This is a genomic window from Halostagnicola sp. A56, assembly GCF_000691505.1.
Classification (GTDB): domain Archaea; phylum Halobacteriota; class Halobacteria; order Halobacteriales; family Natrialbaceae; genus Halostagnicola.
In genome coordinates this window covers 1-47152 of record NZ_JMIP02000022.1, presented here as the reverse complement: position 1 = coordinate 47152, position 47152 = coordinate 1, and the positions used below count along the sequence as shown (strand labels likewise).

At 58.3% G+C, this 47152-nt stretch carries 53 protein-coding genes, 1 tRNA gene and 3 pseudogenes; 31 read left to right on the top strand and 26 right to left on the bottom strand.

Annotated features, from left to right (window positions below):
* Positions 1–355: 355 nt before the first annotated feature.
* Together EL22_RS17305 and trmB are read right to left on the bottom strand one after the other, a co-directional pair.
* The gene (locus EL22_RS17305) at positions 356–838 is read right to left on the bottom strand and encodes a hypothetical protein (protein WP_156184139.1); all 483 of its coding nucleotides are present in this window, start codon (positions 836–838) and stop codon (positions 356–358) included.
* 406 nt (positions 839–1244) lie between these two features.
* A complete protein-coding gene (gene trmB, locus EL22_RS13175; RefSeq protein WP_050051938.1) occupies positions 1245–2306 on the bottom strand; it encodes an HTH-type sugar sensing transcriptional regulator TrmB in 1062 nt (353 codons plus the stop codon).
* 124 nt (positions 2307–2430) lie between these two features.
* Between trmB and EL22_RS13170 the strand changes: the two genes are divergently transcribed.
* Both EL22_RS13170 and EL22_RS13165 read left to right on the top strand, forming a co-directional pair.
* On the top strand, positions 2431–3474 hold the full coding sequence (locus EL22_RS13170; RefSeq protein ID WP_082146787.1) for a mechanosensitive ion channel family protein: 1044 nt from the start codon (positions 2431–2433) through the stop codon (positions 3472–3474).
* Between the two features lie 56 nt (positions 3475–3530).
* Positions 3531–3962 carry a universal stress protein gene (locus tag EL22_RS13165; RefSeq protein ID WP_050051937.1) on the top strand — a complete coding sequence of 144 codons (432 nt, stop codon included), beginning with the start codon at positions 3531–3533 and terminating at the stop codon, positions 3960–3962.
* Positions 3963–4016: 54 nt separating this feature from the next.
* Here the strand turns inward: EL22_RS13165 and EL22_RS13160 are convergent, their stop codons facing one another.
* From EL22_RS13160 to EL22_RS13155, 3 genes are read right to left on the bottom strand one after another with little or no spacing between them, the layout of a single operon-like run.
* A complete protein-coding gene (locus EL22_RS13160) occupies positions 4017–4427 on the bottom strand; it encodes a universal stress protein (protein WP_050051936.1) in 411 nt (136 codons plus the stop codon).
* A 35-nt stretch (positions 4428–4462) separates the two neighbouring features.
* Positions 4463–4903, bottom strand: a complete 441-nt coding sequence (locus EL22_RS18135) for a 5'-nucleotidase C-terminal domain-containing protein (protein WP_231587957.1) — start codon at positions 4901–4903, stop codon at positions 4463–4465.
* A complete protein-coding gene (locus EL22_RS13155; protein WP_197075912.1) occupies positions 4870–5823 on the bottom strand; it encodes a metallophosphatase in 954 nt (317 codons plus the stop codon). Before EL22_RS13155 ends, EL22_RS18135 begins: the two co-directional genes overlap by 34 nt.
* 127 nt (positions 5824–5950) lie before the next feature.
* Here EL22_RS13155 and EL22_RS13150 point away from each other — a divergent pair, with 127 nt between their 5' ends.
* The 3 genes from EL22_RS13150 to EL22_RS13135 all read left to right on the top strand — a co-directional run bounded on the left by EL22_RS13150 (position 5951) and on the right by EL22_RS13135 (position 7924).
* Entirely contained in the window at positions 5951–6187 is a 237-nt protein-coding gene (locus EL22_RS13150) for a DUF5816 domain-containing protein (protein WP_049952721.1), read from the top strand.
* Positions 6188–6857: 670 nt separating this feature from the next.
* Positions 6858–7289, top strand: coding sequence for a hypothetical protein (locus EL22_RS13140; RefSeq protein WP_050051934.1), 432 nt, complete (start codon positions 6858–6860; stop codon positions 7287–7289).
* Positions 7286–7924 carry a hypothetical protein gene (locus EL22_RS13135; protein WP_050051933.1) on the top strand — a complete coding sequence of 213 codons (639 nt, stop codon included), beginning with the start codon at positions 7286–7288 and terminating at the stop codon, positions 7922–7924. Before EL22_RS13140 ends, EL22_RS13135 begins: the two co-directional genes overlap by 4 nt.
* A gap of 437 nt (positions 7925–8361) precedes the next feature.
* Here EL22_RS13135 and EL22_RS13130 read toward each other — a convergent pair whose 3' ends face one another.
* Entirely contained in the window at positions 8362–9603 is a 1242-nt protein-coding gene (locus EL22_RS13130) for an RNA-guided endonuclease TnpB family protein (RefSeq protein WP_050051943.1), read from the bottom strand.
* A gap of 35 nt (positions 9604–9638) precedes the next feature.
* The gene (locus EL22_RS17300) at positions 9639–9809 is read right to left on the bottom strand and encodes a hypothetical protein (RefSeq protein ID WP_156184138.1); all 171 of its coding nucleotides are present in this window, start codon (positions 9807–9809) and stop codon (positions 9639–9641) included.
* A 114-nt stretch (positions 9810–9923) separates the two neighbouring features.
* On the opposite strand from EL22_RS17300, the gene EL22_RS18130 reads away from it, so the two are divergent.
* The 4 genes from EL22_RS18130 to EL22_RS17285 all read left to right on the top strand — a co-directional run bounded on the left by EL22_RS18130 (position 9924) and on the right by EL22_RS17285 (position 12793).
* Complete coding sequence (locus EL22_RS18130) at positions 9924–10223, top strand: hypothetical protein (protein ID WP_197075911.1); 300 nt, start codon at positions 9924–9926, stop codon at positions 10221–10223.
* Between the two features lie 594 nt (positions 10224–10817).
* Positions 10818–11096, top strand: a complete 279-nt coding sequence (locus tag EL22_RS17290) for a hypothetical protein (protein WP_156184137.1) — start codon at positions 10818–10820, stop codon at positions 11094–11096.
* A gap of 813 nt (positions 11097–11909) precedes the next feature.
* The gene (locus EL22_RS13120) at positions 11910–12443 is read left to right on the top strand and encodes a DUF5815 family protein (RefSeq protein ID WP_050051931.1); all 534 of its coding nucleotides are present in this window, start codon (positions 11910–11912) and stop codon (positions 12441–12443) included.
* 173 nt (positions 12444–12616) lie between these two features.
* On the top strand, positions 12617–12793 hold the full coding sequence (locus EL22_RS17285; RefSeq protein ID WP_156184136.1) for a hypothetical protein: 177 nt from the start codon (positions 12617–12619) through the stop codon (positions 12791–12793).
* A 536-nt stretch (positions 12794–13329) separates the two neighbouring features.
* Here EL22_RS17285 and EL22_RS13115 read toward each other — a convergent pair.
* Together EL22_RS13115 and EL22_RS13105 are read right to left on the bottom strand one after the other, a co-directional pair.
* Positions 13330–13866 (bottom strand): hypothetical protein, encoded by a 537-nt coding sequence (locus tag EL22_RS13115; RefSeq protein WP_050051930.1) that lies wholly within the window; start codon positions 13864–13866, stop codon positions 13330–13332.
* Positions 13867–14361: 495 nt separating this feature from the next.
* A tRNA-Phe gene (locus EL22_RS13105) sits at positions 14362–14435 on the bottom strand.
* Between the two features lie 206 nt (positions 14436–14641).
* Here EL22_RS13105 and EL22_RS13100 point away from each other — a divergent pair.
* Both EL22_RS13100 and EL22_RS19350 read left to right on the top strand, forming a co-directional pair.
* Positions 14642–15088 (top strand): hypothetical protein, encoded by a 447-nt coding sequence (locus tag EL22_RS13100; protein ID WP_050051928.1) that lies wholly within the window; start codon positions 14642–14644, stop codon positions 15086–15088.
* Between the two features lie 371 nt (positions 15089–15459).
* Positions 15460–16146: a site-specific integrase gene (locus EL22_RS19350; RefSeq protein ID WP_156184135.1), complete on the top strand. Its 687-nt coding sequence runs from the start codon at positions 15460–15462 to the stop codon at positions 16144–16146.
* On the opposite strand, the pseudogene glyS reads toward EL22_RS19350, so the two are convergent.
* Together glyS and EL22_RS13085 are read right to left on the bottom strand one after the other, a co-directional pair.
* A pseudogene (gene glyS, locus EL22_RS13090) lies at positions 16074–16760 on the bottom strand (glycine--tRNA ligase); the annotation flags it as partial. The gene EL22_RS19350 and the pseudogene glyS sit on opposite strands and share 73 nt — an antisense overlap.
* On the bottom strand, positions 16753–17604 hold the full coding sequence (locus EL22_RS13085) for a CBS domain-containing protein (RefSeq protein WP_050051926.1): 852 nt from the start codon (positions 17602–17604) through the stop codon (positions 16753–16755). The pseudogene glyS and the gene EL22_RS13085, both read right to left, overlap by 8 nt.
* Before the next feature lie 184 nt (positions 17605–17788).
* On the opposite strand from EL22_RS13085, the gene EL22_RS18125 reads away from it, so the two are divergent.
* Both EL22_RS18125 and EL22_RS13080 read left to right on the top strand, forming a co-directional pair.
* On the top strand, positions 17789–17953 hold the full coding sequence (locus EL22_RS18125) for a hypothetical protein (RefSeq protein WP_175507074.1): 165 nt from the start codon (positions 17789–17791) through the stop codon (positions 17951–17953).
* Positions 17954–18025: 72 nt separating this feature from the next.
* Positions 18026–18865, top strand: a complete 840-nt coding sequence (locus EL22_RS13080; protein WP_050051925.1) for an alpha/beta fold hydrolase — start codon at positions 18026–18028, stop codon at positions 18863–18865.
* 98 nt (positions 18866–18963) lie between these two features.
* On the opposite strand, the gene EL22_RS13075 is transcribed toward EL22_RS13080, so the two are convergent.
* From EL22_RS13075 to EL22_RS18555, 3 genes are all read right to left on the bottom strand, one after another.
* Positions 18964–19641: a hypothetical protein gene (locus EL22_RS13075; RefSeq protein WP_050051942.1), complete on the bottom strand. Its 678-nt coding sequence runs from the start codon at positions 19639–19641 to the stop codon at positions 18964–18966.
* Between the two features lie 384 nt (positions 19642–20025).
* Entirely contained in the window at positions 20026–20478 is a 453-nt protein-coding gene (locus tag EL22_RS13070; protein WP_050051924.1) for a helix-turn-helix domain-containing protein, read from the bottom strand.
* A gap of 88 nt (positions 20479–20566) precedes the next feature.
* Positions 20567–21097 carry a hypothetical protein gene (locus EL22_RS18555; RefSeq protein ID WP_231587955.1) on the bottom strand — a complete coding sequence of 177 codons (531 nt, stop codon included), beginning with the start codon at positions 21095–21097 and terminating at the stop codon, positions 20567–20569.
* Between the two features lie 728 nt (positions 21098–21825).
* Here EL22_RS18555 and EL22_RS13060 point away from each other — a divergent pair.
* The 5 genes from EL22_RS13060 to EL22_RS13040 all read left to right on the top strand — a co-directional run bounded on the left by EL22_RS13060 (position 21826) and on the right by EL22_RS13040 (position 27689).
* Positions 21826–23286 (top strand): lamin tail domain-containing protein, encoded by a 1461-nt coding sequence (locus tag EL22_RS13060; protein ID WP_050051923.1) that lies wholly within the window; start codon positions 21826–21828, stop codon positions 23284–23286.
* A gap of 5 nt (positions 23287–23291) precedes the next feature.
* Positions 23292–23570: a DUF3006 domain-containing protein gene (locus EL22_RS13055; RefSeq protein WP_050051941.1), complete on the top strand. Its 279-nt coding sequence runs from the start codon at positions 23292–23294 to the stop codon at positions 23568–23570.
* A 156-nt stretch (positions 23571–23726) separates the two neighbouring features.
* Complete coding sequence (locus EL22_RS13050) at positions 23727–25184, top strand: aldehyde dehydrogenase (protein WP_050051922.1); 1458 nt, start codon at positions 23727–23729, stop codon at positions 25182–25184.
* Positions 25185–25280: 96 nt separating this feature from the next.
* Positions 25281–26222, top strand: a complete 942-nt coding sequence (locus EL22_RS13045; protein WP_050051921.1) for an amidohydrolase family protein — start codon at positions 25281–25283, stop codon at positions 26220–26222.
* Between the two features lie 543 nt (positions 26223–26765).
* A complete protein-coding gene (locus EL22_RS13040) occupies positions 26766–27689 on the top strand; it encodes a dihydrodipicolinate synthase family protein (RefSeq protein WP_082146782.1) in 924 nt (307 codons plus the stop codon).
* A gap of 109 nt (positions 27690–27798) precedes the next feature.
* On the opposite strand, the gene EL22_RS13035 is transcribed toward EL22_RS13040, so the two are convergent.
* Positions 27799–28128, bottom strand: a complete 330-nt coding sequence (locus EL22_RS13035; protein WP_050051919.1) for an uS10/mL48 family ribosomal protein — start codon at positions 28126–28128, stop codon at positions 27799–27801.
* A 156-nt stretch (positions 28129–28284) separates the two neighbouring features.
* Here EL22_RS13035 and EL22_RS13030 point away from each other — a divergent pair, with 156 nt between their 5' ends.
* The 3 genes from EL22_RS13030 to EL22_RS13020 all read left to right on the top strand — a co-directional run bounded on the left by EL22_RS13030 (position 28285) and on the right by EL22_RS13020 (position 30324).
* Positions 28285–28722 carry a bis(5'-nucleosyl)-tetraphosphatase gene (locus EL22_RS13030; RefSeq protein ID WP_050051918.1) on the top strand — a complete coding sequence of 146 codons (438 nt, stop codon included), beginning with the start codon at positions 28285–28287 and terminating at the stop codon, positions 28720–28722.
* 112 nt (positions 28723–28834) lie between these two features.
* A complete protein-coding gene (locus EL22_RS13025; RefSeq protein WP_156184134.1) occupies positions 28835–29200 on the top strand; it encodes a zinc ribbon domain-containing protein in 366 nt (121 codons plus the stop codon).
* A gap of 86 nt (positions 29201–29286) precedes the next feature.
* Positions 29287–30324 carry a DUF5787 family protein gene (locus EL22_RS13020; RefSeq protein ID WP_156184133.1) on the top strand — a complete coding sequence of 346 codons (1038 nt, stop codon included), beginning with the start codon at positions 29287–29289 and terminating at the stop codon, positions 30322–30324.
* A gap of 49 nt (positions 30325–30373) precedes the next feature.
* Here the strand turns inward: EL22_RS13020 and EL22_RS13015 are convergent, their stop codons facing one another.
* Both EL22_RS13015 and EL22_RS13010 read right to left on the bottom strand, forming a co-directional pair.
* Entirely contained in the window at positions 30374–30883 is a 510-nt protein-coding gene (locus tag EL22_RS13015; RefSeq protein WP_050051916.1) for a DUF5797 family protein, read from the bottom strand.
* Between the two features lie 102 nt (positions 30884–30985).
* Entirely contained in the window at positions 30986–32293 is a 1308-nt protein-coding gene (locus tag EL22_RS13010; RefSeq protein ID WP_050051915.1) for an MFS transporter, read from the bottom strand.
* A gap of 176 nt (positions 32294–32469) precedes the next feature.
* Here EL22_RS13010 and EL22_RS13005 point away from each other — a divergent pair, with 176 nt between their 5' ends.
* Entirely contained in the window at positions 32470–32778 is a 309-nt protein-coding gene (locus EL22_RS13005) for a transcription factor S (protein ID WP_050051914.1), read from the top strand.
* Positions 32779–33063: 285 nt separating this feature from the next.
* Here the strand turns inward: EL22_RS13005 and EL22_RS13000 are convergent, their stop codons facing one another.
* The 3 genes from EL22_RS13000 to EL22_RS12990 all read right to left on the bottom strand — a co-directional run bounded on the left by EL22_RS13000 (position 33064) and on the right by EL22_RS12990 (position 34799).
* On the bottom strand, positions 33064–33798 hold the full coding sequence (locus EL22_RS13000) for a methyltransferase domain-containing protein (protein ID WP_082146781.1): 735 nt from the start codon (positions 33796–33798) through the stop codon (positions 33064–33066).
* A 1-nt stretch (position 33799) separates the two neighbouring features.
* Entirely contained in the window at positions 33800–34186 is a 387-nt protein-coding gene (locus EL22_RS12995; protein WP_050051912.1) for a nascent polypeptide-associated complex protein, read from the bottom strand.
* A gap of 118 nt (positions 34187–34304) precedes the next feature.
* Entirely contained in the window at positions 34305–34799 is a 495-nt protein-coding gene (locus EL22_RS12990; RefSeq protein ID WP_050051911.1) for a PUA domain-containing protein, read from the bottom strand.
* Positions 34800–34952: 153 nt separating this feature from the next.
* Between EL22_RS12990 and EL22_RS12985 the strand changes: the two genes are divergently transcribed.
* On the top strand, positions 34953–35138 hold the full coding sequence (locus tag EL22_RS12985; RefSeq protein ID WP_050051910.1) for a hypothetical protein: 186 nt from the start codon (positions 34953–34955) through the stop codon (positions 35136–35138).
* Between the two features lie 102 nt (positions 35139–35240).
* On the opposite strand, the gene EL22_RS12980 is transcribed toward EL22_RS12985, so the two are convergent.
* Together EL22_RS12980 and EL22_RS12975 are read right to left on the bottom strand one after the other, a co-directional pair.
* Positions 35241–35738 (bottom strand): NYN domain-containing protein, encoded by a 498-nt coding sequence (locus EL22_RS12980; RefSeq protein WP_050051909.1) that lies wholly within the window; start codon positions 35736–35738, stop codon positions 35241–35243.
* Between the two features lie 84 nt (positions 35739–35822).
* Entirely contained in the window at positions 35823–36647 is an 825-nt protein-coding gene (locus tag EL22_RS12975; RefSeq protein ID WP_050051908.1) for a M48 family metallopeptidase, read from the bottom strand.
* Between the two features lie 336 nt (positions 36648–36983).
* Between EL22_RS12975 and dapA the strand changes: the two genes are divergently transcribed.
* The 3 genes from dapA (at position 36984) to EL22_RS12960 (ending at position 39617) form a co-directional block, all read left to right on the top strand.
* Positions 36984–37913 (top strand): 4-hydroxy-tetrahydrodipicolinate synthase, encoded by a 930-nt coding sequence (gene dapA, locus EL22_RS12970; RefSeq protein ID WP_050051907.1) that lies wholly within the window; start codon positions 36984–36986, stop codon positions 37911–37913.
* Complete coding sequence (dapB, locus tag EL22_RS12965; RefSeq protein ID WP_050051906.1) at positions 37910–38677, top strand: 4-hydroxy-tetrahydrodipicolinate reductase; 768 nt, start codon at positions 37910–37912, stop codon at positions 38675–38677. Before dapA ends, dapB begins: the two co-directional genes overlap by 4 nt.
* A 103-nt stretch (positions 38678–38780) precedes the next feature.
* On the top strand, positions 38781–39617 hold the full coding sequence (locus EL22_RS12960; protein ID WP_050051905.1) for a 2,3,4,5-tetrahydropyridine-2,6-dicarboxylate N-succinyltransferase: 837 nt from the start codon (positions 38781–38783) through the stop codon (positions 39615–39617).
* Positions 39618–39689: 72 nt separating this feature from the next.
* Here EL22_RS12960 and EL22_RS12955 read toward each other — a convergent pair whose 3' ends face one another.
* The 3 genes from EL22_RS12955 to EL22_RS12945 all read right to left on the bottom strand — a co-directional run bounded on the left by EL22_RS12955 (position 39690) and on the right by EL22_RS12945 (position 41476).
* Positions 39690–40034 (bottom strand): type II toxin-antitoxin system PemK/MazF family toxin, encoded by a 345-nt coding sequence (locus EL22_RS12955; protein WP_050051904.1) that lies wholly within the window; start codon positions 40032–40034, stop codon positions 39690–39692.
* Positions 40031–40381 carry a hypothetical protein gene (locus EL22_RS12950; RefSeq protein ID WP_050051903.1) on the bottom strand — a complete coding sequence of 117 codons (351 nt, stop codon included), beginning with the start codon at positions 40379–40381 and terminating at the stop codon, positions 40031–40033. Before EL22_RS12950 ends, EL22_RS12955 begins: the two co-directional genes overlap by 4 nt.
* Before the next feature lie 102 nt (positions 40382–40483).
* A complete protein-coding gene (locus tag EL22_RS12945; RefSeq protein ID WP_082146780.1) occupies positions 40484–41476 on the bottom strand; it encodes an LLM class flavin-dependent oxidoreductase in 993 nt (330 codons plus the stop codon).
* 255 nt (positions 41477–41731) lie between these two features.
* On the opposite strand from EL22_RS12945, the gene EL22_RS12940 reads away from it, so the two are divergent.
* The 5 genes and pseudogenes from EL22_RS12940 to EL22_RS12920 all read left to right on the top strand — a co-directional run bounded on the left by EL22_RS12940 (position 41732) and on the right by EL22_RS12920 (position 45974).
* Complete coding sequence (locus EL22_RS12940; RefSeq protein ID WP_050051901.1) at positions 41732–42991, top strand: MFS transporter; 1260 nt, start codon at positions 41732–41734, stop codon at positions 42989–42991.
* Positions 42992–43139: 148 nt separating this feature from the next.
* Complete coding sequence (locus EL22_RS19345) at positions 43140–43463, top strand: CoA transferase (protein ID WP_050051900.1); 324 nt, start codon at positions 43140–43142, stop codon at positions 43461–43463.
* Between the two features lie 118 nt (positions 43464–43581).
* Positions 43582–43785 (top strand): sugar transferase, encoded by a 204-nt coding sequence (locus EL22_RS19340; RefSeq protein WP_050051899.1) that lies wholly within the window; start codon positions 43582–43584, stop codon positions 43783–43785.
* Between the two features lie 100 nt (positions 43786–43885).
* A complete protein-coding gene (locus tag EL22_RS12925; protein ID WP_050051898.1) occupies positions 43886–45037 on the top strand; it encodes a glycosyltransferase family 4 protein in 1152 nt (383 codons plus the stop codon).
* Between the two features lie 137 nt (positions 45038–45174).
* Positions 45175–45974, top strand: a pseudogene (locus tag EL22_RS12920) (hypothetical protein).
* Positions 45975–45986: 12 nt separating this feature from the next.
* On the opposite strand, the pseudogene EL22_RS12915 reads toward EL22_RS12920, so the two are convergent.
* Positions 45987–46883: pseudogene (locus EL22_RS12915) on the bottom strand (ABC transporter ATP-binding protein); the annotation flags it as partial.
* Positions 46884–47152: the final 269 nt, after the last annotated feature.

Here is a 47152-nt window from a genome sequence, read left to right as displayed (position 1 = left end):
GGGAGAGAGTGTGGTACCCATACGGTCTCTTAGACTCCGAGCACGATAGCTCTGGGCTACCACAGACGTGGCGTCTACGCACTACCAGTACAGACAGCATCAGATATCCGAAGCTATCTTCGATTCTCGAGGGTCACATCTAACTAATGACAAGGTCAATCCCGTTGTAGTAACGAACAGCCTCTAAGCGTCACCTGATGGGTCCTCGGGACGCCTCGTTCGGCTTGTATTGGTTGGACTGTGTCATAATCGCACGCTTCTCCATGACTTTCCGGTGAACGATCAGCACAGTGACTGCATTCATCACAGTGCTCTATAAATATAGGATTATATAATTTTGATAGAGCTAGTTGACCTATCGCTTGAAATCACCAGCATTGTCTGTCGACCGATTCACATACGAAAACTCACCGGAAGTATACACAACCCCCATTATGATGGCGTAGTACTGTCTTCCAGGCGGTGACGGATTATATGGAACCGGCCCACCAGTATCGGGCGTCGTACCGTCAATTGTGAACTCGGTTAAGTAGTACACCGATTCGGTGAAGACGTTCTCAAAGGTCTTGGTCTCGCCGGGAGCGACTGATGTAGAGGCCGTCAGTGTTCGTTGCTTAGGCGGGACCGTCACGTCCCCAGAAACGCTGTAACCATCTGCTGTCGTCTCTGATTCGGTGCCAACGTCTACAACCGAAATACCGACGGTATGCGGAAGATCACTGCGATTCTCAAATTGGAGGCTTCCAGCGGGGATATCGCCGTTCCGAAACTGAGAACACCCAGCAAGACACGAGACACCGAGAGTACCGAGTGATGTGAGAAAGGGACGCCGATTCATATTCAAATCACAGACGAGGAATGACAAATATCTTTTGTTAGGTAGTTATCCAAAGTCACAAAATAGTTTATATATCTATTGAATTTTGATTTAAATAAGGATGCATGCTAAAATCTATTGCGGCTTACGTCTCGTCGATGACGCGCTCACCGCGCCGATCGCTGCGCTACTCGTTTCGATCTATTTCGGCTCGAATTCCGATCGAACGGACGAATCCGGACGATGACGAACGCTCTCATCGAGTTTATCGACGGGAAAAATACCGTTGGAAACGAACGAGCCATCGACGACCGAACGGTCCAGCGGACGTGTGATCTGTCGGTTGTGCGATCCGGTGGACGTGCGATCGAACGGTCCAGCGGACGTGTGATCTGTCGGTTGTGCGATCCGGTGGACGTGCGATCGATCAGTCCTCGAGCGACGGCGGCTTGTGTCGACCGATTCTGATCTCGTGCGCTTCGATGTCCTCTAAGGCGGCGACCCGACCGCCGATCGTGAGCCGCTCGTCTTCGGTCTCGAGGGTCAACGACGCGACCTCCTCGGACACCTCGAAGGAAACGTCGGTAACGAGTCCCTGCACGACGCGCGACCCGCCCACCGCGACGTCTCGTCCCTCGATCGTCGCGTAGAACTCGCCGCCCTCGTCGATGACGTCTTTCACGCAGCGACGAATCGATGCGTACCGGCGCGGATACGGCCGCCCCCGTCCGTTCTCGCCGAGGGTCTGTTCGGCCGTCGTCCAGAGCACGGTGCCGAAGAAACCGGACACCAGGAATCCGAGCGCGGATCGGTTGAAGATGACGCCGTATCTGTCCTGATCGTCACGCAGCGCGTCCTGCGTCGCGTAGATGGAGTAGTTCCCGTCGGCGACGGCGACGACCGGCGTGGTGATTCCGCGTCGCGCGCGTACTGTCGTCGCGATCTCGAGGTAGTCGAACTCCGCCGGATCGGGCGCTTCTGCCGCGGGCGTCACGATCAGATCGATGCTCACGCCCGCCTCGACGGCGGCTCGAAGCTCGTCTTCGAAGCGGGTCAACAGATCGGGCGTCAGCGAGAGCGCGAGTTCGTACTCCGCGGCGTCGATCACTTCCTCGAGATAGCGCAGAATCGTCGATCGGGACTTGACGAGCGAGACGGCTTCCGTGTCCCGGGCGGGCGCCGTGTATCGCGACTCGAGTTCGTCGATCATCTGCTCGAGCGAGCTCTGGACGTTCTCGAACGCCTCCTCGGGATCGATCGCGACGACTTTCATCGGACGGGACTCTCGGAGCTCGACCAGCCCTCGATCGCTCAGGCTGCGAACCGTATCGTACACGCGCGGCTGGGGAATGTCCGTTCGATCCGCGATCTCGCTCGCGGTCAGTTGGCCCTGCTCTAGGACCGTCAGATAGGCGTCGATCTCGTACTCGCCGAGGTTGAACCGGTCCCCGACGCGCTCGACCGTCGAGCGAAGCTCGTCCTGTGACATGCACACCCCTAGGCTCTCGAAGGATAAATGATTTATTATGGATTGAGTAACACTCGTTTTCGAAATCGGGTTGTCGACGTGCGGTGGTCAGAACGCTTAACCAGCACCACCAGTACTGTGACGTATGCTCGGGGAACGGCTGTGGGTCGGTCAGCAGACGGCGTTCGAGGACTTCCTCGGCAGACTTCCGGACTGGAACTCGGACGAGTTCGTCACCTTCGGACTCGACATTGCGTTCGCGTGTGTCATCTTCGGTATCGGCTGGTACATCTCGAAACTGGCCGTCCGTCTCACGGGTCGGACCGTCGCGAGACAGATCGATCGCCCGAGCGTGACTCGAACGGTCCTTCGCGGCGTCCGCGCCAGCGTCCTCCTGGTTACACTCGCGCTCATCGCAACAATTTTCGGAATCGGTGCTGGAAATATTTTCTTCTCGGTGGCCGTCCTCTCGGCAATCGTCGGTGTCGTTCTCGCGCCACTTATCAGCAGTTTCATCAACGGCGTCTTTATTCTCTCGGACCGCCCGTTCGAGATCGGCGACATGATCGAAATTTCCGACGCCGGTCACCGAGGGTTCGTCGAGGACATCACCATCAGGTACACGAAAATATTCACGCTCGAGAACACGTTTCTCGTGATCCCAAACTCGGAAATCCACCGTCGCGACGTTATCAACTACTCGGCCGAAGACGAGCGAACGCGCGTCTCCGTCGCGTTCGACGTGACCTACGAGAGCGATCTCGACGCGGCCAGACACCACGCAAAGCGGGCAGCGCGCAGCATCGACACCGTCATCTCGGGCGGACCGGATATCCGAATCGGTAGCGCACGATACGGCGCCGCTCCGATCTGTGACATCCTCGAGTTCGCCGACCACGGCGTTCGATTGCAGGTCCGGTTCTGGACCGAACACCCCTACAAACAAACAATCGCCCGCTCTGCCGTCCAAGACGAGATCCAACGGCGGTTCGCGAAACACGACATCGACTTCGCGTACCCCCACACCCACCACGTCTTCGACGAAACGAGCGGCGTCGCCCGAACGACCATCGAAAGCGGGTACGCCCGCGAGCCGATATCTCCACCCGAAGGCCGACAATCAGACTCGAGACAACCGTCTGACACGGGCCGGCCGACCGATGCCAACCCCGATTCGACGGGATCGTAGCGGGCCGCGGGATTCTTTTATGCACCAGGGGTTCGACTTCGCCCCTAGAACGACAGATGTACGACGATATTCTCGTCCCGACCGACGGCAGCGATACCGTCTCCGAGACGCTCGCTCACGCTCTCCCGATCGCAACGGACAGCAACGCGACCGTCCACGGACTCTACGTCGTCGACACCCGCATTACGACCGCAGCGACCGACGATACCAGAACCGACCTCGAAGCATCGCTCGAGTCGGACGGAACGGCCGCGATCGAAGCGATCGAGCGCGCGGCCGACGAACGCGAGATCGACGTTACCACCGCGCTCGAGCGAGGAATTCCGTCGAAGACGATTCTCGAGTACGCGAACGAACGGGATATCGACCTCATCGTGATCGGAACGCACGGAAAGAGTCCGCGCGAAAAAATCGTCTCTCTCGGAAGCGTCTCGGAGCGAGTCGTCGACAACGCGTCGATCCCAGTGCTCGTCGTTCGCGACGTGTGATCGATTGATCACTCGAGGAACGGTACGTATCGGTGAGAAACGAGCGGGCGCGGCTCACTCTCCGACCGCATCGACCGTAATGATCTCACAATCGAGGTGTGAACGGAGGTAGTCGTCGATGTCCGGGTTGCCCGCGAACCGCCTGAATATCCGCCGAAGTCGACTCACCTGTTTGGTACCGATTACGGCCACGTCCGCCCCCTCTGCTGCTATCTCGTCGAGAATGCTCTCTTCGATCAAAAAACCCGACCGAACGATGTAACGTACGTTCTCGAGCTGTCCGAAGTGGCGTTCGACCGCCTTTTTCAGTTCCGTCCGCGTCACGTTCTTCCCGTTCTGGTACAGGTTGACGTGCAAGACGGTCAGCGAACCGTCGCGTTCGCGTGCGACTCCGATAGCCCGCTCGAGTGTCCGCTTCGATCGCGCCGTCAAGGGATATCGAACAGGAACCACGACCAGCGTCATTACCCACTCCAAGAGTACCCGCGATGGTAAACGTTTCAGTATCGGCGTCTGACCCGCCCCTCGAGAGACGGATCGATGTCGCGTTCGCGCGCGTAGTCGACCAGCACTTCGTACTGAGTGCTATCGGTAATTCCCGTCTGTGCCCCCTCTCGAAGTGCCGGGAACTCATCGTCCGTGTGAAACAGGTACTCCGATGTCGCCAGTTCGTAGATCGCGTCGGGGTCGAACGGATCACCGTTCACTCGCGTAATCGAGACGTCGTTGTCGTTCGGGTCCCACTCGAGACGGACTCCGCTGACGTGGGCGTGCCACCAGTCGGTTTCGGCGAACCCCAGGTCGAGACCGACCGCGCCGTCGAACACGGCCGCCAGTTGCTCGCCCGTGAGCGACGCGGTTGCGATCGGCTCGTCGAACGGGACCAGACCGATCAGCTCCGAGACGGTTACCTCGCCCGCCAGCGCTTCCCCGGAACGGATTCCACCGCTGTTTTGCAGGGCGAGGTCGGCACCAGTCTTCCACCGGTAGCGTCGGCGACGAAGTTCCCCACGCGGCTTTCGCCACCGAACAGCGTCGATTCGGTCCGCTTGACCGGCTCGTCGACGGTCGCAACGACCTCCGCGAGGCCGGCCGACGCCTCGAGATTTCGAAACGTCTCGACCACGTCCATCGCAGGGGCGTACGCGTCGGTTCGGACTATATTCGATTCGGGGTCGCTCGCGATGCACACCTCGACGATCGCGTCCCCGCCGTCGCCGGGGCGAGTCACCAGCGTCCCCTCGATCCGCTCGAGTCGCGTGCTCGGGACGTGTCCGCCGAGGATGACGTCCGCGTCGACTTCGCGCGCGAGATCGTCGTCGCCCCGGCCGAGGTGCGAACAGATCACGACGATATCGGCACCCTCGCGACGAAGGTCGGCGACGGCCTCCTCCGCCGCGTCGACCGGATCCCGAAATTCGATCCCCGTCGCCATCGGATTCAGCGAACCGGTTCGCGGCGTCGTGACACCGGTCACTCCGACCGTCGTGGCGTTTCGGTCGATCGTCACCCACGGCTCGACCCCAACCTCGGTACCGAAGGGCTCGCCGTTGCGGAATACGTTCGCACTCACCCACTGGTGTGGCGAGTCCCGAACGATCTCGAGGGTCGCTTCGACCCCGTAATCGAAGTCGTGATTGCCGAAGGTTTCGACGTCCGGTTCGACCGCATCGTAGAACTCGAGCGCCTGTTTTCCCCGGGTTACGAGCGGTAACACTCCGGGCGACGTGTTGTCTCCGGTCCCGAGAACGAGTGCGTCTTCGCTCGAACGCTCGCGGATCGCTCGGACGAGTCGCCCGATCTGTCGCGGATAGTCACACGCGTTTTCGACGTCGGAGTACTGTACCAGCCGGACGGACATTCGCCGGATATTACGAAACGACCGGCTTGGTTCCGTCGGTTCTCGTCCTCATCGTTGCTATCGCGTTCCCGTGCACGCAACGATTCGGAGAGATACGCATTTACCTCGAGCGCGCCTACGATGGCGCATGCAAACGGTATCCACCGAAGACGGGACGGTCTTCGTCTCCGAGAGGGAAGGGGATACGGGTTCGAAAGCACCGTTTCTCGTCGCATACGAGTCTCGAGACCGCGATCGACGGTACGGTTGGTTCTGTGCGAACTGCGAGCGGATCGATAACGCGATGGACTCGATGGGCCGGATCAAGTGCAATCAGTGTGGGAACTTCCGCAAGCCGACCGAGTGGGACGCGGCACACGAGTAACGGCTTTCTGTTAGAACCGGTCTCTGGAATAGCGTCTCATGGTACCGGGTTTCGAACCGGGTTTGGTTCGACGGCCTTATGTATGGACCGTCGTTTCTGAATGAATGCAATCGACGTGACGCGGGATGTCGCGTCCCCTCTGGCTGTGTTCCAGCACGGAGGGTTCGTTTGTTCGCCTGCGTCAACACGTGCTCGGGCTCGACCGGCTGTGGTCGAGGTGAAGACGATGGCCTTTTACGAGATCACCATCAAGATACTTTTTCCCTGTCTCTGTTATTCGATAGAGACCTTGACCTAGATTCTCGACGAGTCCATACACAGCAAGTTTTCGAAGTCGTTCACCAACGTATTTCCTGTGTCGATCAATATTCTTTGCTACGTGGACCGGCTGTTGATTCCCCTTTTCTCGTAAATCCTCGAGAATTGCATCATCCGTAGGGGGGGTCATCCAATCAGCCGGGTTTCTCATTCTATTGCCACCTACTACTATTAGGTCGTATAACCCTACCGGTCAGGACTACAAATCTTCCCAGTGGGAAGATATAAGTTGCTATGGAACTACATTCCCGATGGGAAGCTTTAGACCTAGTTATACAGGTCACAAAAACAGCGGACTGGTGCTTCAGACACCAAGTCCGCAAGAAGCTCCCGTAACTGTGGTACGGAAGCCATGTCGGAAAACAACTTGCGGGGACTTGAATTCCCCGCCCGAACAGACGAATCACTTACCAATCAACCAGCACTCTCAGCCCTCGAGCGTGACCTCCTAATCGCAACCGCGAACCTCGAGCAGACGGACACACTCACAACAGTCCAGCACCTCAAGCAGACCCTCGAGAGTTCGTACACCGAAATAACCCACGCCGATCTCCACAATTCCCTCGGGACGCTCACGACAACCAACCTCCTCGAGGAAACGAGCACCCACCACTACCAGCCCACAACCAACGGCACTGACCTCCTCGAGACCTACACGAACCACCTCCAACAGATCCTGCAGCCCAACCATATCACCCTCACACTAGAACGCCCGATCACTCCAGGCGACGCAGAACGAGCCTACTGCGAACTACTGACCAAATGCCAGGAGGTCCCACAATGACGAATCCAGACGACCACTCGATCGCAACGCTCGAGGCGATCGACACCCTCATTCACACCCTCTCCGAGGAGGTTGACACACGCAACGACCACCAGGAAGACACACTCGAGCATCTACGAACTGCACGCTCGGAAATCGATCCCGTTCTCCTCAGGTTTCGCCACCACCAGACTGACCACGTCCCGGTGGTCCTCCAGTGGACATCCGACCACGGACCGCGACGTAAACTCACGATCGAGCAGACCGACACTGGCTGGCTCCGCACCGAGTTCGTCTGGAACGGCCGCGACTGGATCGACACCGGCTCTGAACCCATCACCCTCCAGTCGGTTTACGCACCCGAACACGACGACAGCAACCCCACTCCGGACACACTCCAGACACGCCTTGGAACCACCAACACCCTCTGGAGTACTGGCGACCCACACGTCCTCGAGTTTTCCGCACCGAACACACCCACCATCGCCCCCACGGATCCACCGCGATACTACGACGACCAGACGAATACCAGCCGCCCGACAACGATCGATGACCTCACAGAGCTCGTTCGAAAATACGGCCTTCCTGCAGCACGCCCGCTCGAAGACACGCCGTACACGCGCGCAGACTTTCTCGGAGGTGACTACGATGCCTAGCACCGTCAACGAGCCACGCAACGCACGCCGACCCACTACCATACGAACAAGTTCCCGAAAACGCCCTCGAGATCACGAGGGGACCATCGCGCTCTGCGAACACCCCAGAACCGACAAGCCGCTGTCGACCATCACCGATGCGTCTACGAGGCGGTTCCTGAGTCGAAAACTCACCCTCCCGTGTGACCCGTGGGAGCCCGCCGATACTGTGACTCGTCGCAATTCCATCATGCGACGCAGCTCCGCCCTTGGCTGCAAGCGAACTTGCAGGGACTGGCCCTCAGAGTCCAGAGACGACCGCGACGCCGCTGCTCACCCTACGTAGGGTATTGAGAACGGCTTCGAACGGGTTCGCCCTGAAGCATCGCCAAGCGACTGTCTCGCCCAGCAATCACCGACCCCACCCAAAGAGCAATGTCTGTGAACTGGCCCCGAGGTCAAGCCTCGGGGCTTCCTGCTTCAACGACGCGCTTTGCATCCACCGCCTCGCGCTGAGGGGTGAACGTAGGGAGCGCAGTCTGCACAGGCGTTGATTCGGAGCGTCCCGCCCCTAACTGCCGCAAACCACGATTCAAAATGTTCTTCGCTGCGTTCAAGTCACGGTCTTCGGTGTGCCCGCACACCGGGCACGAGTGCTCACGTACCCACAGCGGCTTGTCCGTTTCCACACCGCACGACGCGCACTCTTTCGTTGTGCCTTCGGGCTCTACCGACATGACATGTGTCCCGTGAACGTCTGCCTTGTATTCTAAGAGTTCCCGGAAGCGTGCCCACGCAGCATCCTGCTTGTTCTTCGCGCTGTGGCTGCCTTCCAGCATCGGTTTCACATCCAGGTCTTCCACCGCAACCACATCATACGTCCTGACGAGCCACGTTGTGAGTTTGTGCTGGAAGTCTTCGACCTTCCGTTTGATCTTCCGCTTCGCTTTCGCTACCTTTCGCCGCTGCTTCTCCCAATTACTGGAACCATGCTGTTTCCGAGCAAGGTCACGTTGTTCTCGGGCGTACCGGTCGTACTCATCAGAAAGATCCAACGTATCTACGGTAAGGTTCGCGGACGTGTGGATGTAACTGGTGATGCCAACGTCAACGCCGATGCAATCCTCCGGTTCAATCTCGGTGAGTGATGGTTTCTCACGGGCTGGGACTGTGTCATCAACAACGAGTGAGACGAACCACTCACCGGTTGCCTGTTTTTTCAGGATGACTTCGTTGATATCTTCTGCAGTCGGCACGCGGCGGTTCGATCGGACTTTGAGCCAGCCGAGTTTTTCGAGGCGGAGTCGTACGAATCGGTCGTCACCCGTGTTGTGATCCACGTTGAAGCGACTGGACTGATTGTACGATATCGACCGGAACTCACCGTTTCCTTGCCACTGCAACCGACCAACGTCATATCCATTATCCCGCTTTTCTTTGAGGCCGTCGAGATCGTCGTGGATTTGACTGATAGCTTGCTGTGCGGCGTGGGCAGACGGGTCACTGAAGACAGGCCATTGCTGTTTCCAGTCAGAGAACTTCTTATGCTGGTCGTAGTCTGACGGCTTGTCGTTGTAGTCTGCGTCGTAGTAGTCTCTGACTGCGTGATTGCGGATTTGTCGGAGGATATCGATGTGTCGCCACGCTTCTCTCGCCACGTCATCGAGAAGATATGCGCGGAAGCGAAGCGTGATATCCATCGGTCTCTTCATCTTTGGTTGGGTTTTGAAGAGGTTTAAAAGACTGGAAAGTTGTCGGCTTCACCCTCGGGGTCAAGCCCCGAGGCAGTCGCCTTGAACCGCCTGTACACACCACCGCACCGACCGAACAGCTTCCAGACCACCTTTCCGAGCGTTTTGCAGCCCTCGAGGAACGTCTTAATGATATCGAGAGCGAACTCGAGCACAAAGACGAGCGAATCGACGCGCTCGAGCAGGATCGAAATCGGATCGCCGAACGAACCACACGCCTCGAGGATCGCGTTGCCGATCTCGAGGCCGAAACCACATGCCTGGAACAGTTGGCCGAAGCAGCACTGAACAAAGCGACTGCAAACAAAGAGCGCGTTACCGAACTCCAGAGTCGCGAACTCGAGAAAGGTGCCCACCTGCTCGAGGAGACTGTCGACGAACTCGCCGTCGACGTCGCCGATGGCCGCCTCGAGCGAATTACGAAAGAGGGCGGCAAGACGTATTATCGGCTTCCAGAACAAGCGGATCCACTCGAGCGTGGCGGTGATATCTCGCTGGCGTATGGCGATCGACGGCTCGTACTTCCTGCTGACGCAGAGATTCCTGGTGAGATGGGGGGTGAAGCGTAACGGCCGGTGACAGCTGGTGTCCTCGGGTGACCGGGGACAGTCACTTACAGAACGCCTCGAGAGAGGTTGGGCAACTCTCTGGGAAACCAAACTCACAGGAAGAACGTGAGTGTACACGGGTTGGTTACCGGTTGGTGTATCTCTCGAGTGATCGTCGGTGGTCACAACAAAGGTGGACACGGATCGAAGGGGCCCTGACGACAACAGCTGTCACTGGAGTCCGCAACACGTCTTTCATTGTAAATCGCTTTTCGATGGAACCTCTGCAACGGCTCCGTCAAGCCGTGTTGGGTTTTCTGGGTACTGTGACGTGGTATTCGGACCGGCCAAACTCGTGTTGACGGGTTTCAATCCCGTGGTGGGATTCCTCCGCGTTCACGCGGAGGAGGAGGTCAATCGTAAGTAACGGCTCTGGTGAATCGCTGGATAGCGTCGGCTTCGACCGTTAGAGCTAGTGGATGAAGGGCCGTGGTGAATCGCTAGACGACAGCGACTTCCGACTTTATATTAGGTGGCTCAATGTACTACTCTTGGACAATTCTGACTTCAGTTTCCATCGAATCGCTGACGGCGAAGCGATTTGACTCATTCGAAATGGCACTCGAAAGGTATAACCCAACGCCCTATGGCGATTCACCAGAGTCGTTGGCAGCTATCACATCCATATCTTATTTAACGCTTGGGATTGTTGATGTGTATAATTCTGTTCCGTTATACGCTAATATTGCTGTTATTGTATTTTTGGGAGTATTTATAAAATTTAGCGGATTAGTTGGAACGACAAAGAGATGGTATCAACTCACATCCCCAGTCAAAAGATTTACCACCTGGTTAATTCAAGGCCCAAAATCATTAAGAAGAAAAATAAGGTAGGCAAAGATACTTTTGGTCAAAGGCCTAAGGGATATGTATGCCTGAGTATAGTGATCAAGACGACGACCGCGAACGGCCCAATATTGAAACACAGGTAGCCTTCAAGGGCGACTTCGACGAGGAAGAAGAAGGAAATGAGTGATAGCAACAATAGAACGGACGAAGATACAGAGGATGAAGAACGGCAGCGTCCAGATATCGAGGCGCAGCTATCATTCAACGAGAAGATTGAGGATGAGGAAGATGACTGAGGAGACTGATGATACCTCGGACGACACAGACTCAAAGGACACTCGGCCCCGTCCTGAGATTGAGACTGTTGAAGCACTGAACGGGGCGGAAAAAATCGAAAATGCTGACGATTCATAACCCTCTTGTAATATAGCTGCGCTCCAACCTAATTTTAGCTCTGTAGATACGAATGCTAGCTATGTAGAGAATTCCACGCATAGCTTCGAAGTTTACGAACACGTGAACGGTTCTCTAGACTTGGTTCATCAAACCGGTTTCAACAACATCGAGCCAGCTACACCACCCGTATACCAGAATTCAGTATCTCCACCATGGGACGCTGGTGAGGAGAGAAAATATGAAATCCGTGTTGTTGATAATACCAATGACACGGTTATTGATGCTGTGACTATCACAATCGAAAATAACGGCTCATGAGATACCCTCTCCTATATTGATCGCAGAGGATTCCAAATCGGTCGGTCTCTATTAGTTTTGTGCGACCACGCCCTCGAGCTAAACTCGTCGCCGCTCTCGCCTCGAGGCGTCGCGCTTATCCCCGCCCCGGCCGAACGTGGCACAATGGCTACACCCCGCGTTCCGGGTGACGACGTCGGCAGTTTCGAGCTTCCCTGCGGCACCGAGATGGACCCGCGCGACATCGACCTGGGGATGCGCGAGTACAGCTGTTCCTGCGGCGAGACCCACGCCGTCGTGACGGACGTCCATCCCCCCTCGCGCTTTTTCCCCGAATCGTTCGTTACGGTGCTCGAGGAGACCATCGAGACCGAAGACGAGTTCGAGAGCTTCGGCACGCCGCACTTGCTCGGCGTGACCATGGAGGAGTTCCCCGAACAGGTCGCCTCTTACGATGCGGCCGATGACGGCAGCGTCGGCTACACGCTCGTCTGGGTCACGGCGTTCGACTCGAGACGCCTGCACGAGATCGTCGTCGAACTGGTCGTCGAACTCATGGAGCACGCGATGAGCCACGCCGGCGACGACGACGCGGTTTCGCAGTTCGAACGGCAGATGCTCGAGTTCGACGTCGAAGCGTTCGTCGAGGAGTATCGGCAGGCTCGAGAGTTCGAGACCGAGCACGATCAGGCGCTGTGAGTGCGGGGGCGCTATCGGATCCTCGGAGTGCGAAGCACGTGTCAGTGCGGTCGCGTCCCTCCGTCGGGGAGCTACGTGCTGGCGGTATCTGAGAGTCGCCTGTTCGAGCCCGCCTCGATGTCTCGTGAAGTGTGAAAAAAGTATTATATCGAACCGGACCCAAGTCAACCGTAATGACCGAATCCGGTGAGTGTGACGCCGCTCCGTCCAGCACCGAACAGGACCCGGCGCGGTTCGTGTACCCTGTCGGTGTCCTCGGCTCGCTCTTCCTTCTCGCGAGCGGTAACATTCTGCTCTTCGTCGCCGGTATCGTTCTCACACTAGCCGTGGCAAAGCAACTCGCGGAATAGCCAGTTTTCATCAGCCAGTTCGCGCGGTGCGTTTGTGGGGACGACTCGAGCATGTTAGATTCGGAACGAGACATTTGGACGTGCAATACTCAGAAGGCTACTACTCGAGGGGCCACAAACGCTGGCAACACGGATTTCCGGCTCTGTTGAAATCCTCTTCTTCAGAAGCATTTGAGCGCGAAACACACGCCCACTACAGACGCGAACTTATCATCGGTTCAATTCCGCTTCGAGCTTTTGGACACAAATTTCGAACTGCCGCGACGGCGGTTCCTACGAGCGACTTCGCCATCCTGTTCTGGGAGCAAGCCCGCAATAAAGACAAGATCAGCACACTCGCAGCTCACGAAGCTGTTCGCCGCGAGAAGTTCTCCCGGATTGTGAACTACGCCCGAGAGCCTGCTCGCTTTGCTCGCAGACCTCGGTCTCGTTCAAATCCGCTCGGGTCGCATACTTGCGGCTCGCGGATTCGGAGCGACTCACTCGTCACTTCGGTCCGTCCACGTGGGCGGCAGGTTACCGTCGGCTGAACCGACCTATCTGTCGCTCATCGTCTCGTCGTCGGTGTCTGATGCAGATCGCTCCCGTTCGATCATTGCCGTCGTTCGTTCTTGTGACTCGTCATACGAGTGTCCAAGTGAAATGAGGAACCCGACGATCGCGGTTACCACCGCAACGGCGCCGATTGCCACGACAACGACGGAGATGAAGGGGCCGGACAACACCTGTACGGAGGTAAGGAGCGCGATCGCAGTCACCGACGCGATGAGCGCGAGTAGTCGGCCGAACCGACCGATACCGAAATTCGGTCCAGACCCGTCAGAACGAACGAGTTCGTTCAGAACGCCTTCATATTCATCCTCGCCAACGGCATTCCCGAGCGAATTGATCGAATGAGCCACCCACAACCCAGCAGCGAAGTTGAGCAAGGCGACGAACGTCACGACACCGACGACCCCATCTACGAGGAACCCCACCAGAATCGCGTTGGCGAATACGACCACCATGATTCCGTGAACCAGTAGCGAGCGAACTCCGAAGTCCTCTAGCGTGGTAATGTGGCCCAATCTCATAGCTTCTTGCAGGACGAGAACGGCATTACCTCTGTTCCCTTCCTGTGCAGCGTACGAGATTCAGAACGACGCCCAGAAGTTCTCGCATTGATGCATTTTCTAGCCTCCTTCAATTCCGGCCGATGTCAATTTCTGTACCCCTGCCCCCCTCACGAGTTTGAAACATGCCGCCTCTCAGATTGGATTTCTGTTTCTCACGGACTGCTCGGAGCAGAATTGCCGCCTTCCGGTCGTGAACCACGCCCAGAAATGCTCGCTTTGCTGCGCCTTTCTGGTCTACTTCAAATCCGTTCGCTGGCAGTTTCGTGGCCGACATCTCACTCGCTTCGCTCGTTCGCGATGTCGGCCACAGAAACATGCCGCCTCCCGGATCGTGAACTACGCCGAGACAGTCCGGGGTGCTCGCTTCGCTGCGCTCCCGGGCTGTGACTCGTCTCGTTCAAATCCGCTCGGGTCGCATACTTGCGGCTCGCGGATTTGCTCGCCGCAAAAGTATGCCGCCTCCCGGATTTGAACCGGGGACAGCTCGATCTTCAGTCGAGTGCTCTCCCAGTCTGAGCTAAGGCGGCTCGACTCACACTCCGTCGATGGTACAAAAAAGGATTTCGAATCCGGTCGGGCGTGGTAGGTCCCGACATCCGACGCCCTCCCGTGGTCATCCTGTCTGCCAGTAGTCACCGGTTACGCGCTCGAGCCAGCACCGACCGCATCGCCGTCTGTCGGATTTATAGATATTCAAGACACCCTTTTCCGGACCGGGTGGTAATATCTTGTTATGGAGGGGCTTACCAAGAATCAGGAGGGCACTGATCTATCAGCGAACACGATTCTCGAGTTGCTGGCAAACCGGCGACGACGGTACCTTCTCTACGCGCTCCGCGGTCACGAGGACCCAATCGAGCTCTCGAGAATCGCCGAGCAGGTCGCCGGCTGGGAACACGACTGTCCGCCGGAAGACGTCGCGAAAAAGCAGTACAAAAGCGTGTACGTCTCCTCCGTGCAGTGTCACGTACCGAAACTCGACGACGCGGGCGTCGTGGACCACGACGAAAGTAATCACACGGTTGTCTTGGGCGACAACTTCGAGCAACTCGAGCCGTACCTCCGACTCGTCGTCAAAGACGAACCCGAAAACTCGACGCTGAACGCGGCGCTCCAGTCCGAGCCGGGGGACGGACTCATCACCCAGATTCGAGAGAACGTCGCCAAACTCAAACACTGACGTCGCGGACCGTTTTCACGCAGAGTCGAGCGTAGCTAACTCCGTTGGCCAGTTCGATCTTGGGCGCTGGACGGCAGTTAATTCGTCGCTGATCCCCCGTGAGGTGGCAAACTTGGCGTTTTCGTCCTCGCTCGAGCACGCAGCCACGGACAGATTTCAATACGAGCGGGCCGGGAGGGTGAAAACCCAGAGGGGGACTCGAGCGGGTTCGAACCACGCTGAGACGTGCTCGCTACGCTGTGCGCAACTCGTCTAGTTCGAACCCGCCCTCGGCTCATTGCTACGACTCGCGGTATTGCTCGCCACAGAAATGGGCTCGGGCGGGTTCGAACCAACCTCCCACGGACCTGTTGGCGATTCTGCAACATACCATGACACGAAACCCGGGTCCTTGCAAGTGCCAGAGCATGTATCTCAAATCACGAAAAGGCGAAGTTAGGGAATCAACCTTGAAGACACACGAGTACCGGCTAAACCACTTTGTGAGATGGTGTGACGAACAAGGCATAGACGACCTTACCAACATCAACCCAATCGATGTAGAACAATACAAAAACTGGAGACGAGAAGACGGAGACCTATCGAAATCTGCCCTGAAAGGGCAGCTAGATACCCTCCGTGTGTTTCTCCGCTACCTCGGAAGACTAGATATCGTGGACTCCGAGTTATGTGAGTCAGTTCCAAGTGTGACCATGAAGCGGTCAGACGAAGTGAACAACCGGAAAATCTCTGAAGACAACTCTAGAACGATTCTCGAAACACTTGACCGCTATCACTACGCTACTGTTGAACACGTCTGGTTCCTGCTTGCGTGGCGTACATCGGCTCGTGTTGGAGCCCTCCGTGCGCTCGATTTGGAAGACTACGATAGTAACGAACAATTCCTCTACTTCAGAGAACGGGACGGAACCCAACTCAAGAACGGCCCGTCTGGAGAACGACCAGTTGCATTGAGTAATGAAACCTGCGCTATTGTAGATGATTACCACTCGAGTTCGGCCTGGGTGAACTCGCGGGTGCGGATGATCGATCGCCGCGGACTGATCTCGTTGCGGTAGGCTCGGCCGATCTGAGTGACGCCGAACGGCAGCGTGTTCCGGGCGTACTCCTTAAGCCGCGGGAACTCGACGAAGATGCCCTGTGCGGTCTCGGGCCGAAGATATCCCGGCTGTGCGTCGCCGGGTCCGATGTTCGTCGCGAACATGAGGTTGAACGCCTCGACGGCCTGTCCCGCGAGGCCCGCGCCGCAGGCGGGACAGACGAGTTCGTGCTCGGCGATGACCTCCTCGACCTCCGGAATGGGGAGGCTCTCGGCGTCTTCGTACTCCGTATGATCCTCGACGACGTGGTCCGCACGGTGGCTCTCGCCACAGTCGGGACACTCGACGAGCATGTCGTCGAAGCCGTCGAGGTGGCCCGACGCTTCGAAGACCGGTTCGGGCATGATCGTCGGCGCGTCGATCTCCATGTTGCCCTCCTCGAGGGCGAAGCGGTCGCGCCAGGCGTCCTCTACGTTGCTCTTTAACGAGGCACCCTGCGGACCGAAGGTGTAGAAGCCGCCGACGCCGCCGTAGGCACCCGAGGACTGGAAGAAGTACCCGCGGCGCTTGGCGAGTTCGACGAGCCGTTCGCTCGTTCGCTCGGCCGGTTCGGCGGACGCGTCGTCACTCATACAGCGCCTCCAGCAGGTCGACGTCACAGACGATACCCGCCAGGTGTTCGCCGGTCACCATCGGAATCTGCTCGACGTCGTTGCTGATCATGGCCTGTGCGGTCTCCTGAATCGACTTCTTGGCCGTCACCGTGACGATGTCGCTGGTCATGAAGTCACGGACTGGGCCGGTCGGAATCTCGATGTCTCGAGTCGGCAGGTAGCGGCTCCCGACGCCTTTGATCCCCTCCCAGGAGTAGTCGGCGTCCTGGTCCGGGAAGTTGTTCCCCGTCTCCTCCTCGCCCTCGACGATCCGGGCGACGTCGATGATGTCGACCTCGGTGAGTACACCGCTCATGGTTCCCTCGTCGTCGAGTGCGACCGCGTACGGGACGTTCGCGTAGAACAACTCGCGCTCTGCGACGATCAACGGCGTCCCTTCGTAGGTCGTGTTGACATCTTCGCTCGCGTAGGATTCGACGACATCGTCGGTCTCCTGATCGCCCGTCGCGATGGCGTGGATGACGTCGGTTACCGTGACGATGCCCTCGAACTCTCCGTCCACGACTGGAACGCGTCGTGCGCCCTGTTCGACCATCGTCCGCGCGACGTCCTCGAGCGACGTCTCAGCCGTCGTCGTCGGAACGTCCTCGAGCAACATGACGAGTTGGTCTTCGTCGGGCTGTTCGATCAGGACGTCCCGAGAGACGAGCCCCCGGTACTCGGTCCCCTCGTCGGTCGATTTGACGACAGGAACCGACGAGAACGACTGCTCCTGAAGGTACTCGAGCACGTCGCTTCTGGTTCCCGGCAGTTCGACGGTCACGACGTCCGCGCGCGGCGTCATCGCGTCGGCTACGTTCATGTCCCGGTTGTACGGCGAAAATGAGTATAAACCCAGTGTTTCCGTCATCGCCATCGAGTTGCCCCCCGACCGCGGACGGAGCGGCGCTCTCGTCCCCGTCTCCGGTGGTTCAACCGGCGATCGTCTCTCCCGACGGACAGTCCGTTTCGATGCGTTTATACGTGTGTGGGTGTGAACTTCTCCCATGCCCAACACTCACGCACACTCGGTTGGGTCCGACGACACCGTCGTTGGCTCCATCGATTCGGGAGGCTCGAGCAGCGAGTACGTCATCGCGGACATCTCCGCCGACGGTGCGTGGCTCTCGATGCAGGCCGACGCCGCGCCGGAGCTCCCGGCCTGGCGCTAGAGTCCGGGCGCCCCCGCTCTGTCGCCGGCCGAAATCGAAACCGGTGCCCGCTTCCAGTTCCTCGAGCCGTATATGCCCACTGCGTCGAACGGCGACACCTCGCTTCACTACGAACTCGACGGCGACGGCTATCGCGACAGCGCCGACGGCGCCCCCGACACCGTCGTCTTCGTGCCCGAAGCCGGCCTCGGCGGCTGGTCGTGGGGCTGGCAGCACGCGGCGCTTTCCGGACCGTTCGAGACGCTCGTCTGGGATCTCCGCGGGACGGGCCGCTCGGACGCGCCGCCCGGCCTGTACGCCCTCGAGACGCTCGCGGCGGACCTCGAGGCCGTCCTCGCAGATGCCGGCGTTCGGTCCGCCCACGTCGTCGGTGCCGGCCTCGGCGGTGCCGTCGCGCTCGAGGCCGCGCGCGCCACGAACCGCGTCGAAACGCTCGCACTGCTCGGGACCGCGCCCACGGAAGCCGCGTTCTCGCTCGAGCCATTGTTCGCCCCGCCCGAGGACCGCGAGGCGATCCGCTCATCGCTCGAGACGGCGCTCTCGGCCGAGTTCCGATCGCGCCAGCCCGACGTTCTCGAGGGCATCGTCGACTGGCGAGCCGACGGTGACGCCTCGCGCGCGGGTTGGGAGGCCCAACTCGCTTCCCTCTCTGGATTCGACGCGACCGACTGGCTGGTCGAGGTCACGCAACCCGCACTCGTCCTTCACGGTACTGGCGACGAACTCGTCGATCCCGAGGCCGGCGAACGGCTCGCTCGAGGCCTTCCACGCGGCGAGTTCGAAAAGATCGAGGCTGCCGGCCACCTCGCGTTCATCGAACGCTCGCGAACGGTGAACGACCGGTTGCTGGGCTTTTTCGAGGAGCGGGACGAAGAGGCAGTTAACTCGAACGACCGTTCCGGCACCGTCTAGTTTAGCACCGTCAAATCCCACCGTGTGGCTTTCGGTGAGTCGGTCTGCGAGTATCACCCCAGACGATCTCGACGACTCGCTCGCTTCTCGAACCTGAATCACGAAACGACTCCTTGCACGTAGATGTGCGCGTAGGCGCTCGCCCATACGATAGAGAGGAATTCACCGAAACTCGCTGAAATCATGCGCAAAGCGGGGTGAAAAGCCAGTTTCGCCCCCATATCGGGGAGGTGTGCTGAGAGATAGAGGCTGATTGCACTTCCAACGGCGATGACGAGGATGAGCGCGAATTTGCTGCGGTAGTTCGTCGTGATTCGCCAGCTAACTCGAAGTGCTTCGACGGGGCCATATCGGCCGACGACACAGGCCTCAGGTGCGAACCAGAATTTGAATAACAACAGCAGAAACGGAACGGCGACTACGACTACGCCAACCGCCCCAACAACGGGAAATCCCACCATCTCTACAGGATTACCCGGGACAACGCCGACGAGAACGAATAGCGGCAGAGATACGAGGAACGGAATCGTCACTACGGACAAAATGAACAGAACGATGACTCCGATTAATGCAGGTGTTCGAGTAATGCTTCGGCGCAGTCCGTCGCGTATCGTTACGGTATCGCCAGTCAGCGCTCCGGCGACGATCGTTCCGACGTAAGCTCGAATCAAAAAGAGAAACGCAAACGCCGCAACCGCGTCGAACACGCCGATTGCGGGTGTCGGAAGCACATTAACGCTGTTCGTTACGAGAAGGCGGTTAGCGACGATACTCACACCTGCGAAGGCAACGATCGACGGACGAGACCGGAACAGTCGAAGGGACCAGACTAACGCGTCGAGGACGGTCCGGCGAGTGGTAACCGTCTCGACGTTCCGACATTCGAGACAGCCACAACCGTCAACGTCGTCTCGCGCTTTAATCGTCGGTGCCACGTCACCCTCGGTTGTGTCGTCGGCAATAGAAGTGCTTCGGGTCATCGCACTCGTGTAGTCCCCTGTTGACGGCCCGCAGTCCGGCGGTTCGTGTCTGCAGGTGCCGAGCCAAAGTCCCCTTCCGGGGAGATCCGGACGGACGATGGTGAACTCACATCGGCTGACCAGAACAGCATCAACGATTCCCTTCCCAAGAGCGTCGGATCATTGGTTCGGTGTGTTCGCTCATTCGGCACTGAGGAGCTGTGAGACGGATTCGCCGGCTGCAAGCAGAACTGCCGGTGGGCCGAGCAGCGATGCAAAGGATTTGAACGCACGTTTGAGACTCGGCCGATCGTCCTCGGTACCGAGAAAGAGGAGCGTTGGGTCTTCCGAGACGACGAAGACGCTCATCTCTCGCCCCTTCTCCGAATAGCAAGTGTCGGTGACTTCGATCACCCCTGCCGATTCGAGCTTCTCCAGGTGATAGTGGACGTTCTGAACGCTCTGATCGAGTTGATCGGCGATCCGCGATGGCGTAGCCGGCGTCTCGTTGAGTAGCCGGAATATCTCGTATGCAGTCTCGGAGGACAGCGCTTCGATCACGTCTCGAGTCGCAGCATCGTCGAGGCTGAGGACGGCTGGGTCGTCGCTTCGTTCGACGGCGGCGTCCGTTCGTGTTGGGAAGAGTCGTGCCATAGGTGCTGTTAATTCTGGTGAGGCAGGTTGTGGAGGTTCTTCCGGGTAGTGGTTGTTCGAACCGTTGGTACGTAGTAGTTGGTGGCTATCACGCCGATTCTAAACTGGCGGGCGAGACCTCGATCAAACGCAGGTAGTATGCCGTGTACACCGTATAGAAGTATGCGAAGCCAACTGCGGAAAGGAAGATCCCGATGGGGAGCAAGATCGACACTGGGATCCCGATAGTGACGGGTAACACGTCTGCAGGCCCGGCGTCCGTCAGCGTCAACTGGAGTAGATATTCGGGGATCAAGAAGGCGTTCAACAGGACGAGCCACACTAGCGAGAATCCAAGAACGCTTTTCAGATTCGAGCGAACGAGGTGAATACTTCTCCGAAACGAATCGATAACGTTCTCGTTTCCTATGAGAATATAATATGGAGCTGCGGAACCTGCGGAAATAGTGGTGTGTCCTCCGGAACCTCCGGAAACGGTGGTGTGTCCCCAATTAGCAGAATCAGAATCGGGCACCAGTCTGTATGAGAAAGACGATTCTGCTCTGCTTCCGCTTGCTGAAATCCCAATAGTATAGTGGTGTAGCGGGGGCTCAGCGCTGCGGTCGTGGTGCAGTCTCATACCGCGTAATGGCGTCGGTTTTCTCCACCCGGTCGTAGATCGCTCGAAACGTGTCTTGTGCTCGGAGTAATTTGTGGTCCTCAAGGAACTGCTGACCGTCGTCACTGATTCCATAGAAGGTATGCGGCAGATCGTTCTGTTAACGGTCCTCGGAGAGACATATATGGGTAATCTGTGGAATCTGGCAGGTGAATGATGGAGAGAGGTTGTACTATCACGTTTGTTGAGCGGTTCTCTGGTCATAGCGCTTGTGACGGAGATTATTGGTAGCGACAGTGACGCCTGTTCTGGAAGAGTAGAATCGCTTACTCAACGGTGAACGCGTCGTATTGGCCTTGATCAGATCACGTCACTGCGGTCAAGAAATCACCAGCGGGCTCTCCACCACCAATGTACTTCCTAAGAGTGTTCCACTCTGTCGAAGACCACGACGATGGGAGCCAGTGGGAATGTCGTTGGGATCGGCATCCAAACACGCACAATACCCGATTACACTCCCACCAGTCACTGATTGCGAACGATATCACTGATCTTGAGCTTTCATCATTCCACCCGCTCGAAGTGTACTCGACGGTACTTACTGCGATCGAGCAGCGTCTTGAGACTCTTTGATCTCAGTGAAGGTGTGTTCGTCTCGCTGACCTCTCGTAGACCGTATTTTCGAAGGTGTCAGCGGAGCTCTTCCAGTAGCCGGAACACTCAAACGCTGCTCTCGAGATGATCCGTGTATGAACCGAGCGATCCTTGTGGTCTCCGTGGCGCTCCTCGTCGTTCTTGTGGGATGTGCAAGTGACACCGGGAGCCCCGAGAATGCGATCAACGACTCTCAGACCGTTGGGAATGCTCTCGAGGTTGTTGACATGAACGTCAAAGAGGTGTCGCCCGACGAGGAGTACATCGCCCTCGAGAATACTGCCGATGAATCCGTTGATTTGTCTGGGTTTGAACTCCGAGACCGAGAGGGTGGACAGGTCGATGGCGGTCTCTCTCCGTTTTCGTTTCCAAGTGAGTTTGTCCTGGAATCTGAGGAGACGGTGAAGATAACGACCGGTGAAGGCGATCCGACGGACAACGAACTGTACTGGGGATACAACGTGAACATCTGGCGAGGCGATGGCGATGTGGTTCGGCTCGTCGACGCCAGTGGCCAAGTCGTGCTCGAGCACGCCTACGGCGATATCGATCTCGATGAGTCTGAGTCCGATGGCGATATAGAGGGCGATAACGGCGACGAGAGTGATGACATCAACGAGAGTCTTGTTGATGGTGAACTCGAGATTCACCACATCGACGTTGGACAAGGTGACTCGACTCTCGTCGTCACGCCAGCCAACGAGACGATTTTGATCGACAGTGGCGACTGGCGGCAAGACGGCGATGAAGTCATCAGCTATCTTGAGGCCCAAGGGATTGATCGGATTGATCACCTTGTCGCAACGCACGCTGATGCCGACCATATCGGTGGCCACGCCGCTGTGATCGAGCACTTCGAGACGACTGGTGAGGGTGTTGGAACCGCATACGATTCGGGTGTCCCATCGGATTCTGCGACCTATGGGAACTATCTCAATGCTGTTGACGAGTATGATGTCGAGCTTCTCATCGTCGAAGACGGTGATGAACTACCGATCGAGGGAAACGTCTCTGCTCAGGTGATGAACCCGCCCACTGGGGATTCTGGGAGTGATGTCAACGATAACAGTGTGGTGCTGGCGCTCAAGTTTGGCGACTTCCAGTATTTAGCGCCCGGTGATGTCGATACTGGCGTCGAGCAGCGGTTGGTCGACGAGTGGGGAAGCGACCTCGAGAGCAATGTCTACAAAGCCGGCCACCACGGGTCATCGACTTCCTCGAGTGACGGCTTCATAGATGCTGTGAACCCGGAGATAGCGATTATTTCGAGTGCCTACGATTCACAGTATGGGCATCCGAGTGACGTGGTCCTCGAACGGTTTGCCGAGCGAGAGATCGGAACGTACTGGACGGGAGTCCACGGCGATATTGTGGTTCGCACTGATGGCACGTCAAACGAGGTAGAAACCGAAGAGTCGTTTTCAACGGATGCACAGGATATCCTCGCGGAGACACCTGATTCCGACGACGAGACGAATGCACTGGCACCCCCTCAGCTTACCGCAGGTAGTGTCGCCAGTGGAATTGATGGAGCTGTCGCTCCTGCTATAGGGTGAGAAAGATGGATGGGACCTACACTGGCGTTATCGATCGGATTGAGGACGGCGGGATTGCCGTGATCTTGCTCGAGGAGAATGAGCAGGTGATCGAGCAAGTCGATGTCCCTGCTGATCGACTCCCGGAGCCCGCTCAAACAGACGGTGGCGTACTGTCGGTGACATTTGAGGAGGGTGAAATCACGTCGATAGAGTACCGACCAGACGCGACTCGAGACCGCCGAGAATCTGCGCAGGCGAAACTAGATCGGTTGTCGGAGAAGTTGTCCGATCGCGAGGAATGAGTCGACACTGGCGGTGATGAAGAGAGGTTTTCAGAGAAATCAGTGGTGGGAACTCGGTTCTGTTCTGAAAAGAACCGAATCGTAGATTGTCAAACACTCAGTACAGGAAAAGCAGGTCTCGACTGAACCGAAGACAGCACGATCTACAAACAGGACTTGTTCATTGACGGCAAGTTTGTCGAGAGTACGAGTGGCGAGCGGTTTGAAGTGGAAAATCCCGCGAACCGAGAAATTGTTGGCTCCGTTCCGGACGGGACTGTGGCGGACATCGATCGCGCCGTCAAGGTGGCGCGCGAGACCTACGAGAACGTCTGGCGGCACGTTAGTGCCCGTGAGCGGGGGGAGTATCTCTTTAAGGTCGCCGACGCTATTGAGAAGCGGTACACCGAGTTCGTTGAACTCGAGACTAGGGAGAACGGAAAACCCCTTGAACAGTCCCGTTCGGACGTCCACGAAGCTAAGGAGGGATTCCAGTATTACGGTGGTGCTGCGGATAAGAACCACGGTGACACCATTCCTGAGAAGAACGAACTGTTCGATTACACCGTCCGTGAACCGTACGGTGTTGTCGCCTCTATCATCCCATGGAACTGGCCGCCGATGCACACCTCTGATTTCACGGCCGCGCCGCTGGCGACGGGGAACACAGTCGTCCTGAAGCCCGCACCCGAGGCACCACTCTCTTCGCTTAAAATGGCTGAGATCTGGCAGGATATTTTCCCAGACGGTGTTGTCAATGTTGTGACTGGGTCTACCGAACCGGGAGTTCGGCTCACAAACCACCCCGAAGTCGGAAAGATCGGGTTCACCGGCCACACGGATACAGGGACGAAGGTAATGGAGGCCGCTGCCGAATCGATCACGGATGTGATGCTCGAACTCGGGGGGAAGAATCCGAACATAGTTCTCCCGGACGCCGACATTGAGACAGCCGTCGAGGGAACGACCGACGGACTGTTTACAAACACCGGACAGGCTTGTGCGGGCTGTGAACGCCTTCTCCTACACGAGGACATCCGCAACGAATTCCTTGAGAAGTTCATCGCTGTGACCGACGATATGACTATCGGCCCAGGTCTGGATCCTGCAACTGACCTCGCCCCCCTCGCCAATGAGAAGCAGTACGAGAAGATCAAGGAGTATGTCGAGATAGGGAAAGAAGAGGGAGCTACGGTCCTGTATGAGGGCACCGTCCCCAACGACGTCGAAGACGGTTATTACGTCCCACCAGTGGTGTTCGGCGAGGTCACACCCGGGATGCGCATCTGGAACGAGGAGGTGTTTGGTCCGGTGATGTCGGTGGCGACGTTCAACTCCATCGAGGAGGCCCTCCATCTGGCGAACGATTCACAGTACGGTCTGAGTGCCGCGGTCTGGTCGACGAATATGGAGGTAGCAAACCGGATGGCCCGCCGCCTCGAAGTTGGTATCGTATACATCAATAACTACAACAATGGAACTTTCCTTGGGACACCGTTCGGCGGCTTCGGTAAGAGCGGTACCGGCCGGAAGCTCGGATTCGAGGAGACCCTGCACGAGTTCACCCAAAATAAGACAATCCGGACATCGATAGCAGGCAACGAAGATGGGAATCTTGACTCCTACTATGAGTGAGGCAGTTTCAAGAAACCGTATCTCCCCCGTGCATATCCGGCGTGGGGTGGATTACTGTCGTGGTCCCGATGAGTGGACAGGAGGCACGATCGAAGGATGACGATCGACTTTGGCGCGCACCTGTTCCCTAGAGAGACCTATCCTGATGCTTTCGTGGGGAGTGAGATCGAGTCACTGCTTGGAGACCAACTTTCCGATGTGGACGGACTCCTGACGATGTATGAGCGTGCTGGCATCGATCGGGCCGTGCTGTCCCAGCCTTACTTTATGGGATCGGCTGACGCAACGGTGGCCGCCGCCTCCAACGACGCACTGCTCGATGTCGTCGAAGACACTGACCGGCTGTACGGGCTTGCAGCGATACCGACCCAGGCTGGCGGCGAAGTGGCCGCTGCGGAGTTTGAGCGTGCACTGGATAAGGGATTCAACGGCGGTGCATTAGAAACGACCTCTGGTGGGATCAATTTAGATGATAAAATTCTAGAACCCGTGTTCGAGGTGGCCGACCAAACTGGGGCACCGCTACTAGTCCACCCAAAACTCGACGAGTCGCTCCACCCCGACGCACTTGACGATGAGTACCTACTTAACGCGACGTTCGGTCGAGAGGTGGCTCTCGCGGCAAGTATCTGCCGTGTTATCCATACAGGTCTCCTCGACAGGTACCCAGGGCTCCAACTTATCTATCATCACCTCGGCGGAAACATCGCGGTGATGATGGGCCGAATTCGTCTGCAACTAGACGAGGGTCGGTGGCCCGGACAGGACCACGTCAAGACTATCGAGGAGTTCGAAGCACAGCTCCGTGAACGCATCTACGTCGATACAGCGGGATTCTTCGGAGATCGGACAGCACTCGAAGCCGCCTTAGACGTATTCCCAGCTTCTAACGTTGTTTTCGGCACAGACTATCCCTACGAACCACGCTCAGACAGAGAGCTGGCCGAACTTGTGACGGCGGTCAGTGACGTGACGAGCACGAGCCAGGAAGCGACCGTTCTAGAGGAAAGTGCTCGCGCGCTCCTCGTGAACACGTAGTCATCGGGATGCGTTTCGCGAGCAAACTCGGCTAGGGCCTGTTGGCGACGATGTTAGAAGTAGCGACCCAAATCTCTGTAAACAAATCGTTCGCCGAAGACTGGTGACCTCCGGCTCTGTCTATCGATTAGTTACATGACAAACATTCCCCGCCGAACTCAACGTGCAGTCCTAAATCAAGCACCTGTTCATCACACCCTTCAATTATGAACACAATGCTCGAATTTACGGATATCGGCACGCCAAGATACCATTGACAAAACTATCTTTTTGATATGAACTTCTCACACGGTGTAAATGAGTGACCACGAATCTGGTCTTGAGAGTGCCTGGAACTAGCTCAGATGTGTGTCATCTACAAGAACAAACGTACCGCAACAGTTTACCCAGAAGAGAGTAGTACGGTCAGCGATTGCAGGTAGCCAGGATGGGGCTTCAAATGGTGCAGTCGCATATCTGAACCAGTTATTCCAAACACATTTTAGAGAAGATAGTTGGAGTGGGGGCAATTATTATATACATGGTTTCTGTACCTGTAGATGCATGCCTGACCAAAGATTGAGCTACGACGACGTGGAAGGAGTCTTTGCAATAATGCCGACTCCAGCTACAGATAACGCTGATCAGCCAGACACCGAGGATTCCGTTGATTATGAAGAAGCGCGCAAGGGAGCGCGTAAACTCGTATCTGATGACGTCAACGCTATCATGATCAATGGAACGTTCGGTGAATCAGCGACGCTCACCGAGTCTGAGTGGAAACAATTCACTGAGGTTGTCGTTGACGCCGTGGACGGTGCTATCCCTGTCATTGGTGGACCAACGACCTTGGGAACCAAACAAACGATCGAGCGGGCAAAGTTCCTTCGGGACGTTGGTGCCGATGGAATGCTTCTCGGCCGGCCAATGTGGTGTCAGCTCACAGACGAGGGAACGGCTCAGTTTTACCGTGATGTTGCGGAGGCCGTTCCGGAACTTGGCATTATCGTATACTACAACCAGGCCGCATTCAAGGGAGAATTCTCGATTAATTTGTGGCATGAGCTAGCTGACATCCCACAGGTCGTGGGAGCAAAGTACGGCTCATTTGACGTCCGGTTTTATGATGTTTTCAAGGAACTTGGAGACCAGATTCGCTTGATGCCAATTGAGTACGAGTGGTTCAAAGCATATCGGTGGTTCCCCGAAGATGCTGTCGCTTGCTGGTCCGGTACCTGTGCGTCATCCGACCCTTATCCCGTCTGTCTTTTACGAGACGCACTCCAGAAAGGCGACGAAGAAACTGCCCGACAACTCACGGATAAAATCTGGGAGACAACTATTCCCTTCCACCCAGAGGGTAATGCGGTTCGACGCGCCGGCGAATCTGATGAGTTCTCAAATTATACCATCCAACCAGCGACACACCATTTGGACCGGAGAAACGCCCCTGAACGCCGGAGTCGTTTCGCAGACGGCTCCAGATAGATCGCGACGAAAAACGAGAATAGCGCGTCGAAACGACCTCGATCGCCGCCATCGAGTGAGTTTGTTGGCCGTATACAGCCAGTGAATCGGCTCGAGAGAGTGTTTCTCCCTACGTTCCCATATCGTGGATCTGCTCGACTTCCGCCTCGATGTAAATCGAGTCGGGGAAATCCTGAGAGGCGATATTTCTGGCGAGGTCGTCGTGGCCGTGGATCTCGAGTTCGCGCGTAAAGACCGTGTAGTTCCAGGGATCGAAGCGGCGGTCGTCGTCGGAGTGGAGTCGGGAGTGCTGGGGGACCGAGAGCCGCTTCGGCGGGTGGGTGTGCGGTCCTTTCAGCGCCGCCCCCTTTCGTTCGGCGGTTTCTTTGATATCCGAGACGAGGCCGTCGAGAGCGGCGCGGTCACCGCTTTGGAGCGTGAGGCGAGTTACGAAGGTCATGGCTGGCGTTGTAGGTACGTCTCCGGTGGCGACCTAAAGCCTTCTGAGATGCATCGGTGGTGGCCGTCGACGCGGCCCCCTCTAGCGTCTCTGCTGTGATGTACGACGAGAAGACAGTCCGATATTCACTTAACGCCGCACCTGTTATCCTCTGTAATGGCAGTCGAAGCTACGAGCGCAGGCGCGATCCTCTTCCGCGACACGCGGGGCCGGCGCGAGTATCTTCTACTCAAGAGCCGCCCGGGCGACTGGGAGTTTCCCAAGGGCGGTGTCGAAGGAGACGAAGAACTTCAGCAGACGGCTATCCGCGAAGTAAAGGAAGAGGCAGGTATAGAGCAGTTCAGACTACTCGACGGCTTTCGCGAGGACTACAGTTACGTCTTCGAGGCGAACGGAACGACGATCCACAAGACCGTTCACCTCTTCATCGCGAAATCGTTCGAAGCGAGCGCGGAGCTCTCGAGCGAGCATCGCGACCTCCAGTGGCGCGATTACGAGCAGGCGGTAAACACCGTCACGCAGGACGGCCCGCGAGAGATCTTCGAACAGGCCCACGACTACCTCGACGTGCTCGAGGACGAAGACGAAATCTAATCGATTCTCGTCTCTGTGCGAGCGATCCGAGGAGCGACTGGTTTCCGCGAGCATCTGCTGTGGCTACCGGTCGTCGAAACTCTCATTTAGATGTGGTAACTCAGTTGAGGAAATGCCATTCGACGAGCGAGACGGTCCCGCTGTGACGACCGGCCCCGACGAGCAGTACTGCTCGAGTTGCGGCGATGTCATCAAGAGAGAGGCCGAAATCTGTCCGCACTGTGGTGTGAGACAGAAGTATCCACAGGAGAAGAACCCGGGGATCGCGGCCGTCCTCTCGGTGTTCGTTACCGGCGTCGGACAGATCTACAACGGGCAGGTCGGGAAAGGATTAGCGCTCATGGTGATCCAATTCATCAACGCTCTGTTGGTGTTCGTAGTCGTCGGTATCTTCACTGGCTTCATCGTCTGGGTCTACGCCATCTACGACGCCTACTCGGTCGCCGAGAAGATCAATCGAGGAGAGATCGAGCCGTAATCTGACTCGACCCCGACTCGAGGAATCGAACGCCGCTTTCGGCGAGACCACAGCACATTTCGATACCCGCTTCGTACGACAGGCCAGTGAGTCTCCACGGCGAATCCGAATTCGGGTTCGAACTCGCCTGCTGTCGCTGGGCCGAACGCCGCTGGCCCCTCGAGGAGAGCGATTGCCCGGTCGTCGTCGCCCGCCAGCTTGGCACGAAACGGCGGCGATGGGACACGATCGTCCTCGAGTGCGACCGCGATGGGCTCAGACGGCGGGCGCTCTTCGGTCCGGAGCGGCTGAACGGCGATCTGTTGCACGTCGTCCGACACGCGCCCGCGGAGTGGGGCTACTACCGTGATGTGCTCCCCCACCCCGGCTACCCCTGGCGGTACGTCCGCGAGTCGATCCACGAGGCGGCCGACCGGGGGATCCTCGAGACCCGCCGCGACGGTAATCGCATCGAGATCCGCCGAAAGTGGCCCTATCCGGACTGGATAGAGCGCGTCGTCGCGATCGAGAACAAACCGGATCTCGACGCCAGCGCCGCCCGCACGCTCGGCCCCCAACTCGAGTACGACGTGGCGATGGGGCTCGCAGACGAGGTCTGGGTTGCAACCAGACAGACCGGCGACCGCGTCGAGCCCGCCCTGTTCGAGGATCTGCCGGTCGAAGCGGGGATCCTCTCGCTCGATCTCGACGAACTCGAGGCCGAGGTCGCGTGGCACCCGCGGACGCTCTCGGTCGAGGACCGGGGAACGCGAATCCTCGAGCGACCGACCGGGAACGGGCGGGTCGCGTCGGCCGCTCGATTCGAGTACGTCGACCCCGACGAGAAGGCCGATCGACGCCTCGCGATCGCAGAGCGCGCCTACGAACGCGGCTGGCGGTCGTTCGCCGAGACGATGCGCCCCGATTGCAAGGCGTTCGAACTGCGCTCGCAAAACCAGTTACTTCCCTACTGTCGGGCCAAAGACTGCCTGCCGACCGCCGCGGAGTGTTCGGGGTCCTGTCCCGCCTTCGAGCCAGAGCCGCCGACCTGGCGAACCCGCGGGTGGCCGATCGAAGGCGGCCCCGGAAAGCGACTCACACGCCTGCTCGAGAAACGACGACGGCGATACAGGCCAGAGTTATGACGGCGGGCCGTACGACCGCATCTGATCCATATTCGCGGTCAAAATAGTCTCAGTTCGGGTCCGAAATAGAGACCTCGAGATCCTCGCGCTCGAGGGCGAGTCGAAACGTCGGGACCGTCCGATACTCGACCTCGACGACGTCCTTTCGGCGGAGGCTCTGGAGGGCGGAGCGAACGGCTTCGCTCTCCGGATCGACGTCGTAGGCGTCTCGAAGCTTGTGGAGGACCGAAACGACGCTTTCTGACTCCTCGTCGGGGCCGGCGAGTACCTCGACGATCTGTGCGTGGAGCTCCGGTACTCGAATCGCCGACGGCCCGCCCTCGTCGTCGGGATCGTTGACCACGCCGGGTTCGACATCGACCAGCTCAGCGGCCTCCGCGGTCGCGCGGATTAGGCTGTTGTCGTCGCGAAAGTAGTACTCGCCCAGTTCGTTCTCGAGGATTTGGTGTACCTCGCTCCCGCTGTCGACTCCCCACCGTTCCTGTAGCTCCGCGTTCTTCGTGGGCTGTAGCTCCACCACGTCGGCCAGTCGGTCTCGCGCCTCCTCCGAGAGCGTCATCGTCGAATCGTAAGCGGATCCAGTACTTTTGCGTTGCGCCCTGTCGATCGCGGTGAGACCGCGAATCGAACACGTGGCGGTTCGAATTCGCGAGTGAGGAGCTCAACTGCCGGTGCCGGGGAGACTAGCCGCGGTCTCGAGGGTCTCCTCGACCTGTGTGTACACCAGGAGTGCGCCAAGCGTTGCGATCACCGCGCCGAAAACGAACGGCCACTGGAATCCGTATCCGATCAGAAGCCCCGAGGCGAGCGGACCGACCGCGATACCGAATCCGAAGGCCATCGTGAGCACCGACAGTTTCGAACCGGACTCGCCCGCTCCGGCGAGATCGCCGGCAAGCGCGAGGGAGGGGGCAAACACCATCGCACCCGCGACGCCCTGTAACAGCCGCGCGAGGAACATTACCTCGGAGGTGGCGATGAACCCCTGGACGAGCGTCGTCGGGATGAGAAACACCATGCCCAGGACGATGAACGGCCGCCGACCGAATCGATCGCAAGCGCGACCGACCGGTGTCTGCAACAGTACTTGCGCGACGATGAACGCGGCAAACTGGAGGCCGAACCAGGTCGATCCCTGCTCGAGGTGATCGTTGATCTGGGGCTGAATCGTCGCGAACAGCCCGATCGTGGTCGCCAGAAAGAGCGTCGCGACCCCGAGGGTAAATATCGGATCGAAGACGTTCGACCCCGAATCGTCCCACACGTCGATCGATAGCTCCGCACCCGCGTTCTCTCGAGTCGACTCCGGGTCGGATATCAGGATCGTCACGAGGCCGTAACTGATCGCCGCGGTTATCGCGGCGACGAAAAACGCCGCGTCGAAGCCGTCGATCGTGAACCCGCTGAACGGAATCGCGGCGATCGACGGGATCGCGTACGGGCCGGCGTTGACGACCGCACCGGCGGCGATCGGCCCGGTACCGAACCCGACCAACCGGAAGGTGTTGTAGACGCCCATGTTGCCGCCGCGATCGGCCGTCGTCGCGAGTTCGTTCACGAGCGCGATCGACGCCGGAACGATGAACGCGACGCTGACTCCCTGCAAGCCGCGGATGAGGACCAACAGCTGGTAGGTGTCGGCGAAGACGTACGCGACGTTGGTCGTCGCCAACCCGGCCAGCCCGATGAGGATGAACGCCTTTCGCCTCCCGGTGCGATCGGAGAGCCGCCCCGTAAACGGCTGGAAGCTGCTGTTGAGAAAGCCAAACAGCGAGAGGATTCCGCCGATGATGACCGACTCCGACAGCCCGAACGTCGCCCCGGTGACCACGTCGCTGGTCACGTAGAGCGGTATCACGACGATCAGAAACGAGTTCCCGATGCCGTCGGCCATCCGAGCGAATGCGAGCGTCAGTACCCGTCGGTCGACGGCGAACGCTGCTCGAAGTCGACGAAGGGAGATCTCCATCTCTCGAGGTGTCCGTAAGCCGGCCCAATGACCATTTCGGATCGAAACTGATTTCGCGCGGTTCGTATCGTGGTTGTATTCTTTCGTCGGATGACGCGGTGAGCAGAATATGAGCCGAAGTTATCTCGCCGGCCGCTTTCTACACGCTTAAGCGAGACGAGTGACAAGCACCGTTCATGGAGTTTTGCGACGAATGCGGTTCGATGATGAAAGCCGAAGACGGGACGTGGGTCTGTGGCAGCTGTGATTTCACGAAGCCGAAAGGCGACACCGCGGCCTACACCGTCACCGAAGACCAGGAAGCGAGCGAAGTCATCGAATCCTCCGGCGAGACATCCCTACCCGAAACCGACGCACACTGTCCCGAGTGCGGCCACGACCGGGCGTACTGGTACATGAAACAGATCCGCTCCGCGGACGAGTCCGAGACGCGCTTTTTCATCTGTTCGGAGTGCGAACACAAGTGGCGAGAAGACGATAACTGATCCTCGAGTCGCGTTCCCTCGCGACCGACGACCGATTCCGCGTCCGAGGAGCCGCGAGTACCCGACTCGAGGAGTGATCGCGTCACGTGCCCCTGACGAAACGGAGCACCGTCAGGGCGGACTGGTGATCGAGGTGCTGGCCCGCCGAAGGCGGGCGGTTCACCGTTCGTCCGCAGATGAAATACGATTACCGCCTACATTGTGAGGGGCGAGCGCGAATCGGCTCCCACCGCCATCGGAACCGCCGCAATGGAGCCATCGGTGTCAGTCACCCGCCGTCTCCGACTACTCGTTGCGGGCGATCGTGAGATAACCGGTGTGTCCGACCGGTGCCGTCGACGGCCGGGAGCCACGCTCGTCGAAGTCCATCTCCCGTTGGATCGTCTCCCGGGTTCGAACGCTCGAGAGACCGGCCTCTCGAGCGGCGGCGACGACCTCCCGGGTCGACTCGACGAACGGGCTGTAGACGGCGAGAAAGCCGCCGTCGACGAGCAGGTCCGGCGCGGCGGTGACGACGTCCGGCGCGTCGCCGGTGTCGAGTGTCATCACGTCGAAGGACTCCTCGCGGAGCGACTCGAGGTCGGCGGTCACGTCTCCCGCGCGAACGTCGACCCGCTCGTCGACACCACCGAGGACCATGTTCTCGCGTGCGACCTCGGCAAATTCCGAATCTCGTTCGTAGGTCACGACGCGTGCCCCGGCGCGGGCGAGCAGCGCCGCGAGCACGCCGGTTCCGGTTCCGGCGTCGAGCACTCGATCGCCGACCGAGACGCCCGTTTCGCCGATCACCAGCCCAATATCTCGCGGGACCATCGGCGCGCCGGTTCGTTCGAAGTGATGAAACAGGTCCGGGCCGCGGAGCCGCCGAACGCGAAACGCCGTCCCGAGATGAGTCTCGAGCGTCGCTCCGGGTTCGACGTCCTCGGGGACCTCGAGCACGCCGAGGTCGGTTCCGAACTCCTCGCCGGGTTCGACGAGGTACTCGCGGTCCTCGCGAACGAGCAAGACGGGGACCGTCACGTCACTCGAGTTCCGCGACCGTCGCCGCGAGATCGCCGTCGTTGTCCTCGAGGGCCCGTCGGGCCTTCTCCTCGCTCGCGCCGGTCCGCGTCACGACGAGGTCGACGTCGTCTTCGTCGACGCTGCTGCCCGAATCGTTGTCGCCGTCGCCAGCCTCGAGTTCGCCAGCCGAGCCGGCTGCCCGCTCGTCCGGCGTGCCGATGACCTGGTAGGTTTCCTGGCCTCGAGCGTCCATCTTGGTCACTTCGGGGTCGGTGAAGACGAGGTCGTGCTCTGCCGTGCGAATGATGACCTCCTCGGCGTCGATGTCGTCGACGTCGATTCCCATCTGTTTCATCATCTGTTCCATCTTGCGCGGATTGAGTCCGCCGCCGCCTCCTCCAAACATACTCGAACCGTCGACACCCGCGACCTTTTACCCTGCGGTCTCGACCGTCCGGTTTCGGCGTCTCGACGAGCGCGACGTCGACGGGAATCGAGGCACAGAAACCAGTTCCGCGCGTGCGTCAGCGTGACTCGCCAGCCGGGACGCCGGATCGAACTTTCACAGCCATTCCCGTCTCGAAATCCCGAATGCCTTCGGCGGCGAGTTCCGCCCGACCGACGGCGATCACGTCGCCGCGCTCGTGGACTACCGCGACCTCGTCGCCCGGCCTGATTCCCGCGTCGACCTCGAGGACGAACTTCGCGAACACGTTCTTTCCGTCGCGGACGAACGGTTCGCTTTCGTCGTCGACGACGACGCGGTAGACCGGCGACTCGAGCGCGGAAACGAGCCGTCGCCCGCCCTCGACGCCGAGGGTGAATCGGCCATCGGTTCCGAACGAGACGATTCGGCCCGCGTCGGAAAGCACCTGTTGGGGCCGCCCCGAAGCGGTCCGCTTGATCGTCTGGGACGCGTCCGCCGGAAACAGCGCCTCGCCGGCACCCGCGCCGAACTGGTAGTCAGCTACCGTCCGGAGGTTCTCGATCCCGGTTCGCCCGTCGGTTCGCTCGCTCATTGGTTCCCGTCGTGGCCCCGCGTTCGAAAGGGTGTCGAAGCGCTCGCACGCCGAGCGGCGTCTCCCGACCGCCGAAGCGGATTTCGGGCCGAAAACCGGCTGCGCCGGAAGATAGTGAGTGTTATAAAAGAACGCCAACGAGTACACGTATCGATGAACGTCACACAGATCGGTCTCGGACTCGCCTTACTGGGCGTCAGCAGCCTCACGCTCGCCGGGCCGACCGTTCTCGACTCGAGCGCTGCCGGATACGCGGTCCCGGTCGTCGCGGCCGCCCTCGCGGCGGGGGCGCTCGTGGTCGGCGTCGTTCGAGCCGACCACGACGTGGGCGCTTACTGAGTCACTCGAGTCGCTTTTTGAACGGCGTTTCTGGTGTTTTGGCTCTCGTTTCGAGCCGATTCGATTACTCGAGTTCTCGGGAGCGGTCGCCTCGCTCGGGACTTACAGCAGGAACGTTTCGTGGCGTTCGCCGAGGTCGAGGAACGTATCCGCCGCGTCGATGAGGTCTTCTGACGTCGAGGATTCGAACGCCATGACCTCCACGCGGACGCCTTCGTGACGCAGGTGCGAACAGAGCCGGGAGAAATCCCCGTCGCCGGTACAGAGGACGAGCGTGTCGATGTGATTCGCGAGCGTCACCGCGTCGAGACTCATCCCGACGTCCCAGTCGGCCTTTTTCGTGCCGTCGGAAAAGCGCTTGATGTCCTTGATCTTCGTCTCGAAGCCGATGTCGACGAGTGCATCGAAAAAGGACTCTTCCTCGGGCGAATCGGCGCGGATCACGTAGGCGATGGCGCGGGTGAGCTGTCTGTCCTGGACGGCCTTCTCGAGCAGCGACGAGTAGTCGATGTTACGGCTGTGCATGCTCTGGGCCGTATGATAGAGGTTCTGGGCGTCGACGAGGACGGCGACGCGCTGACCGGGATGAATATCTGTCACACTCGCGTATGGGTTGGGCGCACGTAAAAAAATCGCGTCGTGGCGGTGGAATCGATCGAACGCCGTCGTCGTCGATGGCGGAAATTATCCTCGGAGCTTCTGAATACGTTTTTCCGTCGGCGGGTGCGTCGAGAAGATTTTTTGCATGATGCTCCGATCGGCGTTGAGGATACAGAGCGCGCTCATGCTGTCGTCCAGTTCCGACTCTCGCCCCTGTGCGCCGTTAGATATCTTCTCGAGTGCCCGCGCGAGCGGATCGCCGCTGCCGATCGCCTGTCGCGCGTCTTCGTCGGCGACGTACTCGCGATATCGCGAGATCGCCATCACGAAGATCATTACGAGCATGTTTGCCAGCGACGAAGCGACCATGGCAAGGATCCAGGTCCCCATATTTCGTTCGCCGCCCATCAACACCGCGAAGTAGGCGACGTAGCCGACGAGCATCCCGATGGATTGGCCGACGACCATCGTGATCACGTCTCGGTTTTTGATGTGTGCGAGCTCGTGGGCGATGACGCCCTCGAGTTCGTCGCGATCGAGCAGGTGCATGAGCTCCGTCGAGACGCAGACGACGCCGGCACCCTTTCGGCCGACGGCGAACGCGTTCGGGACGCCCATGTCCATGACCATCAGTTTGGGTTTGTCGATCCCCATATCGCGCGAGAGCGATTCGGTCATCCGGTGGACCTGCTGATACTGGCCGTCTTCGGGCATCTCCTCTGCACCCCTGAGCGCCATCCACTTTCCGAGTTTGTACTGGATCGCCGGAACGACAATGATCCCGACGAGTAAGACAGGGACCAACGGCAATCCCAGCATCGCCGACAGCGCTGTTCCTGCACCGAGATACAGCGCGAACAGGATGGTACCCACGACCGCCATCCGCACTTTTAGTCCGAAGTCTGTCATGCTCTGCTATAGGTAAGCCAAAGGTATAAGATACGCGAAATATGATGGTAACAGTTCACACACGGAGCCGCCGACAAGAAACAAAAATCCACAACGGATAAGTTCGTCCGCTGTGATGGCTCGGATATGCGTCGCACCGCTCACGTCTCGGTACGTCGATCCGTGAGCGGTGCGAAACCTCGTTTTCCGAAAAAACGGGCCTAAAAGGGCTCGAGGCGGCGTGACGTCCCGTCTCGGGTGCGCCCCAGATTACACCGGCCAGTCGCCACGCCGGTTCCGTGCAGAATCATTACATCCAAGTAGCCGACCACCGACCAACACACCAATAGAACACCTATGACGGACGATATCGACTTCACGGGCGTCTTCCCGGCGATGTGCACGCCCTTCGACGAGGACGAACGAATCGACTTCGAAACCCTACGGACCGACGCACAGCGACTCGAGCGGGCGGGCGTCGACGGGCTCGTGCCCGTCGGCTCGACCGGCGAATCCGCGACGCTGACCCACGAAGAACACGTTCAGGTCGTCGAGGCGGTCATCGACGCCGTCTCCGACGTACCGGTCATCGCGGGCTCCGGTTCGAACAACACCCGCGAAGCGCTCGAGCTATCCGAGCGCGCCGCCGATGCGGGCGCCGACGGCCTGCTCCTGATCTCGCCGTACTACAACAAGCCCGAACAGCGTGGCCTAGTCGAACACTATCGAACGATCGCGGACGCCGTCGACGTGCCACAGATCGTCTACAACGTGCCCTCGCGAACGGGCCGGTCCATCGAACCCGACACGGCCGTCTCCCTCGCGAGCCACGAGAACATCGCGGGCTACAAGGCCGCGAGCGGCGACCTCGGCCTGATCGGCGAGATAGCCGAGCGAACAACCGACGAGGACTTCGCCGTCCTCTCGGGCGACGACGCGCTGACCCTGCCGATGCTTTCCGTCGGCGCAACGGGCGCGATCAGCGTCGCCGCCAACATCGAACCCGAGCGAACCTGCGCGATGGTCGGCGCCGCGCTCGACGGCGACTACGCGCGCGCTCGAGAACTCCATCACGAACTCGGGCCGCTGTTCCGCGAACTGTTCGTCGAGACCAATCCAATCCCGGTCAAGGAGGCCATGCAGATCCGCGGCTACGGCCCGGCCCGCATGCGCCCGCCGCTGTCCCGACTGGCCGAGGAGTATCGCGACGACCTCGAGGCGGTCCTCGCCGATCTCGAGGACGACTCCGCCGCGGTCGCCAACGCGGGACCGGAGGGTGATCGATGACGGTACGGGTCGGCGTTACCGGAGCCACGGGCCGAATGGGCGCGGAAGTGATCGCCGCGGTCGCCGACCGAGACGACGTCGAGGTCGCCTTCGCGGTCAACCGTGACCCGAATGGTGAGGAGGTCAGCGGCGTTTCCGTCGAGTCAGCCGACGCGTTCGAGGAGCTCCTCCTCGAGCGTGAACCGGCGGCCGTGATCGACTTCACGGGGCCCGAGTCCGCGCTCGGGTACGCCCGAGCCTGTGCGGACGCGGACGTCGCGTTCGTCACCGGAACGACAGGATTCGAGGACGACGAACTCGAGGCGCTCGAGGAAGTCAGCGAGACGACGCCGCTCTTGCGCGCGCCGAACTTCGCCCGCGGCGTGCAGGCACTGGTCAACGTCGTCGGCGACGCCGTACAGGATTTGGCGGGCTACGATGTCGAACTGGTCGAAACCCACCACAACGCAAAGCGCGACGCACCGAGCGGGACCGCGAATCGATTGCTCTCCGAGATCGAGGCCAACGGAGACTTTTCGGGGCGCAAACACGGCCGCGAGGGATTCGACCCCCGCGAGGAGGGCGAGATCGGCGTCCACGTCCTCCGAGCGGGCAACGTGACCGGCGAGCACGAGATCGTCATCGCGGACAACCACGAGGAGGTTCGGCTGACCCATCGAGCCGAGGACCGGGGCGTCTTCGCCGCCGGCGCGGTCGATTCGGCGGTGTGGCTCGCGGAGCGCGGTCCCGGCAGCTACGACTTCGCGGACGTGCTGGCCGACTGAACGAACTCGCGTCGTCGACCCCCCACACCGGTCGCGTGCTGACCCGCCGAGCCGGCGCGAATGGATGGAATTTTAGCCCTGCACGCGCCATCCCCGGACAGCTATGAGTGCGCTCGAGACCGAAATCGACGAACTGTGGGAGCGAAAGCAACGCGGCGACGTAGACGCACAGTCGGCCGGCGAGGACGAACATGCAACTCTCGAGGCCTTTCTCTCGGCGCTCGAAGACGGAGAGATCCGCGCCGCCGAAAAGCGCGGCGACGAGTGGGAGGCGAACGAGTGGGTCAAACAGGGGATTCTACTGAACTTCGGCCTGCGCGAGAACGCGGCCTTCGAGTACGGCGGCGTCGAGCACTACGACGTCCTCCCGCTGCGCGAGACCGAGGACCTTGGCGAGCGGGGCACCCGCAACACGCCCGACGGGACGACCATCCGCCGCGGTGCCTACCTCGGCGAGGACTGCATCATGATGAGCCCAAGTTTCGTCAACATCGGGGCCCACGTCGGCGACGGCACGCTCGTCGACTCCTGTGACACCGTCGGCTCGTGCGCCCAGATCGGCGAGAACGTCAAACTCGGCGCGAACACCCTGATCGGCGGCGTGCTCGAGCCCGTCGAGAGCGCACCGGTCATCGTCGAGGACGGCGTCTCGCTCGGTGCCGGCTGTCGCGTCACGAGCGGGTTCGTCGTCGGCGAAAACAGCGTCGTCGGCGAGAATACGCTCCTGACGCCCCGAATTCCCGTCTACGACCTCGTCGAGGAGGAGGTCCTGTACGGCGAACTGCCCGCCGAGCGACGCGCGTTCACGCGATTCGTCGAATCCTCGGTCAGCGACCATGACCTCTTCGAGGGCGGCGCGTACAAGCCCGCCGTCGTCGCGACCGATCTCGAGACCGAGACGCTCGAGGCCACCGAGCGCGAGGACGCGCTTCGGGAGTAACGAGAGTAGCGGCGCATCGTCCGATCGTTTGTGGATCGAGAAGAAGATTTAATTTGGCTGTGTATCCCGGAGTCAGCGTCGCTCGAGACCGATGTACGAACCGAGCTGTCTAACGACGTTGTCGACGAGGGGTTCTTTCAGTGTGCCGAGTTCACGATCGATTCGAGTCGCGTCGACTGATGCGACCGCCCACGGAAGAATCGAACTGTCTTTCGGGAGGCCGCCATCGATGATATCGTCGTCGTCGTCGATCGGAACGCGTTCGTCGTACCACGTTTTCGTCGAGAGCGTGAGTGCGATGTGTTGCTCGGCGTGAAAGGGCGTCTCGTCCGTACCGATTACCAGCCAGGGCCGGCTCGCACCGTCGCCCTTGAACGGATCGTCCGCGAGTACGATAGTTCCTCGATCGAGAGTCATTCGTTCAATCGCTCACTCGCTTCGACCCACTCCTCGCGATCCTCTTCGCCGTAGAGTTCGTCGAATCGCTGGACCGTCCGGTGGAACTGGTTGGCGCGACGAAGGCGTTCCGTGTCGTCCGTAATCGCCCAGTACGAGCCCTTGTGTCGGACGAGATCCTGTTCCTTCAGTCGATTGAGGACCGCCGAGATCGAGTTTTCGTTGACACTCGCCCGTTCGGCGACCGTCGACGCCTTCCAGGCCTTGTCTCTGTTCTCGTAGAGATATCGGAGCACTCGCTCGGCGTTGCTCGGCTCCTCGAGTTCCGCGGAGGTGTGCTCTTCGAAATCCTCGATATCGATCGACATACGGGAACCAACGAGCCGGATCATCAAGAGTGTATCCGAAATATTATTGATATGTATTTATACTTGCCCCCAACAATTATTTAATCATCTCTCTTCCACTGATTATAGTCGATTTCGCACGGCAGGAATTACTTCTTCACCGACCAATTCGATCGAATTATGGAGATCATCTTGAACGATCCCCGGACGATCCATAAATAAAATTACGCAGTCAATGTCATATGCTTCGTGTAAGTGGACAATCTTCTCTATGACGGTCTGTGGAGAACCAATCAGAAACCGATCCCAGACGTCTCTCTTTAGATCAAGTGCTTCCGGTGTTTCCATCGCCTCCCCTTGACCGACATCATCGTACCAATCATAGAATTCTTCTAAATATGGTCCAAACGCGTCAAATGCTTCCTCGTCTGTTTCCGCGACAAAAGCATCCCTAACAATGGGCTGAACTCCATGAAATCCCTCTCCTGTCGGTTGGTTTATCAAGTCGAGCTGCCTCGAAATTGTGTCATTTGTCTCGTGAGGATTAACGAGCCAAGCATCACCCAATGCCGCCGCACGTTTTACCGCTTTGTCCTTATTAGCCCCAATCCAGATAGGCGGTCGCGGGTGCTGAATGGGTTGAGGGCTTATTGTTGCATCCGTTACCGAAAAATGCTGGCCGTCGTACGTAACCGATTCCTCCGTCCATAATTTCTTTATGATCTTCACACCTTCTGTGAGTCTCCGTGCTCGTTCATGTTTTGGAACACCAAAGGACTCGAACTCTTTGTCTCGATATCCTGTTATTGGGCCGAGTATCGTTCGTCCTCCCGACAGTACATCCATCGTTGCGAATTGTTCTGCGATGGCAACCGGGTGATGTAAGGGCAGCAGAATATTCATCCCTAAATGGATGCTCTCCGTTTCGGCTGCGAGTCGAGGTATTGAAACGGTCGGCTGGAACATATGCCGATCCGGAACCAAGTAGTGATGCCCGGCCCAAGCGAGATCAAATCCGGCTGTTTCGGCAGCATTGACCTGGCTGACTATTTTTTGATAGTTTTCTGATGGAGAACTCTCTTTCGAACGTGACGAATAGAAGTATCCAAACTTCATAACTTATCGTATAGGATCCCACTATTTATAGCTTATCTAGGGTCCGGATTAATATACGTACCTAGAACTGTCCTTCAAATACTCTCTAACGAATTCACAGTCAAGAATCGATATAGCAACCAACGCACTATCGCTGTACGATACAACATGCAATAACGTTCAACGTGTCCGCTTGGTCAGCAATTGACTTTCGCTACCAATTTGTTCGCCTATCAATCACACAGTTTTAAACAAGTACCATCAAATAACGTAGCCATGGTTGAGTCAAAGGAAATTATCCAGGAGACGGATGAACCGGTACTGTGGAACCACTCGTTTCAGCTCCTCCTTGTGGCGAGCGGTATCGCCGCACTAGGCGCCTCGCTGGTTTCACCCATCCTCGATACACTTGTTGGCCCATTTGGGGTCTCACCAGATCGAATTGGTCTTGTCATCTCGGCTCTCTTTGCCCCTGCGATAGTACTCAATCCAATCATCGGCCTCGTTATCGATCGATACAGACGGAAGCCCGTTCTCGTTGTCGGTCTCGTCCTCTTCGGTATCGCTGGTAGTCTCATCGCGTTCACGACTGATTTCCGTACCGCTCTAGTACTCCGGTTTCTCCAGGGATGTGGCTTCTCTGCGACAATCCCCGTCGCCGTTACCCTTATCAGTGACCTGTACTCGACGGAAACTCAGGCAACGGCGCAGGGGTTCCGGCTAGCATCAGCGGGACTGTTTCAATTCGTGTTCCCGATCATAGGTAGCTTACTAGTTATTTTCTCTTGGCGTGCGCCGTTTCTCATCTATGCACTGTCACTCCCTATCGCACTCTTCGTCTATCTGTACTTTGAAGAGGAGAACCGGCACAACGACTCGAGGGATGGTAAACCGATCTCACTCGACTCGTCGACGGGTCTCACGCTGCTATTACAGCAACGTCAAATCGCTGCACTCGTGTTAGCCCACGGGTTGGTTTACGTGCCCCAAATGGGGTTTCTCACTTACAATTCGATCATCATCGTTCGAGCGCTGGACGGCAAACCCATCCATTCGGGTGTGTTAATGGCCGTGGTAAGTATCACATTAGCAATCACCGCAACGCAAGCCGGACGAATCTCGGGCTTTTTCTCTAATCCGATCGCTCCCTTGTTCCTTGGGAACCTGTTGCTTGGTGGCGGTCTATTCATGTTCTCGAGCGCGCCGAACGTATTAGTTGCAGCATTCGGCGTGGTCGGACTGGGCGCCGGTATCGGCGTCTTGGGATCCCTGTTTCGGAGTAGACTCGGCAATATTGCCCCCGCGGAGAATCGCGGTGTCGTCATGACGATTAACGAGTCCGTGGTGATGATTTCGTTCACGTTCACACCGATCGTGATCGGCTTCCTCACCTCTCCGCTAGTCGAGTCCGTCGGACTCGTTGACGCTGTTCGACTGGTTTTGATAGCGGTGAGTGTCTGCGTTGCAACGCTAATCCCTATTCTAATCGGGCTGGGCTTCCCTGACGACTTCTCGTCAATGATCCCGCCTCGATAACGGTTCCGGCCCGCTGACCCCTCGTGGTAACGTCCGGTCCGACAAGTAGTGGCTTCTTCGTCCGCCTTGCACAATATTGTTCGAATTTAATGTCAATAATTCCTCCGTTTGCGGTAGATATATTACTTGTTAACGGAAATTTGGCCGTATGATAGATAGAATGCTAGAGGACGTACTGGTCGTAGAAGTCGGGAATTACCTTACAGCACCGTTTGCTACGTCCATGCTCGGAGATCTTGGTGCCGAGGTCTTGAAGATCGAATCGCCCGACGGAGATATTACTCGCGGTGTTGGTCCAAAGGTCAATGATATGAGCGCCTACTTCGCATCGATCAATCGAAACAAACAGTCCATGACGTTAAACCTCAAATCCGAGGATGGGAAAAAGATATTCAGAGACATCATCGATGAGGCCGACATTTTAGTAGAAAACCTAAAATCCGGGACGATGGACCGATTCGGGATAGGATARACAGTTACTTTGAGATTTGACTCCTTTCATTTCTACACAAATTATCTTTCGGTAAAATACGCTCACGAAAAATATCAGATTTATTATGTAGTTGGGTGATGAGACACGAGTGGTGCTGATGAGATGGAAGCGTCGACTAGCGAACAGTCTCGGTGGAGACGAGCGCGCCACCCACATCGATCGAATAGTACGGAAAACGCGTCTCGAGGAGATTTCACAGTTCTGGCTGATACTCAGGGTCGGTATGAGCGTCGTCGGATCGGGACCGCCGGAATCCGGCTCCGAGAAACAAAACAGCAGCATCGACTGGAACGAATGCTAGTTCGTCAATCCCTGTCTAACCGGCCTCGCGCGAAGGTCAGTATCCGTCCCGTGGGTGCCGGCACCCGCCGCAATTCCGAGAGGCGACAGGAGGTGAGTGAATGCGCATTTTGCGGATCGCACAAAAGCTGTACCCTGACGTGAAAGGCGGCGGCGCGTATCACGTCCACGCGATGAGCCGCGATCAGGCGGCGATGGGCCACGACGTGACCGTCCTGACGGTGCGCCAGGCACCCACTCTCCCGCGGGTCGAAGAGCGAAACGGATACACCGTAATCCGATGTGGGTCTGCAACGAAGGTATTCGGGAACGACATCAGTCCGGAACTCGCACGGTATCTCGTGGATGTCGACGAGTTCGACGTGCTACACGCACACTCACACCTCTACTTCGCGACGAACCTGACCGCAGTAAAGCGGTTTTTTAGTGACATTCCGCTCGCAGTGACGAATCACGGGCTCTACTCGCAGAACGCACCCGAACGACTGTTCGATCTGTACCTTCGATCGGTTGGCCGATGGACGTTCAACCAGGCCGACGTGGTGTTTTGCTATACGCCGACCGAAAAGGAACGACTCCGACGACTCGGCGTCTCGAGTCGAGTCGCGGTCGTGTCGAACGGGATCGATACGGAACGATTCACACCGAGCGGTCCGGAGAGTGACTTGATCGACCATGACGGGTCCGTGGTGGTATTCGTCGGACGGTTAGTAGGCGGAAAGCGGCCACAGGACGTCCTCCGGGCGCTTTCACACGTTCGTCGAACGAATTCGGATGTCGAACTGTATTTCTGCGGTGACGGGCCGTTGCGGAGCGAACTGGAATCGATCAGTGCCCGCCTCGGGATAGCGGACGGCGTCACGTTCCTCGGACACGTTCCGTACGAAGAAATGCCGAGGATCTACCGTGCGTCGGACGTACTGGTTCTTCCGAGCCGCTCGGAGGGTGTCCCCCGGACGGTTCTCGAGGCGATGGCCACCGACATCCCTGCTGTCACGAGCGACCTCGAGCAGGTTGTGCCGATCGTCACGAAAGGTGGACAGACCGTCGCGACGGGGAATCCGGACCAGTTTGCGATTGCACTTTCGAATGAACTGGAGGGCACTACGGCCGGGCGTTCGCCACGGTCGGTGATAGAGACAGGAAAGTACGACTGGGACTCGACCGTCGATGAAACGACGAAACAGCTTCGGGTGATTGCACGGTCTACGAAACCGAAACCACCGACCCGATCGGCGAAAACAAAACGATAAACGCTGGAGACGGCCGGCCCCTATCGTCGTTTATCAGCGGTAAAGGAGAATACCCTGACCCTTGAGGTCGGGGATGAATCCGATAGGCATAGCGAAGCTAACCATTAACTGGACAAATTCCTAACACGGAGACAGCGATGGAATACAGCCACCGTTGCCACGCCTATCCAAGCGACGAGGTAGCGATGGCTGCCGAACATCACATGGATGTTCATCGCCAACTCTACAACCACGTCCGATGGGACTACACTACCAGTCCCGACGACGAGAAACCAAGCGAATACCAGCAGAACAACAAACTCCCAGAGTGGAAACGGCGGTGGCCCGTATTCGCGGAACTTCACTCGAAAGCCGCCCAAGCCACTGTCGCACGCTTCCACGACAACCTCTCGAACCTTCGCAAGAAGAAAGAGAAAGGATACAACGTAGGGTGGATCAAACGGCAATCACCCGCCGAATTCCGAAGCATCACGTACAACCAGTCAGGCTTCGACCTCGATAACAAGCGGGGCCGAGACGGGTTCGCGTACGTCCGTTTCAGTAAAATTGGCTGGGTGAAAATCCGATACCACCGCTCAATCGCCGAAAATTCCACTATCAAAGAAGTCACGCTGAAGAAGGAAGTAACGGGTGAGTGGTTCGTCTCGTTCAGTCTCGAAACGGACGACGAACACGTTCCAGAGAAACCCGACGTAGACTCGCTTGACGCGAGAAATAGCGTCGGAATCGACCTCGGTATCCTGAATGTCCGTCTTGCGGGTTTGAGACGGATAGAGATGCGAACGCGGCGATGAACGTCCTACAACGTGGATTTTCTAAATTAGGGTTGGGATGGCCCGAAGACACGCCTGTGGAGACTGCGTTCCCTACGGACACCGCTGACTTTCAGCGCGTGTCTGCAAAGCGCGTCGTTGAATCAGGAAGCCTCGGGGCTTGACCCCGAGGCGATTCACTGGGACTGCAACGAGTACAGCGTCGAGTACGTATTGGAGTTCGAAAGGAGTTCCTCGTGCGGACCGGATTCGACTATCTCACCGCCGTCCATCGCATAAATCCGGTCGGCGTTCGTCACCGTCGAAAGTCGGTGCGCGATTACGAACATCGCGTAATCGCGATCCATCGACTCGATTCCTTCGTGGACGTTTTGCTCGAGCGCGGTATCTAGGTCGCTCGTCGCTTCGTCGAGGACCAGTAAATCCGCATCCTTCAACAACGCTCGAGCGATCGCAACTCGCTGGCGCTGTCCACCGGATAACTTCACACCCTGGTCGCCGAGTACCGTCTCGTAGCCCGCCGGGAGATCGTCGAGGAACTCGGTCACCTGTGCGATCTCGCAGACGCGTTCGATCTCGGAGTGTGTCGCATCTCGATCGCCGATCGTCACGTTTCGCCGGAGTGTATCGTTAAAGACGTGTGGGTCCTGTCTCACAACCGATACTCGAGAACGCCATCGCTGGATATCGAATTCGTCGATCGGAACGGTATTCGCCCTGATTTCGCCGCTGTCGGGTTGGTACATTCTCGCGAGCAGGGACGCGATTGTCGACTTTCCTGCGCCCGACGGGCCGACGAACGCGACGAACTCGTCTCGACCAATGGCGAACGAGATCCCCGAAAGCACCGTTTCGTCGCCCGAGTCGTAGCTGAATCGGACATCGTCGAACTCGATCCGATCGACTGACGCGGGAACCGACCGCGAACCGCTTGCCGGTTCGTGATTTCGCTCGAGTTCGTCGATAAACTGCTGTGTTCGAATGAGATGCGGAAGTCCGCTTTCGACGCGATAGAGGTATCTATTCAGGTTGCTTACTTTTGGACCGAGTTGGAACATTGCAAAGAGGAGTACTCAGGATGCGGTTACTCCGCTGGTGACCACAAAACTCAGTACCTCACAAAGCATCTTCGGCTAACTGGTTTTGAAACTTGAGTTATGTGCCAAAGCGGATCGACTGTTAGTTTTCACCAAGCCATCCCGGGTGAATTGACGGGAGTTGTCGCGTCGGCGTCTGATTGTCATCGACAGTTCCTCACCAATTGTCGAAAAGAAGCAAACCAGCCACCAAAACTGACGACGAAATCAGGTTGTAGACTTGTCCAGATGGGAATGCCTTGAAA

Excerpts from the sequence above, each read along its gene's own strand:
- EL22_RS17305 (WP_156184139.1), bottom strand. The coding sequence starts at position 838 with ATGAATCGGCGTCCCTTTCTCACATCACTCGGTACTCTCGGTGTCTCG.
- trmB (WP_050051938.1), bottom strand. The coding sequence starts at position 2,306 with ATGTCACAGGACGAGCTTCGCTCGACGGTCGAGCGCGTCGGGGACCGG.
- EL22_RS13170 (WP_082146787.1), top strand. The coding sequence starts at position 2,431 with ATGCTCGGGGAACGGCTGTGGGTCGGTCAGCAGACGGCGTTCGAGGAC.
- EL22_RS13165 (WP_050051937.1), top strand. The coding sequence starts at position 3,531 with ATGTACGACGATATTCTCGTCCCGACCGACGGCAGCGATACCGTCTCC.
- EL22_RS13160 (WP_050051936.1), bottom strand. The coding sequence starts at position 4,427 with ATGACGCTGGTCGTGGTTCCTGTTCGATATCCCTTGACGGCGCGATCG.
- EL22_RS13155 (WP_197075912.1), bottom strand. The coding sequence starts at position 5,823 with ATGTCCGTCCGGCTGGTACAGTACTCCGACGTCGAAAACGCGTGTGAC.
- EL22_RS13150 (WP_049952721.1), top strand. The coding sequence starts at position 5,951 with ATGCAAACGGTATCCACCGAAGACGGGACGGTCTTCGTCTCCGAGAGG.
- EL22_RS13140 (WP_050051934.1), top strand. The coding sequence starts at position 6,858 with ATGTCGGAAAACAACTTGCGGGGACTTGAATTCCCCGCCCGAACAGAC.
- EL22_RS13135 (WP_050051933.1), top strand. The coding sequence starts at position 7,286 with ATGACGAATCCAGACGACCACTCGATCGCAACGCTCGAGGCGATCGAC.
- EL22_RS13130 (WP_050051943.1), bottom strand. The coding sequence starts at position 9,603 with ATGGATATCACGCTTCGCTTCCGCGCATATCTTCTCGATGACGTGGCG.
- EL22_RS17290 (WP_156184137.1), top strand. The coding sequence starts at position 10,818 with ATGGCACTCGAAAGGTATAACCCAACGCCCTATGGCGATTCACCAGAG.
- EL22_RS13120 (WP_050051931.1), top strand. The coding sequence starts at position 11,910 with ATGGCTACACCCCGCGTTCCGGGTGACGACGTCGGCAGTTTCGAGCTT.
- EL22_RS17285 (WP_156184136.1), top strand. The coding sequence starts at position 12,617 with ATGACCGAATCCGGTGAGTGTGACGCCGCTCCGTCCAGCACCGAACAG.
- EL22_RS13115 (WP_050051930.1), bottom strand. The coding sequence starts at position 13,866 with ATGAGATTGGGCCACATTACCACGCTAGAGGACTTCGGAGTTCGCTCG.
- EL22_RS13100 (WP_050051928.1), top strand. The coding sequence starts at position 14,642 with ATGGAGGGGCTTACCAAGAATCAGGAGGGCACTGATCTATCAGCGAAC.
- EL22_RS19350 (WP_156184135.1), top strand. The coding sequence starts at position 15,460 with ATGACACGAAACCCGGGTCCTTGCAAGTGCCAGAGCATGTATCTCAAA.
- EL22_RS13085 (WP_050051926.1), bottom strand. The coding sequence starts at position 17,604 with ATGAACGTAGCCGACGCGATGACGCCGCGCGCGGACGTCGTGACCGTC.
- EL22_RS18125 (WP_175507074.1), top strand. The coding sequence starts at position 17,789 with ATGCCCAACACTCACGCACACTCGGTTGGGTCCGACGACACCGTCGTT.
- EL22_RS13080 (WP_050051925.1), top strand. The coding sequence starts at position 18,026 with ATGCCCACTGCGTCGAACGGCGACACCTCGCTTCACTACGAACTCGAC.
- EL22_RS13070 (WP_050051924.1), bottom strand. The coding sequence starts at position 20,478 with ATGGCACGACTCTTCCCAACACGAACGGACGCCGCCGTCGAACGAAGC.
- EL22_RS18555 (WP_231587955.1), bottom strand. The coding sequence starts at position 21,097 with ATGAGACTGCACCACGACCGCAGCGCTGAGCCCCCGCTACACCACTAT.
- EL22_RS13060 (WP_050051923.1), top strand. The coding sequence starts at position 21,826 with ATGAACCGAGCGATCCTTGTGGTCTCCGTGGCGCTCCTCGTCGTTCTT.
- EL22_RS13055 (WP_050051941.1), top strand. The coding sequence starts at position 23,292 with ATGGATGGGACCTACACTGGCGTTATCGATCGGATTGAGGACGGCGGG.
- EL22_RS13045 (WP_050051921.1), top strand. The coding sequence starts at position 25,281 with ATGACGATCGACTTTGGCGCGCACCTGTTCCCTAGAGAGACCTATCCT.
- EL22_RS13040 (WP_082146782.1), top strand. The coding sequence starts at position 26,766 with ATGCCTGACCAAAGATTGAGCTACGACGACGTGGAAGGAGTCTTTGCA.
- EL22_RS13035 (WP_050051919.1), bottom strand. The coding sequence starts at position 28,128 with ATGACCTTCGTAACTCGCCTCACGCTCCAAAGCGGTGACCGCGCCGCT.
- EL22_RS13030 (WP_050051918.1), top strand. The coding sequence starts at position 28,285 with ATGGCAGTCGAAGCTACGAGCGCAGGCGCGATCCTCTTCCGCGACACG.
- EL22_RS13025 (WP_156184134.1), top strand. The coding sequence starts at position 28,835 with ATGCCATTCGACGAGCGAGACGGTCCCGCTGTGACGACCGGCCCCGAC.
- EL22_RS13015 (WP_050051916.1), bottom strand. The coding sequence starts at position 30,883 with ATGACGCTCTCGGAGGAGGCGCGAGACCGACTGGCCGACGTGGTGGAG.
- EL22_RS13010 (WP_050051915.1), bottom strand. The coding sequence starts at position 32,293 with ATGGAGATCTCCCTTCGTCGACTTCGAGCAGCGTTCGCCGTCGACCGA.
- EL22_RS13005 (WP_050051914.1), top strand. The coding sequence starts at position 32,470 with ATGGAGTTTTGCGACGAATGCGGTTCGATGATGAAAGCCGAAGACGGG.
- EL22_RS12995 (WP_050051912.1), bottom strand. The coding sequence starts at position 34,186 with ATGTTTGGAGGAGGCGGCGGCGGACTCAATCCGCGCAAGATGGAACAG.
- EL22_RS12990 (WP_050051911.1), bottom strand. The coding sequence starts at position 34,799 with ATGAGCGAGCGAACCGACGGGCGAACCGGGATCGAGAACCTCCGGACG.
- EL22_RS12985 (WP_050051910.1), top strand. The coding sequence starts at position 34,953 with ATGAACGTCACACAGATCGGTCTCGGACTCGCCTTACTGGGCGTCAGC.
- EL22_RS12975 (WP_050051908.1), bottom strand. The coding sequence starts at position 36,647 with ATGACAGACTTCGGACTAAAAGTGCGGATGGCGGTCGTGGGTACCATC.
- dapA (WP_050051907.1), top strand. The coding sequence starts at position 36,984 with ATGACGGACGATATCGACTTCACGGGCGTCTTCCCGGCGATGTGCACG.
- dapB (WP_050051906.1), top strand. The coding sequence starts at position 37,910 with ATGACGGTACGGGTCGGCGTTACCGGAGCCACGGGCCGAATGGGCGCG.
- EL22_RS12960 (WP_050051905.1), top strand. The coding sequence starts at position 38,781 with ATGAGTGCGCTCGAGACCGAAATCGACGAACTGTGGGAGCGAAAGCAA.
- EL22_RS12955 (WP_050051904.1), bottom strand. The coding sequence starts at position 40,034 with ATGACTCTCGATCGAGGAACTATCGTACTCGCGGACGATCCGTTCAAG.
- EL22_RS12950 (WP_050051903.1), bottom strand. The coding sequence starts at position 40,381 with ATGTCGATCGATATCGAGGATTTCGAAGAGCACACCTCCGCGGAACTC.
- EL22_RS12945 (WP_082146780.1), bottom strand. The coding sequence starts at position 41,476 with ATGAAGTTTGGATACTTCTATTCGTCACGTTCGAAAGAGAGTTCTCCA.
- EL22_RS12940 (WP_050051901.1), top strand. The coding sequence starts at position 41,732 with ATGGTTGAGTCAAAGGAAATTATCCAGGAGACGGATGAACCGGTACTG.
- EL22_RS19340 (WP_050051899.1), top strand. The coding sequence starts at position 43,582 with ATGAGATGGAAGCGTCGACTAGCGAACAGTCTCGGTGGAGACGAGCGC.
- EL22_RS12925 (WP_050051898.1), top strand. The coding sequence starts at position 43,886 with ATGCGCATTTTGCGGATCGCACAAAAGCTGTACCCTGACGTGAAAGGC.